This is a genomic window from Streptomyces sp. CB01373 (genome assembly GCF_002803075.1).
Taxonomy (GTDB): domain Bacteria; phylum Actinomycetota; class Actinomycetes; order Streptomycetales; family Streptomycetaceae; genus Streptomyces.
This window is the reverse complement of the sequence record NZ_NNBK01000018.1, coordinates 113412-168770: the sequence shown is the minus strand read 5'-3', so window position 1 is coordinate 168770 and position 55359 is coordinate 113412. Positions and strand designations below refer to the sequence as shown.

Annotated in this window: 55 protein-coding genes (1 of these 55 cut by a window edge); 33 read left to right on the top strand and 22 right to left on the bottom strand. The window is 73.5% G+C overall.

Translation table 11 applies throughout. The features are described from left to right. A protein-coding gene (locus CG719_RS27840) for a glycerol-3-phosphate dehydrogenase/oxidase (protein WP_100571445.1) crosses the window boundary here: on the top strand, positions 1 to 308 show its 3' end. 1291 nt of this gene lie to the left of the window's left edge; only the last 308 of its 1599 coding nucleotides appear in the window; its start codon lies beyond the left edge, outside the window; it ends in the stop codon at positions 306 to 308. Between the two features lie 24 nt (positions 309 to 332). On the opposite strand, the gene CG719_RS27835 is transcribed toward CG719_RS27840, so the two are convergent. Together CG719_RS27835 and CG719_RS35525 are read right to left on the bottom strand one after the other, a co-directional pair. Then, on the bottom strand, positions 333 to 863 hold the full coding sequence (locus CG719_RS27835; protein ID WP_100571444.1) for a hypothetical protein: 531 nt from the start codon (positions 861 to 863) through the stop codon (positions 333 to 335). A 165-nt stretch (positions 864 to 1028) separates the two neighbouring features. Next, entirely contained in the window at positions 1029 to 1175 is a 147-nt protein-coding gene (locus tag CG719_RS35525) for a hypothetical protein (protein WP_159024968.1), read from the bottom strand. Between the two features lie 79 nt (positions 1176 to 1254). Here CG719_RS35525 and CG719_RS27830 point away from each other — a divergent pair, with 79 nt between their 5' ends. The 3 genes from CG719_RS27830 (at position 1255) to CG719_RS27820 (ending at position 3389) form a co-directional block, all read left to right on the top strand. Further along, a complete protein-coding gene (locus tag CG719_RS27830) occupies positions 1255 to 1914 on the top strand; it encodes a lipoprotein (protein ID WP_100571443.1) in 660 nt (219 codons plus the stop codon). 93 nt (positions 1915 to 2007) lie between these two features. Continuing rightward, the gene (locus tag CG719_RS27825; RefSeq protein WP_100571442.1) at positions 2008 to 2472 is read left to right on the top strand and encodes a low molecular weight protein-tyrosine-phosphatase; all 465 of its coding nucleotides are present in this window, start codon (positions 2008 to 2010) and stop codon (positions 2470 to 2472) included. Between the two features lie 95 nt (positions 2473 to 2567). After that, positions 2568 to 3389, top strand: coding sequence for a fructosamine kinase family protein (locus tag CG719_RS27820; RefSeq protein ID WP_234375791.1), 822 nt, complete (start codon positions 2568 to 2570; stop codon positions 3387 to 3389). Between the two features lie 2 nt (positions 3390 to 3391). Here the strand turns inward: CG719_RS27820 and CG719_RS27815 are convergent, their stop codons facing one another. Continuing rightward, positions 3392 to 3865, bottom strand: a complete 474-nt coding sequence (locus CG719_RS27815) for an SRPBCC family protein (protein WP_100571440.1) — start codon at positions 3863 to 3865, stop codon at positions 3392 to 3394. 207 nt (positions 3866 to 4072) lie between these two features. Between CG719_RS27815 and CG719_RS27810 the strand changes: the two genes are divergently transcribed. From CG719_RS27810 to CG719_RS27800, 3 genes are all read left to right on the top strand, one after another. Continuing rightward, positions 4073 to 4546 (top strand): hypothetical protein, encoded by a 474-nt coding sequence (locus CG719_RS27810; protein ID WP_100571439.1) that lies wholly within the window; start codon positions 4073 to 4075, stop codon positions 4544 to 4546. A 189-nt stretch (positions 4547 to 4735) separates the two neighbouring features. Further along, positions 4736 to 5428: a GAF and ANTAR domain-containing protein gene (locus CG719_RS27805; RefSeq protein ID WP_100571438.1), complete on the top strand. Its 693-nt coding sequence runs from the start codon at positions 4736 to 4738 to the stop codon at positions 5426 to 5428. Positions 5429 to 5499: 71 nt separating this feature from the next. After that, positions 5500 to 8259, top strand: coding sequence for a SpoIIE family protein phosphatase (locus CG719_RS27800; protein ID WP_100571437.1), 2760 nt, complete (start codon positions 5500 to 5502; stop codon positions 8257 to 8259). A gap of 45 nt (positions 8260 to 8304) precedes the next feature. Here CG719_RS27800 and CG719_RS27795 read toward each other — a convergent pair whose 3' ends face one another. Next, positions 8305 to 10149 carry a glycoside hydrolase family 15 protein gene (locus CG719_RS27795; protein WP_100571436.1) on the bottom strand — a complete coding sequence of 615 codons (1845 nt, stop codon included), beginning with the start codon at positions 10147 to 10149 and terminating at the stop codon, positions 8305 to 8307. Between the two features lie 229 nt (positions 10150 to 10378). Here CG719_RS27795 and CG719_RS27790 point away from each other — a divergent pair, with 229 nt between their 5' ends. Then, positions 10379 to 10585 (top strand): hypothetical protein, encoded by a 207-nt coding sequence (locus CG719_RS27790; RefSeq protein WP_100571435.1) that lies wholly within the window; start codon positions 10379 to 10381, stop codon positions 10583 to 10585. Between the two features lie 99 nt (positions 10586 to 10684). Then, a complete protein-coding gene (sthA, locus tag CG719_RS27785; protein ID WP_100571434.1) occupies positions 10685 to 12088 on the top strand; it encodes a Si-specific NAD(P)(+) transhydrogenase in 1404 nt (467 codons plus the stop codon). Between the two features lie 13 nt (positions 12089 to 12101). On the opposite strand, the gene CG719_RS27780 is transcribed toward sthA, so the two are convergent. The 3 genes from CG719_RS27780 to efeU form a co-directional block, all read right to left on the bottom strand. Then, positions 12102 to 12587, bottom strand: coding sequence for a DUF5709 domain-containing protein (locus CG719_RS27780; protein WP_100571433.1), 486 nt, complete (start codon positions 12585 to 12587; stop codon positions 12102 to 12104). 145 nt (positions 12588 to 12732) lie between these two features. Beyond that, on the bottom strand, positions 12733 to 14013 hold the full coding sequence (gene efeB / locus CG719_RS27775) for an iron uptake transporter deferrochelatase/peroxidase subunit (protein WP_100571478.1): 1281 nt from the start codon (positions 14011 to 14013) through the stop codon (positions 12733 to 12735). A gap of 137 nt (positions 14014 to 14150) precedes the next feature. Then, positions 14151 to 16205, bottom strand: coding sequence for an iron uptake transporter permease EfeU (efeU, locus tag CG719_RS27770; RefSeq protein WP_100571432.1), 2055 nt, complete (start codon positions 16203 to 16205; stop codon positions 14151 to 14153). A 364-nt stretch (positions 16206 to 16569) separates the two neighbouring features. On the opposite strand from efeU, the gene CG719_RS27765 reads away from it, so the two are divergent. Continuing rightward, positions 16570 to 17172 carry a phosphatase PAP2 family protein gene (locus tag CG719_RS27765; RefSeq protein ID WP_100571431.1) on the top strand — a complete coding sequence of 201 codons (603 nt, stop codon included), beginning with the start codon at positions 16570 to 16572 and terminating at the stop codon, positions 17170 to 17172. Then, a complete protein-coding gene (locus tag CG719_RS27760; protein WP_100571430.1) occupies positions 17169 to 17897 on the top strand; it encodes a phosphatase PAP2 family protein in 729 nt (242 codons plus the stop codon). The genes CG719_RS27765 and CG719_RS27760 overlap by 4 nt, the downstream gene beginning before the upstream one ends. A gap of 9 nt (positions 17898 to 17906) precedes the next feature. On the opposite strand, the gene CG719_RS27755 is transcribed toward CG719_RS27760, so the two are convergent. Further along, complete coding sequence (locus tag CG719_RS27755; RefSeq protein WP_100571477.1) at positions 17907 to 19403, bottom strand: hypothetical protein; 1497 nt, start codon at positions 19401 to 19403, stop codon at positions 17907 to 17909. A 267-nt stretch (positions 19404 to 19670) separates the two neighbouring features. Here CG719_RS27755 and CG719_RS27750 point away from each other — a divergent pair, with 267 nt between their 5' ends. Together CG719_RS27750 and CG719_RS27745 are read left to right on the top strand one after the other, a co-directional pair. Next, complete coding sequence (locus CG719_RS27750) at positions 19671 to 20054, top strand: BlaI/MecI/CopY family transcriptional regulator (protein ID WP_100571429.1); 384 nt, start codon at positions 19671 to 19673, stop codon at positions 20052 to 20054. Then, entirely contained in the window at positions 20051 to 20944 is an 894-nt protein-coding gene (locus CG719_RS27745) for a M56 family metallopeptidase (RefSeq protein ID WP_100571428.1), read from the top strand. The genes CG719_RS27750 and CG719_RS27745 overlap by 4 nt, the downstream gene beginning before the upstream one ends. A gap of 85 nt (positions 20945 to 21029) precedes the next feature. Here CG719_RS27745 and CG719_RS27740 read toward each other — a convergent pair whose 3' ends face one another. Both CG719_RS27740 and CG719_RS27735 read right to left on the bottom strand, forming a co-directional pair. After that, positions 21030 to 23375 carry a glycoside hydrolase family 65 protein gene (locus CG719_RS27740; RefSeq protein WP_100571427.1) on the bottom strand — a complete coding sequence of 782 codons (2346 nt, stop codon included), beginning with the start codon at positions 23373 to 23375 and terminating at the stop codon, positions 21030 to 21032. Beyond that, positions 23372 to 24124, bottom strand: coding sequence for a beta-phosphoglucomutase family hydrolase (locus tag CG719_RS27735; protein WP_100571426.1), 753 nt, complete (start codon positions 24122 to 24124; stop codon positions 23372 to 23374). The genes CG719_RS27740 and CG719_RS27735 overlap by 4 nt, the downstream gene beginning before the upstream one ends. A 105-nt stretch (positions 24125 to 24229) precedes the next feature. On the opposite strand from CG719_RS27735, the gene CG719_RS27730 reads away from it, so the two are divergent. The 4 genes from CG719_RS27730 to CG719_RS27715 all read left to right on the top strand — a co-directional run bounded on the left by CG719_RS27730 (position 24230) and on the right by CG719_RS27715 (position 29147). Next, a complete protein-coding gene (locus tag CG719_RS27730; protein WP_100571425.1) occupies positions 24230 to 24889 on the top strand; it encodes a nucleoside/nucleotide kinase family protein in 660 nt (219 codons plus the stop codon). Between the two features lie 157 nt (positions 24890 to 25046). Then, positions 25047 to 25970, top strand: coding sequence for a MurR/RpiR family transcriptional regulator (locus CG719_RS27725; protein ID WP_199836802.1), 924 nt, complete (start codon positions 25047 to 25049; stop codon positions 25968 to 25970). Between the two features lie 283 nt (positions 25971 to 26253). Continuing rightward, positions 26254 to 26628 (top strand): hypothetical protein, encoded by a 375-nt coding sequence (locus CG719_RS27720; protein ID WP_100571423.1) that lies wholly within the window; start codon positions 26254 to 26256, stop codon positions 26626 to 26628. 143 nt (positions 26629 to 26771) lie between these two features. Further along, entirely contained in the window at positions 26772 to 29147 is a 2376-nt protein-coding gene (locus CG719_RS27715; protein ID WP_100571476.1) for a SpoIIE family protein phosphatase, read from the top strand. A 27-nt stretch (positions 29148 to 29174) separates the two neighbouring features. Here the strand turns inward: CG719_RS27715 and CG719_RS27710 are convergent, their stop codons facing one another. Both CG719_RS27710 and CG719_RS27705 read right to left on the bottom strand, forming a co-directional pair. After that, positions 29175 to 29843 carry a peptidoglycan-binding domain-containing protein gene (locus CG719_RS27710; RefSeq protein WP_199836801.1) on the bottom strand — a complete coding sequence of 223 codons (669 nt, stop codon included), beginning with the start codon at positions 29841 to 29843 and terminating at the stop codon, positions 29175 to 29177. 112 nt (positions 29844 to 29955) lie between these two features. Then, positions 29956 to 30789: a hypothetical protein gene (locus CG719_RS27705; RefSeq protein WP_100571422.1), complete on the bottom strand. Its 834-nt coding sequence runs from the start codon at positions 30787 to 30789 to the stop codon at positions 29956 to 29958. 162 nt (positions 30790 to 30951) lie between these two features. Here CG719_RS27705 and CG719_RS27700 point away from each other — a divergent pair, with 162 nt between their 5' ends. After that, entirely contained in the window at positions 30952 to 31713 is a 762-nt protein-coding gene (locus tag CG719_RS27700) for a TetR family transcriptional regulator (protein WP_100571421.1), read from the top strand. A 147-nt stretch (positions 31714 to 31860) separates the two neighbouring features. Beyond that, positions 31861 to 32274 (top strand): Zn-ribbon domain-containing OB-fold protein, encoded by a 414-nt coding sequence (locus CG719_RS27695; RefSeq protein WP_100571420.1) that lies wholly within the window; start codon positions 31861 to 31863, stop codon positions 32272 to 32274. 67 nt (positions 32275 to 32341) lie between these two features. Here CG719_RS27695 and CG719_RS27690 read toward each other — a convergent pair whose 3' ends face one another. Further along, complete coding sequence (locus tag CG719_RS27690) at positions 32342 to 33523, bottom strand: glycosyltransferase 87 family protein (RefSeq protein ID WP_234375788.1); 1182 nt, start codon at positions 33521 to 33523, stop codon at positions 32342 to 32344. A 360-nt stretch (positions 33524 to 33883) separates the two neighbouring features. On the opposite strand from CG719_RS27690, the gene CG719_RS27685 reads away from it, so the two are divergent. Continuing rightward, positions 33884 to 34903 carry a DUF3800 domain-containing protein gene (locus CG719_RS27685; protein WP_100571474.1) on the top strand — a complete coding sequence of 340 codons (1020 nt, stop codon included), beginning with the start codon at positions 33884 to 33886 and terminating at the stop codon, positions 34901 to 34903. 130 nt (positions 34904 to 35033) lie between these two features. After that, entirely contained in the window at positions 35034 to 36425 is a 1392-nt protein-coding gene (locus CG719_RS27680; protein WP_100571418.1) for a S1 family peptidase, read from the top strand. 65 nt (positions 36426 to 36490) lie between these two features. Here the strand turns inward: CG719_RS27680 and CG719_RS27675 are convergent, their stop codons facing one another. The 6 genes from CG719_RS27675 to CG719_RS27650 all read right to left on the bottom strand — a co-directional run bounded on the left by CG719_RS27675 (position 36491) and on the right by CG719_RS27650 (position 41306). Further along, complete coding sequence (locus tag CG719_RS27675) at positions 36491 to 36676, bottom strand: hypothetical protein (protein ID WP_100571417.1); 186 nt, start codon at positions 36674 to 36676, stop codon at positions 36491 to 36493. 86 nt (positions 36677 to 36762) lie between these two features. Then, positions 36763 to 37458, bottom strand: coding sequence for a L,D-transpeptidase family protein (locus tag CG719_RS27670; RefSeq protein WP_100571416.1), 696 nt, complete (start codon positions 37456 to 37458; stop codon positions 36763 to 36765). Positions 37459 to 37593: 135 nt separating this feature from the next. Next, positions 37594 to 38400 carry an SDR family NAD(P)-dependent oxidoreductase gene (locus CG719_RS27665; RefSeq protein WP_100571415.1) on the bottom strand — a complete coding sequence of 269 codons (807 nt, stop codon included), beginning with the start codon at positions 38398 to 38400 and terminating at the stop codon, positions 37594 to 37596. A 78-nt stretch (positions 38401 to 38478) separates the two neighbouring features. Continuing rightward, positions 38479 to 39393 (bottom strand): SDR family oxidoreductase, encoded by a 915-nt coding sequence (locus CG719_RS27660; protein WP_100571473.1) that lies wholly within the window; start codon positions 39391 to 39393, stop codon positions 38479 to 38481. A gap of 198 nt (positions 39394 to 39591) precedes the next feature. Next, complete coding sequence (locus CG719_RS27655; protein ID WP_100571414.1) at positions 39592 to 40221, bottom strand: MBL fold metallo-hydrolase; 630 nt, start codon at positions 40219 to 40221, stop codon at positions 39592 to 39594. Next, complete coding sequence (locus tag CG719_RS27650) at positions 40221 to 41306, bottom strand: S-(hydroxymethyl)mycothiol dehydrogenase (protein ID WP_100571413.1); 1086 nt, start codon at positions 41304 to 41306, stop codon at positions 40221 to 40223. Before CG719_RS27650 ends, CG719_RS27655 begins: the two co-directional genes overlap by 1 nt. Before the next feature lie 365 nt (positions 41307 to 41671). Between CG719_RS27650 and CG719_RS27645 the strand changes: the two genes are divergently transcribed. The 9 genes from CG719_RS27645 (at position 41672) to CG719_RS27600 (ending at position 52144) form a co-directional block, all read left to right on the top strand. Beyond that, positions 41672 to 42037, top strand: coding sequence for a nuclear transport factor 2 family protein (locus CG719_RS27645; RefSeq protein ID WP_100571412.1), 366 nt, complete (start codon positions 41672 to 41674; stop codon positions 42035 to 42037). Positions 42038 to 42661: 624 nt separating this feature from the next. Then, on the top strand, positions 42662 to 43891 hold the full coding sequence (locus tag CG719_RS27635) for a glycosyltransferase (RefSeq protein ID WP_100571411.1): 1230 nt from the start codon (positions 42662 to 42664) through the stop codon (positions 43889 to 43891). A 166-nt stretch (positions 43892 to 44057) separates the two neighbouring features. Continuing rightward, a complete protein-coding gene (locus tag CG719_RS27630) occupies positions 44058 to 44564 on the top strand; it encodes a (2Fe-2S)-binding protein (protein ID WP_100571410.1) in 507 nt (168 codons plus the stop codon). Beyond that, positions 44561 to 46951, top strand: a complete 2391-nt coding sequence (locus CG719_RS27625; protein ID WP_100571409.1) for a xanthine dehydrogenase family protein molybdopterin-binding subunit — start codon at positions 44561 to 44563, stop codon at positions 46949 to 46951. Before CG719_RS27630 ends, CG719_RS27625 begins: the two co-directional genes overlap by 4 nt. Next, positions 46948 to 47802 carry an FAD binding domain-containing protein gene (locus tag CG719_RS27620; protein ID WP_100571408.1) on the top strand — a complete coding sequence of 285 codons (855 nt, stop codon included), beginning with the start codon at positions 46948 to 46950 and terminating at the stop codon, positions 47800 to 47802. Before CG719_RS27625 ends, CG719_RS27620 begins: the two co-directional genes overlap by 4 nt. Before the next feature lie 15 nt (positions 47803 to 47817). Further along, entirely contained in the window at positions 47818 to 48693 is an 876-nt protein-coding gene (locus CG719_RS27615) for an AAA family ATPase (RefSeq protein ID WP_100571407.1), read from the top strand. 455 nt (positions 48694 to 49148) lie between these two features. Next, the gene (locus CG719_RS27610; protein WP_100571472.1) at positions 49149 to 50369 is read left to right on the top strand and encodes a vWA domain-containing protein; all 1221 of its coding nucleotides are present in this window, start codon (positions 49149 to 49151) and stop codon (positions 50367 to 50369) included. Positions 50370 to 50371: 2 nt separating this feature from the next. After that, positions 50372 to 51478, top strand: a complete 1107-nt coding sequence (locus tag CG719_RS27605) for an XdhC family protein (RefSeq protein WP_100571406.1) — start codon at positions 50372 to 50374, stop codon at positions 51476 to 51478. Positions 51479 to 51493: 15 nt separating this feature from the next. Beyond that, positions 51494 to 52144, top strand: a complete 651-nt coding sequence (locus tag CG719_RS27600) for an SRPBCC family protein (protein WP_100571405.1) — start codon at positions 51494 to 51496, stop codon at positions 52142 to 52144. Between the two features lie 395 nt (positions 52145 to 52539). Here the strand turns inward: CG719_RS27600 and CG719_RS27595 are convergent, their stop codons facing one another. Next, complete coding sequence (locus tag CG719_RS27595; RefSeq protein WP_100571404.1) at positions 52540 to 53046, bottom strand: metallophosphoesterase family protein; 507 nt, start codon at positions 53044 to 53046, stop codon at positions 52540 to 52542. Between the two features lie 109 nt (positions 53047 to 53155). On the opposite strand from CG719_RS27595, the gene CG719_RS27590 reads away from it, so the two are divergent. Both CG719_RS27590 and CG719_RS27585 read left to right on the top strand, forming a co-directional pair. After that, positions 53156 to 53617, top strand: a complete 462-nt coding sequence (locus CG719_RS27590; RefSeq protein WP_100571403.1) for a MarR family winged helix-turn-helix transcriptional regulator — start codon at positions 53156 to 53158, stop codon at positions 53615 to 53617. Between the two features lie 54 nt (positions 53618 to 53671). Next, positions 53672 to 54259, top strand: a complete 588-nt coding sequence (locus CG719_RS27585) for a hydrolase (RefSeq protein WP_100571402.1) — start codon at positions 53672 to 53674, stop codon at positions 54257 to 54259. 132 nt (positions 54260 to 54391) lie between these two features. Here CG719_RS27585 and CG719_RS27580 read toward each other — a convergent pair whose 3' ends face one another. Both CG719_RS27580 and CG719_RS27575 read right to left on the bottom strand, forming a co-directional pair. Continuing rightward, positions 54392 to 54571 (bottom strand): hypothetical protein, encoded by a 180-nt coding sequence (locus CG719_RS27580; RefSeq protein WP_100571401.1) that lies wholly within the window; start codon positions 54569 to 54571, stop codon positions 54392 to 54394. 60 nt (positions 54572 to 54631) lie between these two features. Next, positions 54632 to 55000 carry a DUF6479 family protein gene (locus CG719_RS27575; RefSeq protein WP_100571400.1) on the bottom strand — a complete coding sequence of 123 codons (369 nt, stop codon included), beginning with the start codon at positions 54998 to 55000 and terminating at the stop codon, positions 54632 to 54634. A gap of 107 nt (positions 55001 to 55107) precedes the next feature. On the opposite strand from CG719_RS27575, the gene CG719_RS36755 reads away from it, so the two are divergent. Then, positions 55108 to 55359 (top strand): cbb3-type cytochrome c oxidase subunit I (locus tag CG719_RS36755; RefSeq protein ID WP_234375790.1); only part of this gene is annotated, 252 nt, incomplete at its 3' end.

Here is a 55359-nt window from a genome sequence, read left to right as displayed (position 1 = left end):
TCGTCGGCGCCGCGTCACCACAGGCTCTGGCCGCGCTGCGGGCCCCGCGCCGCCTGGTCCGCCTCTATGGCACGGAGGCACCGGCCGTCCACGCCCTGGGCGCTCGGGACCCGCACCTGCGTGCCCCCGTACTGGAGGGCCACCCCGTCACCCGCGCCGAACTCCTCTGGGCCGCACACCACGAGGGCGCCCTCGACGAGTCCGACCTCCTGGACCGCCGCACCCGAATCGGCCTGATCCCCTCCGACCGGACAAGAGCGCTGGAGGCCGCCCGAGAGGTGCTGGGCGAGACTCTGGGCTCCCGGTGAAGAGGCACCTCACCAGGGCATCTCTCAGGCGGCGAAGGCCTGGCCCTGTTCCTCGAGGCGGTCGAGGAGCTGGAGGTGGTGGAGGGCGGAGACCGGGGCGAGGAGATCGGGGTGGCGGAGCAGGGCCGCTGCCTGCCGGTCGCCCTCGTCGGGAGTCACCAGGCGGCGGAACACGGGGGGCGTGGAGGTCGGTTCGGTCGCCTCGGCGAGCGCGTCCACCGCGCGCCAGGCCAGTTCGGGGTCGGTGAGCAGACAGGCGGCCCAGCTCAGTACGACCTCGTCCACCCAGGTGCGCCACGCGTGCGCGTCCGGGTCGTCGCCCTCGACGCCGTCCGCGCCGGCGATCCGGTCGAGGCGGGCCGAGCCCCCGGGGCCGGCCATCATCACCAGCGCGGCGTCCATCGGCGTCGGGTAGCGCAGACGGGCCGCGACCGTCACCGCCTGGCGTGCCTGCGCCTCGCACAGGGCGGAGGCCAGGGCGCCGCCGGACGCCGGGTAGGCGCTGGTCAGCCAGTGGGTGGTCGCTGCGATGAGCGGGGAGAGATCTTCGTGCACTGCCGGACCGTTCGAGCTATTCACGGACAAAAGGACTACCTGAAACGGTAGCCCGCGCCCCGGGCCGAGGAATATGACCCAGGCCGCCCCCAGGGCGTGGCTTCCGCCACATTCGCACGCGCCGACGACGATGAGCGGCGGCGCCCGCCCGGAAGGCGGCCCCGGTCAGGCCCCGGCGGGGAAGCGCTCCCAGACGCGGTGGGTGCCGAGGAGGGACCTGACCTCCTCCAGCGTGGCGGGACCACCGGCGCCGACGATCACGCCGGGCGCGTCGACCGGCACACCGGCTGCCCGGAGCGCATACCGGGGCAAGGCCGTTCAAGGCCTCCGGGCCGCAACCCTCCAGGTCACAGCGGTTAGAGTGACGCGCCGGCGAGGAGGGGAGAAAGCGATGCGGCTTCGGGCGGGGACGGCGTGGCGGGGTTCGGCCACTGTGGTGGCGCTGCTGCTGGGCGGCGCGCTGACGGCGTGCTCCGGGGCGCCGCACGAGGGCCCCTCCGCCGTGCGGGCGACGGACGCGACGGGCACAGCCGTCCGCAGCGGGGGCACGATCGGCGCCCGGGGTTCGGCGTGCGAGCTTCCCGTCACCTTCGACATCGCCGAGGACTGGAAGGCCGAGGCGGTGGATCCGACGGCGGCCGGCGACTCCCCCGCCGGCAAGGAGGTCGCAGACGCGCTGCTGCGCCAGGGCCCGGTGACCACCGTGTGCGAGGTCGACGCCAAGCCCGCGGGGAACATCGGTTTCCTCCGCGTGTTCACCGGCTCCCCGGACGCGGGGGACGCGAGCACGGTGCTTCGGGCCTTCGTGGCCGCGGAGAAGGACGTGAGCGAGGAGACGTACCGCTCGTTCACGACGGGCGGGCTCGAAGGCGTCGAAGTCGAGTACCTGCGCACGAGCGAGTTCCTGGACGAGTCGAAGAAGGAACGCGCCCTGGCCGTCAGCACGGACCAGGGCCCCGTGGTCCTGCACCTCGGCGGCCTGGACACCGAGGAACACGAACACATGCTCCCCGCCTACGAACTCGCCAGGCGGACTCTGCGCGGTGCCTGAGCCTCCCACGCGGGGCGACCGGCTCGGCCGGTGAGTCTCCGGACCACGGCGTCCCGTCAGCGGCTTCCGGAGGGCGCCCGTACTCTGGGGGCCGTGCACATCTGTTTCGTCTGCAGCGGGAACATCTGCCGGTCGCCGTCCGCGGCGCTGGTGTTCGCCGAGCGGTTGCGCCGGGCGGGGCTCACGGACGCGGTCCGGGTCAGCAGTGCCGGCATCGGTCCCTGGCACGTCGGCGAGGCCATCGACGAGCGGGCCGGTGAGGCGCTGACCCGGCACGGCTACCCGGTGCGGCACGTCGCCGCCCAGGTCGGGGCCGAGCACCTGGACGCCGATCTGCTCCTGGCCATGGACCGCGACCACGAGAAGGCGCTGCGGCGGCTCGTCGACGAACCGTCCCGCGTGCGGCTGCTGCGCTCGTTCGACCCGCGGGCGACCGGCGACCTGGACGTGCCCGACCCGTACTACGGCGGCCCGGAGGGCTTCGAAGCGGTACTGGCCATGATCGAGGCCGCGACCCCGGGCCTGCTCGACTGGGTGCGCGAGCGCCTGCCCGCGTGACCGCCGGCCCGCCGCGGGGCTCCGGTTCCGGTTCCGGTTCCGGTTCCGGTTCCGGTTCCGGTTCCGGCGAGGATCCCGCTGCCGCGGCCGCCCGGCTGACCGGACGTGCGGCGACCCGACGGGGCTCGTCGGCGGGGAACCCCGCCGAGGTGACCCTCGACGACGGCCGGGTGGTCGTGGTCAAGCGCGGTGAGGAGCCGGAGGCGGTGCGCGCCGAGGCCGCCGGGCTGTGCTGGCTCGCCGAGGCGGGCGCGGTGCGGGTCCCCGCCGTGCACGGCCACGACCGCCGGTGGCTGGTCACCGGCCGGGTTCCGTCCGGCCGGCCCGGTCCGGGAGCGGCGGAACGGTTCGGCCGTGACCTGGCCGCCCTGCACGCCGCCGGGGCACCCGCGTTCGGTGCCGCCCCGCCCGGCGGGCCGCGCGAGGCGTACATCGGGCTCGCACCGATGCGCAACGTGCCCGGCACCGACTGGCCGGGCTGGTACACCGAGCACCGGGTGCTCCCCTATCTGCGCCGCGCGGCCGACGACGGCGTCCTGCGCCCCGCCGAGGCCGCCGTGATCGAGCGCGCACTGGAACGGCTGCCCGAACGGGCCGGGCCCGCCGAGCCGCCCGCGCGACTCCACGGCGACCTGTGGAACGGCAACGTGCTGTGGGGTGCGGACGGCGAGGTGTGGCTGATCGACCCGGCCGCGCACGGCGGCCACCGGGAGACCGACCTGGCGATGCTCCAGCTCTTCGGCTGCCCGCACCTGGACCGGGTACTGGACGGATACCAGCAGGCCGCGCCGCTCGCCGACGGCTGGGCGGACCGTGTCGGACTGCACCAGCTCTTCCCGCTGCTGGTGCACACGGTGCTCTTCGGGCGCGGATACGCCGAACAGGCCGTCGCCGCGGCCCGTGGCGTCGGCGGCTGACCCTACGTGTCGTCCTGGACGTCGCTCTCCACCAGCCGGGCGAGGTTGTCCAGGGCCATCCGCGTCCCCAGCTCGTTGTCCGCGCGCGGCACCTCGTCGGGGATGCCCTCGTGCACGATCACGACCTCCGTCCCGCCGTCCGCCTCGGCCAGTGACGTGGTCATCGTCATCGTGCCGTGCAGGGAGTCCTCGTCGGTCTCGAACGCGAGCACCTCGACCACCAGCCGACCGGGCACGAGCCGGGCGAAGTGCCCCCGGTAGGTGTCCGTGCGGGCACCCGACTTGCCCCGGGCGCCCGGCTCGTCGTAGGAGAGGGACACCCGGAACGTGCCGCCCTCGCGGGCGTCGAACTCGTGGACGTGAGCGGTCATTCCGTCGGGGACGCGCCATCTCGCCACCGCGTCGGGGTCGGTGAGGGCCCGGTAGACGGCGGCGGGAGTGGCCCGCACCCGCCGTGAGACCCGTGTGGCATACATGGCGGCAACGTACACGCGCGACGGGCGCGGTGCCTCACGATTGTCCCGGTTTTGTCACCAAGTGGCCCTGGAGTCCCAGGGGTTGCTTCGGCGCTTTTCCGCCGTGCTATGAAATACGCCGTCACAGTGGCGCGCGGCGTCCCACGGGGACGCCGTACGCCATGTCGGTCCGGTCCGTGAGGGCCGTAGGGGGAAGGTGTCACCGCTGTGAACCGTAAGCGCACGACCGTCGCGGCACTGGCCGCGGCCGGGGTCCTCACCGCCGCTCAGCTGGGTCTCGCCGGGGCCGCTTCCGCGGCGACCGCCGCGCCGCAGAGCTCGGGCTGCCCGATCGACATCGTCTACCCGTCCCGTTTCTACGTGGACCACAACGGGTGGGTGACGAACGGCGGCCTGTACTTCGGCATCAAGAGCAAGACCACGAAGAAGATCAAGAACGTCACGTTCACGGTCACCAACGTCAAGAACGTCCGCTTCAGCACGGCGACACCGAAGGGCGGCAAGATCAGCCGCAGGACCTCGCAGGTCGTGACGGTCCGCACCACGACCTTCAAGGGCAAGGCGAGCCTCGGCTTCAAGGTCCGCACCCATCTGCTGAACACCAGGAGCTACAAGGTGAAGTTCGCCCTGCACGGCTCCGGCTGGAACTGCGCCGTCAACCAGGGCACGTGGGGCGCCTGACCCCGTGAACGGCGCCCCGGCCCGCGCGGGCCGGGGCACCGCCGTGCCGGGCCGGGGCACGGCGTGCGCGGACCATGATCGGCGCCGCCCGGGTACGCGGGTGACCGCGGGGTACGCTGCGAATACGGGCGCTTGAAAGCGCCGCCCTGTGCGCACCGGTGCCCGCGGCTGCGAGAAGGGCGGGTGCGGATGGACTGGCGTGGGTTCGCCGAGCAGATGGCCCAGCTCGCCCGGCGCCTGCTGGCCCAGGACTCCACACAGGAGACGCTCGACGAGATCGTCCGGGCGTCCGTCGAGCTGATCGACGGGTGCGAGGCCTCCGGGATCCTGGCGGTGCGCAAGGGGCGCGCCGTGACGCTGGCCGCCAGCGGGGACCTGGTCGTGGAGTCCGACCGGTTGCAGGGCGAGACGGGCGAGGGGCCCTGCTTCGACGCGGCCCGCCGCGTCGACGGCGACCGGCTGTTCCGCATCGCGGACCTCACCCGGCCGCAGCCGGCGTGGCCGCGGTACGCGCCGGCCGCCCGCGACCTGGGCATCGGCAGCATGATGGGTTTCCTGCTGTACACCCAGGACCAGGACTTCGGGGCACTCAACCTGTACTCCAGCCGCCCCGGCTCCTTCACCAAGGACAGCGAGACAGCGGGCTGGCTGCTCGCCTCGCACGCCGCCGTCGCCGTGGCGGGTGCCAGAACCGTCGACCAGCTCGAGCACGCGTTGGAGACCCGGCACGCCATCGGCGAGGCCATGGGCATCCTGCGGGAGCGGCACGGCCTCAGCGAGGAGGACGCCTTCGCCGTCCTGCGCCGCATCTCCCAGCACCACAACATCAAGATCCGCGACCTCGCCCAGACCATCCGTACCGACGCCCACAAGGAAACCTGACACGGCAGCGGACACGGCACGGCCGGGCACTGCCTCTCGCCTCACGGGGCGCGGCAGTGTAGACATGGCTCATGGTCCGACTCCCGGGTCGCACCGGCTCCCGGTCGGCCCGCCGTCCCCATCGACGGCGTCTCGAGCTCGCGTCCGGCCCGACCCGGCGGGCGCGCGGGCGGTCCGGGCATGGCCACACGGGCGGGAACAGACCGTCCGCGCTGCGCTCGGCCCTCGGCGGGCGCAGCGTCGCGGGACAGGTGTTCCTGCTCCAGGTCGCCATCGTGCTGCTGCTGGTCGCGGCCGCCGTGGTGGCGCTGGTGCTCCAGGTGCGGCACGACAGCGACGACGAGGCCCGCAACCGCTCGCTCGCCGTCGCCGAGACGTTCGCCAACGCGCCGGGAGTCCGGGAGGCGCTCGCCGCCCCCGACCCGACGGCGGTGCTGCAACCGCGGGCCGAGGCGGCCCGCAAGGACGCGCACGTCGACTTCGTCGTCGTGATGAACACCCACGGAGTCCGCTACACCCACCCCGAGCCGGACCGCATCGGCAAGAGGTTCGTCGGCACCTTCCAGCCCGCGCTGGCCGGCCGCACCGTCGTCGAGCAGGTCGACGGGACCCTCGGGCCGCTGGTGCAGGCCGTCGTGCCGATCCGGGCGCCGGACGGCAAGGTGGTGGGCCTGGTGTCGGCCGGCATCACCACCAGGAACGTCGGCGGCCTGGCGGACCGGCAGCTGCCGGTGGTACTGAGCGCCGCGGCCGCGGCCCTCGCCCTGGCCACGGCGGGCACCGCCCTGGTCACCCGCCGGCTGCTGCGCCAGACCCATGGGCTCGGCCCGCGGGAGATGACCCGGATGTACGAGCACCACGACGCGGTGCTGCACTCCGTCCGGGAAGGCGTGATCATCGTCGGCGACGACGGAAGACTGCTGCTGGCCAACGACGAGGCGCGGCACCTGCTCGGCCTGCCCGAGGACGCCGAGCGCCGCCCCGTGCTCGACCTCGGCCTCGACCCCGGGACCGCCGAGCTGCTGGCCTCCGGCCGGATCGCCACCGACGAGGTGCGCCTGGTCGGCGACCGGCTGCTGGCGATCAACCAGCGGCCCACGGACATGGCGGGCGGCCCGTCGGGCAGTGTGGCCACCCTGCGCGACTCCACGGAGCTGCGCGCCCTGTCCGGCCGGGCGGAGAAGGCACGGGAACGCCTCAGTCTGCTCTACGACGCCGGTGTGGGCGTCGGCACGTCCCTGGACGTGACCCGGACCGCCGAAGAACTCGTCCGGGTCGCCGTTCCCCGGTTCGCGGACTTCGCGACCCTGGACCTGTACGACGCCGTGCTGGCCGGCGAGGACCCGGATCCGGGGGCCGCGCTGCGCCGCACCGCCTTCGCCGGGATCCGTGAGAACACACCGCTGTACCCGCTGGGCCAGGAGATCCGCTTCATTCCCTCCACCCCGCAGGCGCTCAGTCTCAAGTCCCGCCGGCCGGTCCTCGAACCCCGTCTTGAGGCGGCCCCGGGCTGGCAGGCACAGGACGCCGAGCGCACCGAGCGGGTGCTGGCGTCCGGCATCCACTCGCTGATCGCCGTGCCCGTGCGGGCGGGCAACCTGCTCCTCGGGCTGGTCAGCTTCTGGCGGTCGGAGAAGGACGAGCCCTTCGACACCGAGGAGCTGGCCCTGGCCGAGGAGCTGGTGGCCCGGGCGGCGGTCTCCATCGACAACGCCCGCCGCTACACCCGCGAGCACGGGCTGGCGGTCACCCTCCAGCGCAGTCTGCTGCCGCGCAGCCTGCCCGAGCAGAACGCGCTGGACGTCGCCTCCCGCTATCTGCCCGCGCAGGCGGGCGTGGGCGGCGACTGGTTCGACGTGCTGCCGCTGTCCGGGGCGCGGGTCGCGCTCGTCGTCGGGGACGTGGTCGGGCACGGGCTGCACGCCGCGGCCACGATGGGGCGGCTGCGGACCGCGGTCAGCAACTTCTCCGCCCTGGACCTGCCGCCCGACGAGCTGCTCGGGCTGCTGGACGAGCTGGTCTGCCGTATCGACCAGGACGAGACGGCAGACAGTTCCGGTGCGCCCGTCGCCGGCGCGACCTGCCTGTACGCGATCTACGATCCTGTCTCGCGCCGCTGCGCGGTCGCCCGCGCCGGCCATCCGCCGCCCGCCGTGGTCGGGCCCGACGGGGACGTGACGTTCCCCGACCTGCCCGCCGGTCCTCCGCTCGGGCTGGGCGGGCTGCCGTTCGAGACGGCGGAGCTGGAGCTGGCCGAGGGCAGCCGGCTGGTCCTGTACACCGACGGGCTCGTGATGGACCGGGAGCGGGACATCGACACCGGGCTGGCGGAGCTGCGCGCCGCTCTCGCCTCCGCCGGCGAGTCCCCGGAGGACACGTGCCGGGCCGTCCTGGACGTCCGGCCGTCCCGGCCGGTGGACGACATCGCGGTGCTCGTGGCCCGCACCCGGGCACTGGGTCCCGGGCAGGTGGCCGAGTGGGACGTGCCCGGGGAGGCGTCGGCGGTCGGGGACGTGCGCGCGGCGGTGAGCCGGCGGCTGGTGGAGTGGGGTCTCGAGGAGCTGACGTTCGCCACCGAGCTGATCCTCAGCGAGCTGGTCACCAACGCGATCCGTTACGGAGCCGAGCCCATCCGCGTCCGGGTGCTGTGCGACCGCTCCCTGATCTGCGAGGTCTTCGACAGCAGCAGCACCTCCCCGCATCTGCGCTATGCGGCGAGCACGGACGAGGGGGGCCGCGGGCTGTTCCTAGTGGCGCAGCTCGCCGAGCGGTGGGGCACCCGGTACACGCCGACCGGCAAGGCCATCTGGGCGGAACAGCCGCTGCCCTGAGTGGCCTCTCCCGCCGGCTGACGCCACGGGGGCCGAGGCGCCGCGTCAGCCCAGGGCGCGGTCGAGGTTGTAGGCCGCGCTGATCAGGGAGAGGTGTGTGAAGGCCTGGGGGAAGTTGCCCTGCTGCTCGCCGGTGGGGCCGATCTCCTCCGCGTACAGGCCGAGGTGGTTGGCGTAGGTGAGCATCTTCTCGAAGGCGAGGCGGGCCTCGTCGAGGCGGCCGGCCCGGGTGAGGGCCTCGACGTACCAGAACGAGCAGATGGAGAACGTGCCCTCGTCGCCGCGCAGCCCGTCGGGGCTGGCCTGGGGGTCGTAGCGGTAGACGAGCGAGTCGGAGACCAGGTCCCCGGTCAGCGCGTCGAGGGTGGACAGCCACTTGGGGTCGGTCGGCGCGATGAACTTCGCCAGCGGCATCATCAGGACGGCGGCGTCCAGGACGTCGCCGTCCTCGCACTGGACGAAGGCCTGCCGCCCGGCGGACCAGCCGCGGTCCATGATGCGGCGGTAGACGGCGTCCCGGCACTGCCGCCAGCGGGGCAGGTCGGCGGGCAGGCCGCGGCGGTTGGCCAGCCGCATGGCGCGTTCGACGGCCACCCAGCACATCAGGCGCGAGTACAGGAAGTTCTGCCGGCCGCCGCGGGTCTCCCACACCCCCTCGTCGGGCTGGTCCCAGTGCTCGCAGACCCATTCCACCAGCGCGGACACGTCGTCCCACTGGGCGCTGGAGATCGGCTGGGCCCACTTGTCGAAGAGGTAGATCGAGTCGATCAGGGCGCCGTAGATGTCGAGCTGGAGCTGGTCGGCGGCGGCGTTGCCGACCCGCACGGGAGCGGAGCCCCGGTGTCCCTCCAGGTGGCCGAGTTCGCGTTCGGGCAGCTCGGTGCGGCCGTCGATGCCGTACATGATCTGCAGCGGGCCGGTCGCCTTGCCGTCTCCGGGGCTGATGTGCCGGTTCACGAAGCGCATGAACGCCTCCGCCTCGCCGGCGAAGCCGAGGCGCAGCAGCGCGTAGACGGCGAACGCGGCGTCGCGCACCCAGACGTAGCGGTAGTCCCAGTTGCGCTCACCGCCGACCCGCTCGGGCAGGCTCGTGGTGGGCGCGGCGACGATGGCGCCGGTCGGGGCGTAGGTGAGCAGTTTCAGGGTGAGGGCGGAGCGGTGGACCATCTCCCGCCAGCGGCCGCGGTAGCGGGACTGGGCGAGCCAGCGGCGCCAGTAGGCGACCGTGGCGCAGAACTGGTCCTCGGCCTCGGCGTGGGCGCACCGCCGTGGGGCCACCTCGCCGCCGACCTGGTCCAGCGCGAAGACGGCCGACTCGCCCTCGGCGAGCTTGAAGTCCGCCCGCAGGTCCGTGCCGTCGCTCTCCAGGGGCACGGTGGACGTCAGGGCGAGGGACAGGGTCGCCGACTCGAACAGGGCCGTGCAGCCCTCCACGCGGACGGTGTGCGGGTCGGCGCCGTAGTTGAAGCGGGGAGCCACCACGGCCCGGAACGGCAGGGTGCCGCGCACGCACAGCACGCGCCGGATGAGCCGGTGCCGTTCGGTCTCGGCGGATCCCCGCCGGTCTCCGCTCACCGGCATGAAGTCCTGCACCTCGCCGACGCCGTCCTCGGTGAAGAAGCGGGTGATCAGCACGTTGGTGTCGGGGAAGTAGAACTGCTTGGTGCGCGCCGCGTCGGCCGCGGCGAGTTCGAAGCGTCCGCCGCGCTCGGCGTCCAGGATCGCGGCGAAGACGCTCGGGGCGTCGAAGGAGGGGCAGCAGTACCAGTCGATCGTGCCGTCGGTGCCTACGAGGGCGACAGTGCGCAGGTCGCCGATCAGGCCGTGGTCGGCGATCGGAACATAGCCGGGTGCGCCCGTGTCGGGCCCTCGGCTTCGGGTGTCGGCCATCGCGGCTGCCTCCTGTCCCCTCGCTGTCCCCTCACTGTCCCCCGCGCGGACCGGTGTCGTGGTTGTCGCGGTCCGTCCGGCTTTCGCCCAGCTTTCCTCCAGCTTAGGAGCGGCCTTCCGGATGCAGGGTGCCGTCCGACGGGCAATCGTGGGAGGAGGTCCCGCTCCCGCAGTACGAGGGCCGCATTCCGGACCCGGGCGGGGACCGGGCCGGACCCGAGGAGGCCACATGTCGACGTCACAACCCGATGCATCCCGCGAGCCCGGGGAGCGGTGCACCCCGGACGACCTCCTGCACGCCCGCACCGGCACCGACGTCTCGCCCGAGGACGTGGTGCTGGCCGCGGGCCGCGACATCACCCCGCGCAACCTGGAGTGGGCCAAGCGCAAGATCGAGACGGAGGGCCCGGCCGCCCTGGACAAGCTGCTGCCGTAGTCCTGAAGGCCGGAGCCGGAAGGGACCGGAGTTCTGCCGCTCCGGTCCCTTTCGCTCGTCCCTTTCGCCGGGGGGCGTCGCTCTGCGAGACTCCGGGGCGTGCCCGACTTCGACATGATCGTCATAGGATCCGGACCGGGCGGCCAGAAGGCCGCCATCGCCGCGGCCAAGCTGGGCCGCCGAGTGGCTGTCGTCGACAGCCCCGACATGGTCGGCGGGGTCTCGATCCACACCGGAACCATTCCCTCCAAGACCCTGCGCGAGGCGGTGCTCTACCTCACCGGGCTCAGCCAGCGCGATCTGTACGGTCAGAGTTACCGGCTGAAGGAGGACATAACCGTCGCCGACCTGACCGCGCGCACCCAGCACGTGGTCGGCCGCGAGGTCGACGTCATCCGCAGCCAGCTCTCCCGCAACCATGTGTCCCTGCTCGCCGGTACCGGCCGCTTCGTCGACGAGCGCACCGTCGCGCTGCGCGAAGTGACCGGCGAGGAGAAGCTGTTGACCGCCGAACACATCGTCATCGCGACCGGTACCCGGCCGGCCCGGCCGGACAGCGTGCAGTTCGACGGGCGCACCATCATGGACTCCGACAACGTGCTCACGCTGGAGCGGGTGCCGCAGTCGATGGTCATCGTCGGCGCGGGGGTGATCGGGATGGAGTACGCCTCCATGTTCGCCGCGCTCGGCAGCAGGGTGACCGTCGTCGAACGGCGCCCGGGCATGCTCGACATGTGCGACGTCGAGATCGTGGAGTCGCTCCGCTACCACCTGCGGGACCTCGCCGTCACCTTCCGCTTCGGGGAGACGGTGGCCGCGGTGGAGCGGCACGAGCATGGCACGCTCACCGTGCTGGAGAGCGGCAAGAAGATACCGGCCGACGCGGTGATGTACTCGGCGGGCCGGCAGGGCCTCACCGACGGACTCGACCTGGAGAAGGCCGGGTTGAGCGCCGACGCGCGGGGCCGGATCGCGGTCGACGAGCACTACCGTACGCAGGTGCCGCACATCTACGCGGTCGGCGACGTGATCGGCTTCCCCGCGCTCGCGGCGACCTCGATGGAACAGGGGCGGGCGGCGGCGTACCACGCCTGCGGTGAGCCGGTCGGCAGGATGCTCGACCTTCAGCCGATCGGCATCTACACCATCCCTGAGATCAGCTTCGTCGGGCGGACCGAGGATCAGCTCACCGAGGACCGGGTGCCGTTCGAGGTGGGTGTCTCCCGCTACCGCGAGCTGGCCCGCGGGCAGATCATCGGCGACTCGCACGGCTTGCTGAAGCTGCTGGTCTCGCCGGAGGACCGCACACTGCTCGGCGTGCACTGCTTCGGCGCGGGGGCGACCGAACTCATCCACATCGGGCAGACGGTGATGGGCTGCGGCGGCACCGTGGACTACCTGGTGGACGCGGTGTTCAACTACCCGACGCTCGCGGAGTCGTACAAGGTGGCCGCCCTGGACGCGACGAACAAGCTGCGGCAGATCGACCGGATCGGGGACTGACCCGGGGGCCGGGTCAGGGCTCGGCGCCGTCGTCCGGCAGCGTGTCGTCGTCGACGATGTGCACGGCGGCCTCCTCGGCGCCGGCGGCACCCGCGTCGACGCCCTTGTCGTCGGCGACCGCCTCCTTCGTGGTGCCGCCGTGGGCGCCCTCGTCCGGGGCGACGAGGCGCCCGGCTCGGTCCCCGCCCGCCTCGGGGTCCACCGGTTCGCCCTCGCCGCCGGGCAGGTCGCCCACGCCGTCGCTCTCCGGCCCGTCCTCTTCGGGCTGCTCCTGGGCCAGCCGCTGGTCGAGGCTCTCGCCGTCGTGCTGTTCGGCGGCCGTCGTGCCGTACTTGGTGACGCCCAGCGGCTTCTCGGGCGGCGAGTAGCCCTCGTCGAGGACGTCGTCGTAGGTCCGCTCCCCCACCGCGTTCTCCATGTCCGGCGGCGCGGCGTCCTGTTGTTCCTCGTTGTCCCCGGTCGGCTGGTAGGCGTCGTCTGCCATCGGATCGGCGCTCACGGGTTCCTCCCTGGCGGACTCTGTGCGTGCGGACTCTGTGCGTGCGGACTCTGTGCGTGCGGACTCTGTGCGTGTCGTGATCCGCGTTTCCCGCAGGGTCCGTCCCAATCACTCCGGCCGGCGGGAGGGAGAAGTCCCGCGTCCGTCAGGCGGACAGCAGTCCGCGGCCGAGCCAGTCGGAGGAGTCGCGGACGCCGGGCAGGACGAAGAAGTAGCCGCCGCCGGTCGGGGAGATGTAGTCGACGAGGGGCTCGTCGATCAGCCGCGTCTGCGTGGCCTCGAACTGGCGGACCACGTCCTGCTGGTAGCAGCAGAAGGCCAGGCCCATGTCGAGGTTGCCGACGTTGTCGACGCCGCGGTCGTAGTTGTAGCCGCGGCGCAGGATGCGGGAGGCGTCGGTGGCGGCGGTGCGCGGGTTGGCCATCCTGATGTGGGAGTCCAGCGGGATCGCGGTGCCCTTGGGGTCCTTGGCGTACTGGGGGACGTCGGTCTCCTTGGCGCCGTCCAGCGGGGCGCCGGTGTCCTTGCGGCGGCCGAACATCTTCTCCTGCTCGGTCAGCGACACCCTGTCCCAGAACTCCACCAGCATGCGGATGATCCGGATCACCTGGTAGCTGCCGCCGGCCGCCCAGGCGGGTTCGCCCTGCCCGTCGCCCACCCAGACCAGTCGGTTCATGTCGCGGGCGGAGGCGACGTCCGGGTTGGCGATGCCGTCCTTGAAGCCGAGCAGGTTGCGCGGTGCGCCGGTGGGGCGCGGACCGCTCTGGAAGCCGTCGACGCGCCACTTGATCTGGAGGGCGCCCCGGGTGTGCCGGGCGATGTCGCGCAGTGCGTGCAGCACCGTGTCCTGGCGGTCGGCGCAGATCTGCAGGGACAGGTCGCCGTGGCACTCCGCGGGGTTCAGGTGGTCGTTGGGGAAGGTCCGCATGGCGGTGAGCCGGCGCGGTATCGCCCTGGCCAGTCCGTAGCGGTCGTCGAAGAGGGAGGCTCCGACGCCGGCGGTGACGGTGAGGGAGTCGGCGGGGACCTCCGGGCCGAGGATGCCGCTGTCGGAGGGCGGGGCGCCGACGCCCAGGTCGGTGGGGGTGCCGCCGGCGGTGAGGAAGCGGGCCCGCTCGGTGATGGTCCGGAGCAGTCCGGCGAGTTCCTCGCGGTTCTCGGCGATGACGTCGAAGGAGACGAAGGCGGCGGCCGCGGGGGCGGGCGTGAGGACGCCTGCCTGGTGGACGCCGTGGAAGGGGACCGCCGTTCCGCCGGTGCCGTCGGCGGCGTGCGCCTGGCCGGTGCCGTTCCGGACGAGGGTGAGGCCGCCGCCGGCCAGGACCGCTCCGGCGGCACCGGCGCCCAGGGCCGTCCTGACGAAGGCGCGGCGTCCGTGGCCGGCGGGGCAGCCGCCCTGGGATGCGGACGTTTCGGCGGACGGCATGGAGGGGGTCCCTTCGGTGCGTACGGTGTCTGGCTTGTCGGTTCCGGGGGTGTCGGTCCCGGGCATCGCGGTTTCGGGCAGCGCGGCTGCCGCCGGCGGCCTGGGTGGCCCTGGCGTCCCGGCGGGCGGTGCGGTCATCAGGCGGACTTCCGGATCTCCAGCAGGTCCGGTACGGGGGCGAGGTCCTCCAGGAGCTGTCCGGTGGCCCCGTCGAGACGGGCCCGGGTGAGCGCGTCGAGCCGGTTCACGGGCGTCCAGGCGTTCCCGTGGTGAGCCGCGTCGAGCAGCCCCCGCAGCCGGGCGGTGCCGGCGTCGACGGCGGGCAGCAGGTGCGGGGCACGGGAGGTGAGCAGCGGCTCGAGCACGGTGAGCAGCTCCTGGGTGCCGGCGAGGTTGGCGTCGGCGGTGGCCAGCTCGGTGCCGCTGCCCTGGTCGGCCTGGCCGGTCAGTTCGAACTGGAGCGTGTTCTCCAGGATCTCGTGGGCGCGCAGCGGCAGGTCGCCCGGGTCGAACGCCTGCGTGGGGAAGGCCTTGAGCAGACCGGCGGCGTCGGCGGCGAGCTGCTGGGCGGGGGCCTCCAGCCGGTCCGCGCTCTGGCCGTGCCACAGGCCGTACTCGATGCGGTGGAAACCGGTGAAGCCCCTGTCGTCCACTCCGCCGGGCAGCCCGTCGGGCCGGCCGTTGATCTTCCTGTCGAAGTCCTCGAAGGTGCCGTAGGCGGCGCCGAGGGAGGAGTAGGTGCGGTGGGCGGTCAGCCAGTCGGTGCGGGCCGCCGTGAGGTCGCCGCCCTGGATGTCGGCGTTGAGCCGGCCGGTCTGGGCGACGAGCGTGGCCAGGCCCCGTTCGACGTACCGCTGGTACTCCTCGAGCGGGGTGGCGAGGTCCTGTTCGGACACCGGGACGACCGCCGTGGCGCCCGCCCCGCCGCCGACCCGTACGGCCCTGGAGGTGACGGCCGTGCCGCCAGTGGGCACGCAGCGCCAGGCGTAGCTGCCGCCCGCGACGGTGGCGACCAGGTCGCGGGTGGTGCCGGGGGCCAGGCCCTCGATCTCGCCGTAGACCGCGTTGGTGGCCGGGTCGATCAGATACACCTCGGACGTCTTGGAGCCGGTGTTCCGCATCTGGAACGTCTGCCGTCCCGGCCTGGGCGCGGTGAAGCCCTTGCCGCACTCGGTCTCCGAGACGGCGACGGTCCGGGCTCCGGCGGGCTTGGGCCGTCCGAGGGCTACCACGAGCCCGGCGACGACCGCGGGCACCGCGACGACGGCCACGGGCACGACCCAGGCGGGACGCGTCCGGCTGGACGCCCTGGTACGGGAGGCGGCGGGCGTGCCGGCTTCGGACGTCGTCGCGCGGGGCGGTGCGGCGGGTGCCGGTTTCGTGGTGCGTACGCCGCGGACGAACAGGGTCATCACCACGGCGAGGTAGCCGGCGTAGCCGATGACCTGGAGCCAGGTCATCGTCGGGGTGAGGTTGAGGACGCCCTGTACGAGGGTGCTGTACCAGGCGCCCGCGTCGACGGAGCCGCCGAGGTCGACGGCGTACGCCGCCTTGCCCGGGAGTGCTCCGCCCTCCTGGAGGTCACGCAGGCCGTAGCCGAGGACGCCGGCCGCGATCACGATCAGTACGGCGCCGGTGGCGGTGAAGAACTTGGTGAGGTTGATCTTCAGCACCCGCCGGTACAGGCCCCAGCACAGGCCGGCCGCCAGGACGAGGCCGATCCCGGCGCCCGTCAGCGGTCCCACGGACTCGCCGGCCGCGCGGGCGGTGGTCCACAGGAACAGGGCCGTCTCCAGGCCCTCACGGCCCACCGCGAGGAACGAGGTGAGGATCAGCACGCCCGCGCCCATGCCGAGCGCGCCGGTCACCTTCTCCTTGATCTCACCGGAGAGACTGCGGGCCGAGCGGCGCATCCAGAACACCATGGCGGTGACGAACGCGACGGCCACGACGCTGAGGGCGCCGCCGAACGCCTCCTGCGCGGTCGCGGACAGCGAGGCCGCCGTGAAGGTGAGCACCGCGCCGAAGCTCATCGCGAGCGCGATGGCCGCGAGGACACCGGTCCACACCTGCGGCAGCCTGGACTTGGCTCCGGCCCTGACCAGGGTGGCGACCAGGATGGAGACGATCAGTCCGCCTTCGAGTCCCTCTCGCAGTCCGATCAGGAAACTCGGAAACGCGTCGTCCCACATGCCGTACGGTCCTCCCTGGCACACCGCCCCGGCCGCTCCGGGGCCGGGTTAGTGAAGGCATGCCTAACTTGGTGATCCATCATGACCGCAGGCGTGTGGTCGACTGGTCATGAGGCGGCAATAGCGCGGTAAAGCTCGATGTGTACACGGGAGTCCTCGGTCACAGCGGCTCGCACTTCACCCGTTCGAGCGATCACAGGAACGCCCCGGGAGCCTTTATCGTCTACAGTGACGTAGACGGTCTACAGATTTGTAGTCGCCCGACCCGTGCCCTCTGCCGCGCACCCGCCGGGCCGCAAAGCACGAAGAACGCCGCGAAGCACGAAGAACAACGAAGAACAACGAAGAACTAGGAGGCGCGCGGATGATCCTCGCCCTGTCGGGCTCGTCCATCGACGGCTCCCTGTACTCGTACGTGGTGGAGCTGGCCCGCCGCTCCCCCGCATGGTGGAACGACATGGTGACGGCGTGGTCGGCCTACGGCCTGGCCGTGTTCGCCGTGCTGATGGCGGCGGCCTGGTGGCGCTCACGCCGGGTGGGTGCCCGGGCGGCGGTCGCGGCCCTGGCGGTGCCGCTCGTCGTGGTCCTCGCCTATGGCGTCAACTCGCTGGTGAAGCTGCTCGTGCACGAGATACGCCCGTGCCGCACGCTGCACGTGGTCACCCTGGAGTCCTGTCCGGCCCGCACCGACTGGTCCTTTCCCAGCAATCACGCGGCGATCGCCGCCGCGGCCGCGGTGGCGCTGCTCGTGATCTCGCGCCGGCTCGGCGCGGTCGCCTGCGTGGGCGCCGTCGCGATGGCCGCCTCCCGGGTCTGGGTCGGCGCCCACTATCCGCACGACGTGGCGGCCGGGCTCCTGACCGGCGCCCTTGTGGCCTACGTGGTGATGAAGGCGCTGCTGCGACGGCCTGAGACACTCGCCCGGCGCCTGGCCGCGACCCGGCTGCGGCCGCTGCTGGTGGCATGAGGCCCCGGGAGACCGCCGGCCTCGCGGGCAGCGTGGGGCTCGGCGCCTGGGCCGCGTTCACCGTGCTCGGCCTGGTCGTCGCCGGCCGCGGCAGTCCCCTGTCCCTGGACAGCACGCTGCTCTCCTGGTCCCTTGGGCACCGCCCGGCGGTGGCGGTGGCGGTCGCCCGCGGGCTCACCGCCACCGGGACCGGTGCCGTCCCGTACCTGCTCGTCGCCCTGGCCGGCCTCGCCGTCGGCCGCACGGTCCGGCAGCGTACGGCGGCGGCCGCTCTCGGACTCGGCTGCCTGCTGGCGGGGCAGGCCGTGCGGTACGGCGTGATGGAGCTGGTGGCCCGGCCGCGTCCACCGCGGCAGGACTGGGCGGCCCACGCCTCGGGCTGGTCGTTCCCGTCCGGGCACACCACCACTTCGGCGCTGACCGCCGGGCTGGTGATCCTGGCGGTGACCGTACGCGCCCCGCACGGCCGTACGGCGGGCTGCCTCGTCGTCGGCTGCTGGGGAGCACTGGTGGGGCTGACGCGGGTGTACCTCGGGGTCCACTGGTTCACCGACGTGATCGGCGGCTGGCTGTTCGCCGCGGGCTGGCTCGGGCTGTGCCTGGGAGCGGCGGCCCGGTGGCTGCCCGCCGGCCTCGTGTCCGGCCTGACGGGGAGAGCCGAAGAACCGGCGGCGGAGCACGCGGGCCGGGGCCCGGGGGATGGAGGACGATCGCACCCGGCGTGACATCCGGCCTCAGAGACCGCTGCTCTCGCGCGCCCGAGGGGCGACGTACAGGCGCAGGTCGCCGTAGCGATGGGAGGGCCAGGTGCGGGCGTACGCCGGTGGGGTGCCGTCGGCCGTGGTGAGGGCGGCGACCGGCAGGCGCCGGGCGGCCTGTTCGATGGCCGCGGGCGTGCTGTTGGTGTTGGGGCCCGAGGTCGAGGCGGAGCCGCAGCCGGTGTAGAAGGCGATCGGTATGGCCTCCTCACCGGCAAGCAGACAGGGCGGGCGCACCCCGAGGCCGTGCAGCGTGGCGGCGGTGCCGGACCAGACACGGCGGTCGGCCGTGGTGCGGTGGACCGTGTGGGCGAGGACTGCGTACTGCACGGCCAGGTGCCCGGCGAGGCCGAGGGCGACCAGGGACACGGCGAGGCGTCGCCATCCGCCGTTCGGCGCCCTGACGAGGTGGACGAGTGCGTCGGCGGCCGGGAGCGCGAGCAGGACGTAGGCGGGCAGCAGGAAGCGGGGGGCCGCGTATCCGATCAGGAACAGGTAGGGGAAGGCGGCCGTGGCGGCGCAGGCCAGCGCAATCAGCGTGGGCGGGGTCCGCCGGGCGCGTACGGCAAGGACGAGGCCCAGCAGGGCGAGCAGCGGCAGGACGTACCACCAGGCGGTGACGGCCGGGTTGGGCTGCGCTCCGGTGCACGGCCGGCACAGCGCGCGCCCGCCCAGGCTGCGCAGTTGGTCGGCCACCGCGAAGTGCCAGCCCAGGCCGCCCTGTATGGCGGAGCCGTCGGAGAGCCGTTGCAACAGGCCGCCGTAGCCGACGAACGCCTCGATCACCCATTCGGCGGACCCGGCGGCCAGTCCGGCGAGCAGCGCGGCGATCGGCTTCCCGTGCCGCTCCAGCAGCGCGAGCACGAGCAGGGGCAGGACCGCCCAGACGGCGTCCATGGGACGCATCAGCGCCATGAGGGCGGCGCCGCCCGCCAGGCCCCACAGTGCGGCGTGGTCCCGCGGGTCGGTCCGGGCGCGCGGGAAGCAGCCCGCGCAGGCGAGGGCGCCGATGGCGACCCAGTAGTTGGGCATGGCCTGCGGACCGTAGAACAGCGTCACCCACAGGGAGGCGAACAGGGCGCCGGCCAGGGCCAGGACGCCGGAGCCGAACATGTGCCGCCACACGCGCAACGCCAAGTACAGGGCGAGCCCGGAGAGTACCGCGAGGTAGACGCGCAGCAGCACGGTGGAGGACGACCAGGAGGCGACCGGCGCGACGAGCAGCGAGACGCCGCGGGCGCGCGGGGCACTGAAGTAGGCGGCCGGGGCGTGGGCGCTGACCTGGCTGACGTAGATGGACTCGTCCCAGCCGAGGCCCATGGCGGTTCGGACCAGGAGGAGTTGGGCGAGGGTGAAGGCGGCGGCCACGGCGGCCACGAGGGTGTCGCCGCGGGCCCGGCGGACGCGGACCGGGCCGGGTCTCGTTCCGGCGCGCCGCGTCCCGGCGGGTATGGCGTGCGTACTGTCGGCCATCTCCATCCCTCACCCCCGTACCGCGGGGTTTCGGACTCCCCGCGTTCCGCGCCGCGGCGCGGAACCAGGTAAGCAGGAACCAGGTGGGACGTCAGAGAAAAACAAGTAGGACAACGGAAGAACGGGAGAACGGGAGAACGGGGTCGACATCAGCGAAACAGCCATGGCATCGGGGGAATCAGGGACAAACTAACCCGCGCCGCGCCCACGTGCTGTGCGGGACGCCGCCGGACGCCTGAACCCCCTACGCGCTGTAAGGTTGAGGGCATGGCTGGAAGAGGGCCTCACGGCAGGGTGGAACGGCGCAGTCCGGGCGAGTTGGAGAGCGAGGTCCTCGCGGCTCTGTGGTCCACGGACCACCCGCTCACCCCGGCCGAGATCCAGCTGGAGATCGGCGGAGGCCTGGCCTACAACACCGTGCACACCATCCTCAAGCGCCTGTACGACAAGGGCCTTGTGCTGCGCGAGGTGGACGGGCGGCGGGGTGCCTACCGGCCGGCCAAGAACGCGGCCGAGCTGACCGCCCAGGCGATGCACGACGCCCTGGACCGGGGCCCCGATCCGATCGCCGCCCTCCAGCAGTTCGTGACCGGGCTGAGCCCCGAGGAGGAGCGGGCCCTGCGTGAGTTGCTCACCGGGGGAGCCGCGTGACGGTCGACGTCTACATCCCCCTGGCGCTGTCCGTGCTGCTCGCCGCGATCAGCCCCGCTGTCGGCCGGCGGGTGGCTCCGGCCCAGGCAGCGCGCGTGCTGACCGCGGCAGCCGCGGTGTCGGCCGCCGCCACCGTCTGGTCCCTGGTCCTGCTGGCCGCCACCCTCCTCGACGACGCCCCGCCGTTCGTCGCCGGGGCCCGGGCGGCCGGCCACCCGGTCCCGGAGCCGGTGCCCGAGGCGATCGGGATCGCCGCCTGCCCGGCCCTCGTGCTGATCGCCCACCGGCTGTGGCGGGCCGTCCGCGCCGAGTACACCACGCGCCGCGCTCTGCGGCGGCTGTGCGAGGGGCAGCCCGGGGACACCGAACTCGTCGTCGCCGCCTCGCCCGTGCCGCGGGCGTTCGCCATTCCCGGCTCACCGGGCCGGATTCTGGTCACCGCGGCGATGCTCCGCGCGCTGGAACCCGTCGAGCGCCGGGTTCTGCTCGCCCACGAGCGCGCCCATCTGGCGCACCGGCACGCGCTGCTGGTGACCGCGGCCACGCTGGCCTTCGCGGCCAACCCGCTGCTCGGGCCGGTGCGCGACGAGGTGGCCTTCCTCGTCGAGCGCTGGGCGGACGAGCGGGCCGCCGCGGCGGTCGGCGACCGCACCACCACCGCCCGCGCGCTCGCCCGCGCGGCACTCACGGCCGGGCGGGCGGAGCCCTCGTGCGGGCTGGGCTTCACCGACCGCGCCGTCACCCGGCGTATCGCGGCCCTCCAGTCCGCCCCGCCGCCGCACCTGCGTTCCGTCGCGGCGGCCGTTCTCGCCCTCGGCGCACTGACCGCCCTGGGCGCCGCCGACGCCACGGGCGACCTGCTGCGCCTGCTGGCGCACATCGTGCCGTAGCCCGACGGCGTTCCCCGGGCCGACGGTTTCCGCAGACCGACGGGATCGTGGGCCCGCAGCGACCGTACGGCGGGCGGCGCACGCGTCAGCCGGGGGCGTTGGGCTTGCGGTGCGGGGGCTGTTCCGGGGCCGGCAGGTGCTTCGGCGGCGGCAGCGGGCGGGCCGTGGCGGCGCCCGGTCGGAGCGTGACCGGAGTGCCGTGGTGACGGATCGTCATGGTCGGCCCGTCGAGCAGCGAGTACGTGGCGCTCTGCTGGGTGACCTCCACGCGCAGCCGGCGGCCGCGGAACTGGACGGAGAAGGCGAGGCGGCTGAACTTCTCCGGCAGCCGCGGCGAGAACCACAGTTCCTCACCTTCCCTGCGGGTGCCGCCGAACCCGGCCACCAGCGCCAGCCAGGTACCGGCCAGGGAGGCGATGTGCAGCCCGTCGCGGGTGTTGTGCTCCAGGTCCTCCAGGTCCATGAGGGCGGCCTCGGCCGCGTAGTCGTAGGCCAGGCGCAGATGGCCCGCCCGCGCGGCGATGACTGCCTGCACACAGGCCGACAGTGAGGAGTCCCGAACGGTCAGCGGCTCGTAGTAGGCGAAGTTGCGCGCGAGGTGCTCCTCGTCGAACTCGCTACCGCAGGTGTACATCGCGAGGACCAGGTCGGCCTGCTTGATCACCTGCTTGCGGTACAGGTCGAAGTAGGGGAAGTGCAGCAGCAGCGGGTACTGGTCGGCGCGGGTGCCGGCGAAGTCCCAGCGCTGGTAGCGGGTGAACCCGGCGTGCTGCTCGTGCACGCCCAGTTCGGCGTTGTACGGGATGTTCATCGCCTCGGCCGCGTCCCGCCAGGTGGCGCTCTCCTCGTCGTCGGCGCCGAGCAGCTCGGCCTCCTTCGGATGGCGTTCGACGACGTCGGCCGCGGCCAGCAGGTTCGCCCGGGCCATCAGGTTGGTGTACGTGTTGTCGTCGGCGATCGCGCTGTACTCGTCGGGGCCGGTGACGCCGTCGATGTGGAAGGTGCCGTGGTGGTCGTGGTGGCCCAGCGAGCGCCACAGCCGGGCCGTCTCCACCAGCAGTTCGAGTCCGGTGTCGCGTTCGAAGTCCTCGTCGCCCGTCGACGCGACGTAGCGCACCACGGCGTGCGCGATGGCGGCGTTCACGTGGAAGGCGGCGGTGCCGGCGGGCCAGTACGCCGACCCCTCCTGGCCGTCGATGGTCCGCCAGGGGAACGCGGCGCCGCGCAGGCCCAGTTGGGCCGCGCGCTCCCGGGCGGCGGGCAGGGTGTTCTGGCGCCAGCGCAGCGCCTCGGTCACCGCGTCGGGCGAGGAGTAGGTGAGCACGGGGAGCACGAACATCTCGGTGTCCCAGAAGGCGTGCCCGTCGTAGCCGGAGCCGGTCAGCCCCTTGGCCGCGATCGCCCGTTCCTCGGCGCGGGCGCCGGCCTGGAGGACGTGGAAGAGGGCGAAGCGGACGGCCTGCTGGATCTCCTCGTCGCCGTCCACCTCGACGTCGGCGCGGGACCAGAAGTCGTCGAGGTACGCCCGCTGTTCCTCGACCAGGCCGTTCCAGCCGCCGTGCGCGGCGGCCGCCAGGGCCGCGTCGACCTGGTCGCTCATCGCCGGCAGGGAGCGGGCGCCGGACCAGCCGTGCGCGACGAACTTCTCCACCCGCAGCCGCTCTCCCGGCTGGAGGACGGAGGTGACCGTGAGCCGGGCCAGGTGGGGATGGCTCTCGCTGTCGGCCGTGGTGTGCTCGGGCCCGGAGACGACGTGGTCGGCGGCCACGGCCACCCGCAGGCCGCTGTGCCGGGTGCAGTGGACCAGCCGCAGCCGCTTGCCGGAGGCGAAGTCGTCCTCCGGCTCCAGCGGGGACTCCAGGGCCATCGCCGCCCGCGGGTCGCCGTTGGACTGCGGCATCTGCTCGTTGGCCACCAGCTCCGACTGGATGACCACGCGGGCCTGGGAGCCGACGGGCTCCACCTCGTAGGCGACCGCGGCGATCGACCGCTGGGTGAGGGAGACCAGCCGGGTGGAGCGCACCCGGATCGTCGTACCGGCCGGGGAGATCCACTCGCAGGTCCGCTCCATCACCCCGCGGCGCAGGTCGACGGTGCGCTCGTGCGAGACCAGCCGGCCGTAGCGCAGGTCGAACGGCTCGTCGTCGACGAGCAGCCGCAGCACCTTGCCGTTGGTGATGTTGATGAGCGTCTGGCCCGACTCGGGGTAGCCGTAGCCGGCCTCCGCGTACGGCAGCGGATGCACCTCGTACACACCGTTGAGGTAGGAGCCGGGCAGTCCGTGCGGTTCGCCCTCGTCGAGGTTGCCGCGCCAGCCGACGTGCCCGTTGGACAGCGCGAAGACGGACTCGCTCTGGGCGAGGACGTCGAGGCTGAGTTCCGTCTCGCGCACGGTCCACGGCTCGACGGCGTACGAACGGTGGGTGATCACGCGGTTCCTCCTCCCACGCCGAGAAGTTCGGCGAGGTCCTTGACGACCACGTCGGCGCCGTGCGCGTACAGCGCGTCGCGCTGGCCCACGCGGTCGACGCCGACGACGTATCCGAAGCGGCCCGAGCGGCCCGCCTCCATGCCGGCCAGAGCGTCCTCGAAGACGGCGGCCCGCCCGGCGTCGACACCCAGGGCGCGGGCGGCGGCCAGGAAGGTGTCGGGGTGGGGCTTGCCGGGCAGGCCGCGTTCGCGGGCGACCACTCCGTCGACACGGACGTCGAAGAGGCGTTCGGCGTCGATGGAGTGCAGGACGTCCCGGGTGTTGGCGCTGGAGGACACGATCGCGGTCCGCAGGCCCTTGGCCCGGACGGCCCCGATGTAGCGCAGGGTGCCCTCGTACGCCTCCACACCCTCTGTACGAATCTTCTCCAGCAAGAGTTCGTTCTTGCGGTTGCCAATCCCGTTGACCGTCGGGGCGTCCGGCGGGTCGTCGGGCTCGCCCTCGGGCAGTTCGATGCCGCGCGAGGCGAGGAAGGTGCGCACCCCGTCGGCGCGCGGGCGGCCGTCGACGTACTCGTCGTAGTCGGCGACCGGGTCGAAGGGCCGGAAACCGGCGCCGTCCCGCTCGCGCAGGAAGGCGTCGAACGTCTCCTTCCAGGCGGCCGCGTGCACCACGGCCGTCTTGGTGACCACCCCGTCGAGGTCGAAGAGGCAGACGGTGATGTCTTCGGGCAGACCGAGCTCTGTCATAAAGGCACCTTTCCCCGCATCGCGGCTTCGAGAGGGTGTCGAGTGCCACATCCGGCCCATGTTGTGCCCATCCGTTCCCGCCGACCGAGTGACACACTGTGCCGTGTGCCGCTGACCTTCGACGACCTCCTGGCCCGCGCCCGGGCCCTGCCCCGTGCCGGACACCGAACGGTCCTCGGGGTCGCGGGCAGCCCCGGCGCCGGCAAGTCGACCCTGGCCGAGCACGTGGTGCGGGCGCTGAACGCGGACGGGGAGCCCTGGGTGGCGCACGTGCCCATGGACGGCTTCCACCTCGCCGACGCCGAACTCGACCGGCTCGGCCGCCGCGACCGCAAGGGCGCGCCGGACACCTTCGACGCGGCGGGGTACGCGGCGCTGCTGAGGCGGCTGCGCGAGGAGACGGACGAGACGGTGTACGCGCCCGGCTTCGACCGCGTCCTGGAGCAGCCCGTCGCGGGCACCGTCCCGGTGCCGCCGTCGGCCCGGCTGGTGGTGACGGAGGGCAACTACCTGCTGCTGGACACCGGTTTGTGGGCGCGGGTGCGGCCCCGCCTGGACGAGGTGTGGTTCTGCGAACTCGACGAGCCGGAGCGCGTACGCCGCCTGGTCGCCCGGCACGAGGAGTTCGGCAAGTCGCACCGGGAGGCGGTGGCCTGGGTCCTGGGCACCGACCAGCGCAACGCCGACCTGGTCGCGGCGACCCGGTCCCGCGCCGACCTGATCGTGCCGCCGTCGGCCCTGCCGCCCGGCAGGCGGGTGGCCTGAGCCCGGCCGGTCCCGGCCGCCGACGAGTTCCGGGCGGGTCGCCCGACCGACCCGGTCCCGGACGTCCGGCGAATCCGCTCCCGGTCACCCGACGAAGCGGCGGCCGTGCCGCGTTGGACTATGTTGGGCCTCTGTGGGAGACAAAGGAAGCGCGCCGGTGTCATCACCGCAGCAGGCGCGCGCGCAGGCGTCCGCGATCACCTCGGGAAAGACGGCGCCCCGGGCGGAGGCCGCCCCCGCGTCCCAGCTCAGGACGATCTTCGACGGACCCCATCTGTCTCCCGGGCAGCGCCGCATCGCGCAGTACCTGATCGAGAACATCACCGAGGCCGCGTTCCTGTCGATCACGGAGCTGGCCGACCGGGTCGGCGTCAGCCAGCCGTCGGTGACGCGGTTCGCCGCGGCGGTCGGCTTCAGCGGCTACCCCGCGTTGCGCGAGAGGCTCCAGTCCTTCGCGCTGCGGAGGCTGGCGGGCGGGCCGGGCGCGGCCGAGCAGGACCGGAGCAACGAACTCCAGGCGGCCGTCGACGCGGAGATCGAGAACCTGGAGAACCTGCGCCGCGACTTCGCCGACCCCCGTCTCGTGATCGACACAGGCCGCGCGCTGTCGCTCTCGACCCCGCTGACCGTCCTCGGCCTGCGCATCTCGGCGTCGCTCGCCGAGTACTTCGCCTACGCGGCGCGGCGCATCCATCCGGACGTGCGGCTGGTGACCCGCGGCGGCAGCGTCGCCTACGACACGCTGCTGCAGGCCCGGGAGGCCGGCGGCACCTGGGTGCTGGCCTTCTCCATGCCCCGGCACGCCCACGAGACCCTGGCCGCCGTCCGGGTGGCCCGCGACGCCGGGCTCAAGGTGGCCGTGATCACCGACCTGGCGCTCGGACCGGTGGCCGACGAGGCCGACGTCACCTTCGCCACCGGGACCGGGTCCCGGCTGGTCTTCGACACCTACGCCGCGCCCGGAGTGATGTGCGCGGCGCTGCTCCAGGCCATGACCGACGCCGATCCGGAACGGACCCAGGCCCGGCTGGAGGCGTACGAGCAGATCGCCGACCAGCACGACTTCTTCCTCCGGGACTGACCGGTGGAACATGAATGTTTACATACTCCTTGCCAAGCGGGCGGCATATATAAATACTGCTCACGGATCACGGCCCGGCCCAACCCCGGTACGTGCGCCACCCTGCACGGGCCCCGAGCCGCCGTCTCCCACCGGCGTCGGCACATGGGGTGCCGGGTCGGGCATCGCCTGCGCGAGCGCCCGCGGCGGCCCCGGCCCTCCCCTAGGCCGGGGCCGCTCACCTCGTTGTCCCACCCCGTCGTCGTCCCACCCCTGCACGACGCCGCACACCGGAAGCGATGCCATGACCCAGACGACCACGCGCCTCGGCCCGGACTGGCCCCGCCAGGTCAAGACCCCCGGCAGCCACGACTGGGAACGCTCCGCGGCCAAGTGGCTCCGCGAACTGGTCCCGGCGCGCTACGGCAGCTACCCGGCGCTGATCCGCCACCCCGTCCTGCTCGCCCGGCATGCGCAGATACAGGTCCAGCAGGAGGTCCGGGTGGCCCGCACCGCCCTGCAGACCGCGCGCGCCGAGCTGCCCCGGCTCGGTGTGCCCGAAGCGGTCATCGAGCACACGATCAAGCTGTACGCCGCCGAACTGCTGCAACTCCAGCACATCGCGCGCGGCGTCCGCGTGGTCACGGAGGCACTCGCGGAGCGCGCGGGACACCGGTGAGACGTCCCGGCCGTGCTCGCCCGGCGCCGGATCCCCCGTGAATACGGGCCGGCAATCCGGTGATCGGACCGGCCGGTATGTGCGATGCTCGACGCGTGACCAGCGAACCCGCCGTCCCCGCGGAGTCCGGCACCGCCCCCGACATGGCGGCGCTGGCCAAGATGGTGGCAAGGCAGCGGGCCGAGCTCGACCGGCTCCAGGACCAGGAGGCGGCCTCGGCCGTGCTGGAGCGGGCCAAGGGGGCGCTGATGGCGCTGACCGGCTGCGGGGCGGAGGCCGCGTACGAGGAACTGCTGGCACGCTCCAAGACCGCGGACCACACGCTCATGGAGGAGTGCTGGATCACCCTCGGCGCCCTGGAGTCCCGACCGGACCCGTCCGACGCCGAGCCGGCAGCACCCGCACCCGAGGACCCCGCGCCCGCCGCCGCCCGGCCGGGCCCCGCCGAGACCGGGGCGGATGTTCCGTGCGGGGACGGCGGCTCGGGGGTCCTCGCGGTGTTCGGCAGGGCTCTGGTCCGCGTCGGCACCTCACGGGATCTCGCCCAGTGTCTGCTGGAGCACGTCGCCGTGCCCGTGGGCGCCGCCGCCGTGGTGATCTACCGGAGGCTGCCCTCCGGAGGGCTGGAGCTGACCGGCCACGCCGGCGTCGACGACGCGTTCGCCGACCTGTGGCGGCACGTGCCGCCGGTCAGCGGCGTGGCCGCCCGGCACGCCCTGGAGACCCGCGAGGAACTGTGGCTGGAGGACCTCGCCGAGGACAGCAAGCGGTACGTGCCGATCGGGGGTCCGGCCGGCCCGTGGCGCACCCGTGCCTGGCTGCCCGTGCTCCAGGGGGACACGGCGGACGCCGTCATCGGTGTGCTGCGCGACCGCGAGGGCCCCTTCCCCCCGGACGTCCGGGAGCTGCTGCGCGGAATGACCCGGCTGTGCGCGAGCCGGCTGCGTGCCTTCGTCACCCGGCCGGAGCCCGCCGTGGCGGGTGCCGGGGACGGTACCGACGCCGTGGTCCGTGCCCTGTTCGACGCGCTGCCCGGCGCCACGCTGCTGCTCACCCCGCTGCGGTCGCCGTCGGGCGAGGTCGAGGACTACCGCATCGACGCCGCGACGGCGCAGACCGTCGACGTGGCCGGCCGGGGCGGACGCGAACTGGTCGGCCGCCGGGTCCTGGAGTGCTGGCCGGCCGTCGCCCGGGAGCCGCTGTGGCAGGGCTGGCTGGACGCGCTGAGCGGCGGGGAGTCCTTCGAGGGCGAGCCGTTCGCGCGGCAGGAGCTGGGGCCGGGCGGCCAGGAACTGTCGATGTACTCGGTGCGGGCCGCCCGGCTGGGCGAGGGCCTGGTGGTCACCTGGCTGCGGCACGAGTCCTCCGACCGCCAGGAGCAGCGCCTCGCGGACATCCAGCGGCTGGGCCGCCTCGGCTGGGCCACCTGGAACCTGGTCACCCAGGAGGCGGTCTGGTCGTACCAGGTCTACGAGTTGTGCGGCCGCGACCCCGGGGACGGCCCGGTCCGCCTGGCCGAACTGCCGGAGCTCGCCCTGCCAGAGGACGAACCCGCACTCGCCCGGGTGGTGCGCGAACTGCTCGGTGAGGGCAAGCCGTTCGACGTGCCGTTCCGGATCAGAACGGCGGCCGGGGTACGGCACCTGCGGGTCGTCGCCGAGGCCGTACCGGACGCCGAGGGCACCCCGGTCCAGGTGCACGGCTTCGTGCAGGACCTCACCGCGCAGCGCAGCGCCGAACTCGCCCTGGTGGAGAGCGAGCGGGCGATCCTGGCGCAGCACGGGATCCTCCAGGCCGAGCGGACGCTGGCAGGCCGGCTCCAGCACGCGCTGCTGCCGCTTCCCCGGCGGCCCGTGCGGCTGGCCGGACTCCGGGTCGACGTGGCCTATCTGCCGGCGCAGTCGGGGATCCACGTCGGTGGTGACTGGTTCAGCGCGATCGAACTTCCGGGCGGTGACGCGCTGTTCGTGATCGGCGACGTCGCCGGGCACGGCATCGACGCGGTGGCCACCATGGCCCAGCTCCGTTTCACGGCCAAGGGCATGATCCTCACCGGTTCGGCGCTGACGGACGCGCTCCTCGGGCTGAACACCCTGCTGCTGCACTCCCGCGACACGCGTCGCACGGCCACCATGGTGCTGGCCCGGTACAAGCCGGCCGAGCGCCGTCTGCTGTGGGCCCAGGCGGGCCACCCGCCGCCGCTGCTGCTGCGCCGGGGCGAGCCGCGCTTCCTGGACCGTCCGCACGGTGTTCTGCTCGGCGCGACCGGAACCCCGGTGTTCGAGGAGGCTGAGTGCCGGCTGGAGCCGGGCGACCGGTTGCTGCTGTACACCGACGGCCTGGTCGAGCGGCCCGGCGAGGGCATCCAGGAGGGCCTGGAGCGACTCGCCGGGGCGGCCGCGGCTGGGCGTGGCGACCCGGCCGGTGCGCTGGGGTCGCTGCTGGCCTCGATGCTGGAGAGGGAACGCCGCGACGACGTCTGCGTCCTCGACCTCCGGGTGCCCGCGCAGCCGGCGTAGGCCCCGCCCGCCGCGCGGTCGTCGTGTTCATCCGCCGTCGGCCGTCGTGCGGGACTCCAGGGCGCGGCGGGTGTCGTCGCCGTAGACGCCGGTCTCGTCGCCCCTGATGCCGTACCAGAGCTGGAAGCGGGCGACGGCCTCCTTCAGTTCGCCGTCGTAGCGGCCGTTGATGGAGCCGTCACGGTAGACGTCCGGGATGCGCAGGAGGCGTTCTTGCAGTGCGGTGACGTCCGCGCCGCTGTCGCCCTCACGCAGGGTGCCGGGGCCGTCCGGATCGATTGACGAGGCCGCGGTGGGGGCTGTGGCCCGGGCGGGCGGGTCTGCGGCGGTCACGGACGACTGCGGCGGGGCCGCCGTGCCGGCGGCCCCGCCCCGGGCGGGCAGCAGAAGGGCGCAGCCGAAACCGAGCAGCGCGGCCGCGACGACGGCGACCGCGACGGCGGCCCAGCGCAGTGAACGCCCCGCTCCGGCCGGCTCCGGGAGCGGCACATGGCGGGACGCGGGCCTCCCGGCCGGCGTGGCCGGGAGTTCCTCGGTCGCCGCGTCCTCGGCGGGTCCGTCGGTGGCGCTCCGCTGGTACTCCCTGAACTCCCGCATGAGGTCGGCGAGGGCGTCGGTCCGTCTGGGCCGGATGACGCGTACCGGCTCCAGGGGCTCCCCGCCGTGCGGCTGTCCGTGTCCGGGCGGTGTCGACACACTGCACTCCTCACGCTCTGCGTCCGGGCCCCATCCCGGGGAGTGATACGCGGCCGCCGCCCGGCCGGTTCAGCGCCGCCCGCGTCGCGGCGGGCGGCGGCTCATCCGCGGCTCATCCGGTGGCGGCGAGAAAGCGGTGCAGGGACGACTTCATCGCGGCGACGAAGGCCTCCCGGCGTGTGTCGTCGACGGCGTCCAGGGACAAGTAGGGGTTGAGGTCCTCCAGTTCGACCAGCAGCAGTTCGCCGCTCGGGGCGCGGCAGGCGTCGACCCGCTGGATGCCGTGGGCGAGGGTGTTCCATGCGACGAAGTCCTCGGCGAACTCCAGGTCCTCGCGGGAGGGTTCGTAGGGGCGCAGCTCCCAGCGCCGCTCCGGGTCCGGGGCGTACAGGGCGTACTGGAAGTCGTGGTCGACGAAGTAGAACGAGACCTCGTAGGCGAACTCGATGCGCGGCTGGACGAGGACGCTGCCGTCTGCGAGGGCGGGCAGTTCCCCGGCGGGGACGGTGCGCAGGCCTATGGAGTCGGCGCCCAGCTTGGGCTTGACCACGTAGCGGTCGGCCGCGGGGAGCCGGTGCAGGTCCTCGGGGCGGTCGACGGTGGGGATGACCGGGCGGCCGGCGGCGCTGAGGTCGAGGAGGTACTGCTTGCCGGCCATGTCCGCGCGGCCGGTGAGCGGGTTGTAGACCGGTGTCTTCCGGTCCAGTGCCCGGGCCCGGAAGCCGTCGTACGCCGCCTGGTACTCCAGGACGGGTCCGCTGTTGCGGACGACGACGGCGTCGAAGGCGTCCATCAGCGCGGCGGCGTCCCGGGGGTTGCACAGGGCCAGGTCGAAGTCCTCGCGCAGGCGGGAGGTGAGCCGGATGTCCTCGTCGCAGTAGCGGCGTCCACGGGCCGGGTACGCCAGGTCGGTGACGTAGAGCAGACGGGAGCGAACGGGCGGCATGGGCGTCTCCTGGAGCGCGGTGTCCGGTAGGCCGGACGAGGAGCGGGCGAGGGTGAGGAAAGGTTACTGCGGGGACCGCCCGATGCCCCCTGTTGCACTCGGTTCCCTCGTCAGGCTGCACCGAGTGCCATCGGTGCCCGCCCGGGTGCTACGTTCCCGTCCATGAGCTCCAGCACTGCCGCGTCCCGCCGCGGTGAGAAGGCGCGGTCGGCGGCCGGGCGGCCGCCCATGCGGGAGGCCCTCGTGGCGGCGGCGTTCCGGCTGTTCCTGGAGCGCGGCTACGAACAGACCACCGTCGACGACATCGTGGCGCTCGCCGGGGTCGGACGGCGGTCCTTCTTCCGCTACTTCCCCTCCAAGGAGGACGTGGTCTTCCCCGACCACGAGCGGTATCTGGCCGACATGACGGCGTTCCTCGCCGCCGGCGGCGACGAGGACGAGCCCGTGCGGCGGGCCTGCGACGCGGCCCGGCTGGTCCTGCGGATGTACACGGAGAACCCGGCGTTCTCCGTCCAGCGCTACCGGATCACCAAGCGCGTACCGGGGCTGCGGGCCTACGAGTTGTCGGTGGTGTGGCGCTACGAGCGCGCGCTGGCCGGATATCTGCGGGCCCGGTTCGCGGGGCGGCGCGACGGGACCCTGCGGGCGGACGTGATCGCGGCGGCCGTGGTGGCGGCGCACAACAACGCCCTGCGCACGTGGCTGCGTTCGGACGGCCTCGGCGACGCGGGCGCCGCGGTGGACCACGCGCTGAACCATGTGCAGACCGCCTTCCGCGACCCGGCCGCCCCTCGCGCCGAGCGGGCGCCCGGGGCGGCGCGGGACGACGTGGTCGTCGTGGTCGCACGGCGCGGAGCGCCCCTGTGGCAGGTGGTGCGGGAGGTCGAGACGGCGCTCGCGGAGGGCCGTCCGCCCGGGAGTTGAGGGCAATCGAGGGTACGCAGTGCATTTACGAGTGACACCCAGTGCCATACTCTGTGGCCGTGCACGGTGGCGCGACCCACCGCGCACGTGCGTGCCCGGGTACGCCGCGCACGCGGGATTCCGGCCCAGCGCAGGGAGTTGACCAGCGTGTACTACCTCTCAGGAAACACCGTTCCCCGGGCGGCCGGCACCACGACCGGCCTTCTCGCGCCCACGGCCCGCGACACGCAGGCCCTGTACTTCCAGCGCTGCACGTGGTGCGGCACGGCCGTGTACCACCGGCTGCTGTGCCCCGTCTGCCGGGGCAGCGACCTGCGCACCGAGCGCAGCGCGGGGACGGGCACGGTCCGCCACTCCACGGTGGTGAACCGCAACTCCCCCGCCGCGCGCAATGTTTCGCTGGTCGAGATGAGCGAGGGCTTCGTCGTACGGGGCCGGGTCATGGGGCCGCCCATCGGCATCCACGGCGGGGATCGCGTACGGCTGTCCATGGCGAAGGACCCGGTACGCGGCGAGCCGGTGTTCCAGCTGGTCGACGAGCCCTACGGCGCCTGGAACTGACGGACGGCACCTGGAAGTGACCGACGGCGTCCGGCGCTGATGGAAGGTACCTGGAGGCGGCCGGCGGTCAGCCGCCCGCGACCTCCGAGCGATCCCGCTCCCGCGCACCGTCGGCGGCGAGGACCGGCCGGTCGTGTTCCCCGGCTTTGAGCGCGACGGCGGCGAGCGTCAGCACGGCGCATCCGGCGTAGACGCAGCCGGGCCAGGCGAGAAGCGCCGGATAGGCGCCGGGGTGGACCTCGTGGTCCTCGGCGCCGATCAGGGCGGGCACCACGCGGGCGACGGTGACCACGGCCCACAACCCGAGCGTGACCCGGCTGAGCGGGCGGCCGCTGAGGGGGCCGTGGGCCAGCCAGATCATGGCCGGCAGGCACCAGATCCAGTGGTGGCTCCACGAGACGGGGCTCACCAGCAGCCCGTACAGCTCCACGGCGACCAGCACGCCGAGCAGGTCGTGCCGCCGCAGGCCCGCGCGCAGGGACCGGACCAGCGCCACGGTCACCAGGGCGAGCACGGCCCAGAGGACCATGGTGGCGGTGGCGTCCTGACCGAGCAGTCGGGCGACGGCCCCGCGCAGTGACTGGTTGCGCACCGACCAGACGGGGCCGACCCTGCCGGTGTCCGTGACGAGCGTGGACCAGTAGCGTGCGGACTCGCGCGGGGCGATGCCCCAGGCGAGCGCGGTCGCCAGGGCCGCGGTCGCGACCGCCCACGCGGCGGCCCGCCACTGCCGGGTCGCCAGCAGGTACAGACCGCCGACGGCCGGGGTCAGCTTCACCGCCGCCGCCAGGCCCACCCCCGCTCCCCTGCCCGGCGCGGCGCGCGGCACGGCAAGGCCCCACAGGACCACGGCACCCAGCAGCAGGTTGACCTGGCCCTGGTCGAGGGTGTGGCGCACGGGTTCCAGCCACAGCCCGGCGGCGGCCCAGAGCAGCGCCTGCCGCCGGCCCCGGACGCCCGGGCGCGGGCCCAGCAGCCGCACCGCGCACACGGCGACGACGACCAGGGCCGCCACGGACAGCGTCTGCCAGAGCGCGACCAGTGCCGCCCACGGAAGCCGCGACAACGGCAGGAACACCAGCGCGGCGAAGGGCGGGTAGGTGAACGGCAACCGCGGGATGGGCGGGGTGGTGAGCAGCGCGTAGTCGTACAGACCGCCGGAGAGCACGTGCGGCGCGGCCTCGCGGTAGACGCGCAGGTCCAGCGGATGCGTCGGGTGGGTGACGACGGCGACGACGTGCACCGCCACGGAGGCGGCCAGACACCAGCCGGCATGGCCGGTGAGCCACCGTCCGATCCCCGGGCACCTGACCCGGCCCCCCTGGCTCCTGGCCCAGATCCCCTTCACCGCACCAGCCCCGTCGTCTCGCAGCGCCTCGCACACCTGAGCCATTCGTCCGGTTCGACCCGGCATGACCCGAACGGCAGACGTTAGTGCAGTGGGTACCGCGAACGGCGGCTGCCACGCGGCCGGAGGGCGACGCGGATTCCGGCGGTTCCCCCCGGTTGCGGATCCGTTGACCCCTCGCGTGGCCGGCAGCCCCTGGGACGGGGGTGAGGGTGGGAGACTCGGGCTGTGTTCCGGGACGACGAGGACGGGGGCGGGCGGATGGCGCGGGACGGGGTACTGGAGGTCGCCTGTGACGAGTCGGGGTCGGACGGCGAGAACCTCATCGACGGCAACACCGACGTCTTCGCGCACGCCAGTGTGCTGCTCCCGGTGGAGTCCGCCGCCGGGTGCGTGCAGGAGATACGGCACCGGATCCGCTCGCCCGCGGAGGAGTACAAGGCCAACCACCTGCTGCGGGAGAAGCACCGGGCGGTGCTGGAGTGGGTGCTCTCCCCCGCCGGACCGATGTACGGGCACGCCCGCGTCGACCTCACCGAGAAGGCGTTCTTCGTGGTGGACCGGGCCCTTGACGTGCTGCTCGGGGACGCGGCCGGGGCGGACGCCCTGTACAGGGCGGGGCGCGAGGCCCTCGGCGCGGACGGCTGGCGGCGGTTCCTGCGGGCGGCCAACCGGCTGCTGCGGGCCAGGAGCGACGCGGATCCCGCGGACCCGGTGGACGCCTTCTTCACCGACGTCCAGGAGCTGCGGCGGGCGGCGGCGTGGGAGGCTTCCGAACCGGCCGCGGCGGTCCTGGAACGGCTGGCGGGCAGCCGTGAGCGCGCCGAGGCCTACCGGGCCCGGGTCGCCGCGGGCCCGCCCCTGATCCCCGTGCTCAACCCGCTGCTGCCCGCGATCGTGCGGACGGCCGCGCTGTGGAGCGCGTCGGGCATCGCCGTGCGGCTCGTGCACGACCGGCAGAACATGCTCACCCCCGACCGTGTCGACTGGCTCCTGCGGACGGCCCGGCAGCAGGGGGTGGCCCTGGACGGCGTGGAACTCGTCCACTCACGGAGCGACCCTCGGGTGCAGCTCGCCGACTTCCTCGCCGGCGTCGCCCGCAAGCTCGCCTCCGACGAGCTGAACGGGTACGGCGACCCGGTGCTCACCGCGCTGCTGCGCCCCTACGTCGGTGCGGCCTCCGTCTGGGGGGACGCCCCGAGCTGGGCCCGCGTCCATCCGCTCCCGGACGGCCCCGGCCCCGAGCCGCGGGCCGGCTCGGGGGCGCGGCTGCCCTGTTGAGCGGGCCCGCCCGAGGAAGATCACCCGGGCGCTGAACACGGCCGCGCCGCGCCACGTATGGAGAAGGGGCGCTCAACGACCGTAGCGCTCCGCGGCGTTGAGGCCGCGCGTTCGGGTTCGGGAGCCATGCATGGGGCACGCACGACGACGGGTCGTCCGGCGGGTGACACGGCTGACGGCCGTCGCGGGACTCCTCCTGGGAGGAGCGATGGTCGCACAGGCGGCGATGGCGAGCGAGCCTCCCGCCGCGGCGCGCGGCACCGCGGGGCCGGCCGACACGCCCGACACGCCCGACACGCCCGGCACGTCCGGCGCCGCCCTGGTGGCCCGGCTGGGCGCCTCCCGCACGGCGGGCAGCTGGATCGGCTCCGACGGGCGTCCGGTGGTCGCCGTGACCGACGAGCGGGCGGCCGCGGAGGTGCGGCGGGCGGGCGCCGAGGCGAAGATCGTGCGGCACAGCATGAACGAGCTGAAGGCGGCCGCCGCGACCCTGCGCGCGGCGCCCCGGGTGACCGGCACGGCCTGGGTGATGGACTACCGCTCCAACCAGGTGACGGTCGAGGGCGACAGCACGGTCTCCGCCGCCGACTGGGCCAGGATGACCCAGGTCACGAGCAGGATCGGCGGCTTTGTGCGCATGGAGCGCACCAAGGGCACCTTCACCACCCGTCTCAACGGGGCGCAGCCCATCCTGTCGACCGGCGGACGCTGCTCGGCGGGTTTCAACGTGACCGACGGGCGGAGCGACTACATCCTCACCGCGGGCCACTGCGGGCCCAACGGTTCCATCTGGTTCGCCGACGGCCAGGGCGATCAGCAGCTCGGCAGGACGGTCGCCGGTTCCTTCCCCGGCGGCGACTTCTCGCTGGTGCGGTACGACTCCGGCAGTGCGGGCCCGGGCGCCGACGTGGTGGCGATCGGCGGCGGCAACGGCGTACGGATCACGGGAGCGGGCGATCCGGCCGTGGGTCAGCGGGTGTTCCGCAGCGGCAGCACGAGCGGGCTGCGCGACGGCGAGGTGACCGGCCTGGGCGCGACCGTGAACTACCCGGAGGGCACCGTCACCGGCCTCATCCGGACCTCGGTGTGCGCGGAGCCGGGCGACAGCGGCGGTCCGCTGTTCTCCGAGGGCATCGCCCTGGGGGTGACCTCGGGCGGCAGCGGCGACTGCACGACGGGCGGCACGACGTTCTTCCAGCCGGTCACCAAGGCGCTCTCCGCCCTCGATGTGCGGCTGATCGTGTCCAAGGCGCGGCTGGGCACCGGGCCGAGCGCGCAGCCGTCCGCCGCGGCGACCCACAGCGCCATCGCGCCGGGCGCGGCCTCCCCCGGCTCCTCGGCACCGGTGACCGGCATCCCGGACGGGACCGCACTGCTCTCCCGGTTGTCGGACCCGCAGAACGTCGGGCCCGGCCTTCTGGTCATGGGCGGCAGTCTGATCGCCCTGGTGGCCACCCGCTGGATCCGTGCGGAACGGGACCGGAAGGCCTACCAGAGGTACTACTCGGCGACGTGGAGCTGATGAAGGGCGTGGACGGCGGGTGGCCGCGGCCGGACCGAAGACGGAGGACGGAGGTCGGGGCCGGCTCAGGCCGCCCTCGCGGAGTGCGGGGCGGCCGCGGCCCACTCCATCACCAGGCGCTGGTACTCCTCGCGCTGTTCGGTGGTCAGTATCCCGCCCGACCTGAGCCACAGCGCCCGGATCTCCTCGTTGACCTCCGCGGCCGATCGCTCGGATACGGGTTCAACACTGGTGGACATGCCGTGAAGCATATGCCGCCCGACGTGAAGGCGCTGTGAATAAGTACGAGCGATACGGACATATCAGACCGTGTTGCTCATCACGTCAATTCCGCAGGTCAGGAACCCGGCTTGCGGCCGTAGACGAAGACGTTGCTGCCCTTCTTCAGCAGCGACCAGTACTTCTTGGCGTCCTTCGTCGTCATGTTCACGCAGCCGTGCGAGCCCGGCGGGTTCCACACGCTCAGGCCGACGGAGTGGAAGGCCTGGCCGCCGTCGAAGAACTGGCTGTAGGGCATCGGCACGTTGTAGAGGGTGGAGTAGTGGTCGATGTGCCGCCAGTAGATCTTCTTCAGGCCGGTGCGGGTCGCGTACCCCTTGCGTCCCGTGCGCACCGGGACCGGCCCGTAGACGAGCCGGCTGCCGTCCTGGACCCAGCTGAGCTGGAGGGTGAGGTCGACGCAGGCGATACGGCCCTTGTTGACCGGGCACTTGCCGCTCTTGTTGGGCTTCTTGCCCACGGCCTTCTGCTTGTTCATGAGGTCCATCACGCCCCAGGTGACGGGACCCGCGTAGCCGATGTTCGGCGTGATGCCGTGCTTGTTCTGGAAGGCCTGTATGGCCTTGCAGTCGGCGGCCGACTGCCGTCCGTCCACCGGCCGCCCGAGGAACTTCTCCACCTTCTTCTGGTACGGCCCCGCCTGCGTCGTGCAACTCGCCGCCTGCGCCGGTACGGTACCGAGCGCGAGTGTGAGTGGCGCCACCAGTCCCGTGACGCCCAGTACGACCGCTCCCCGCCTGCCGATGTCCCTCATGACGGCCCTGCCCCTCGTGCGTTCCGGCACTTCCCGACACCTAGACCCGTGGCGGGGCACATCGGTTGCGGAGCTTCGCGCACCGAGACGAAACGGTGACAACTGGCCGTCAGTTCGGGCCGGGGCAGGGCGCGTTCAGGTGCCGGCCTCCTCCCGCTCCTCCTGAACGGCAGCGCGGAAAGCGGTGTTGACCGCGGTGAGGCCGCCGTCGACGGTCAGGGTGGTGCCGGTGATCCAGGCCGCGTCGCGGGAGGCGAGGAAGGCCACCGCGGCGGCGATGTCCTCCGGTTCCCCGACCCGGCCCAGCGGGTACAGGTCGCGGACCCGGTCGAGTTCGGCCTCCCGTCCCTCCCAGGCCGAGGTGCGGACCGTGCCCGGCACCACCAGGTTGACGCGGACCCCGCGGGCGGCGGCGTGTCCGGCGAGGGTGCGGGTGAGCGAGGCCAGCCCCGCCTTGGCCGCGCTGTAGCCGTGGTTGCCGAAGTCCTGGACGCCGTTGACCGAACCGATGCTGACGATCGCTCCCCTGCCGGCCGCCGCCAGGTGGGGCAGGGCGGCCCGGCAGCAGCGGTAGGCGCCGGTCAGGGTGACGTCGAGGTCGCGGGCCCACACCGCTTCCGGGTCGTCCTCGAACAGCGGGGTGTCGGGCGTGCAGTGCGCAGCGCAGTTGACCAGGACGTCGAGGGATCCGAAGGTGCGGACGGCCAGTTCCACCGCCGCCGGGACGGCCTCCCGGTCCGCGACGTCCAACTCATGTGCTCGTGCGGTGAGTCCGCGTTGGCGCAGCGCCGCCGCCGTCCGCTCCGCCACGTCCCCGTCCACGTCGGTGACCAGGACCCCGGCCCCCTCCTCCGCCAGCCTGCGCGCGGTGGCCGCGCCGATGCCCCGGCCCGCGCCGGTGATGAGAACCCCGTACCCGTCGAATCGCCCGCTGTCCGTCATGCGCCGAACCTACTGCCCCTCGACCGCCTTGCGGGCCGTCAGGGCGCGCTCGGATGAGACGCGTTCGGCGGCACCCGGTCAGCGGTAGCCGGTCGGATCGGCCGGCCGGCCCGCGTCCTGGACCTCGACGAGGTAGCGCCAGGCGTCGGGGCGGCTGCCGTCGAGGTCGGTGAAGCCGTAGACCCGGGCGAGGCCGCCGCTGGACAGGGACCGGCCGTTCCAGCGGGCCACCTCCGGGTCCGCGGCCAGGGCGGCCACGGCGCGGCCCGCGAAGCGCGGGGTCTCGGAGATGGCGAAGTGCGGGACGTTCTCCAGGGCGTCGCGCCAGTTGCCCTCCCGGACCCCGAAGTGGTCGAGCATCAGCTCCGAGCGCAGCCAGCCGGGGGTGAGGGCCACCGCGGTGGCGCCGCGCGGGCCGAGTTCGTGGCCGAGCGCGAAGGCCATGCGCAGGACGGACGCCTTGGCGAGGTCGTAGAAGAAGTTCACGCGGTAGGTGTCCCGGTTGTACTCGGCCGTGCCGTCGGTCATCTCCACCACCAGACCGCCGGAGTGACGGAGCATCAGCGGCAGGGCGTGGTGGCTGGTGATCGCGTGCGTCTCCACCGCGAGCCGGAGCAGCCGCAGTCCCTTGTCGAGATCGTGCTCCCACACCGGGGTGTCCCAGGCGAAGAGGTGCTCCGCGCCCCAGATGTCGTTGACGAGGACGTCGAGCCGGCCCTGCTCACGAGCGATACGGTCCACGAGGGCGCGGACCTGGTCGGGCTCCAGGTGGTCGGCCGGTACGGCGATGCCGTGGCCGCCGGCCCTGGTGACCAGGCCGGCGGTGTCCTCGATGGTCTCGGGGCGGTCGTACTCCGAGCGGCGGGCGCGGGTGGTGCGTCCGGTGACGTAGACGGTGGCGCCGGCCGCGCCGAGTTCGACCGCGATTCCCCGGCCCGCTCCCCGCGTCGCCCCCGCGACCAGCGCGACCTTGCCTTCCAGTGGGCCCGGCATGTTTGACCTCCCGATGTGTTCCGCGTCGATGCCGTGGTCGAGGGTGCCGGGGAAACCGGACATCTTCTGTCGCCTTTCGGGCGCGCGTTCTGCGCGCCTGTCCGGGCACGGGGACGCGGAACGGGCCGTACGAGCGCCTCTCGGTCTCGTACGGCCCGTCCTCCGGGGTCGGGGACTCCCGGTCCGGTCCCGCCCCCGTCAGTGCCCGCGGGCGATCCACTCCTGGAGGTGCGGGGCCTCGGCGCCGATGGTGGTCGGGTCGCCGTGGCCGGTGAGGACCTTCGTCTCGGGCGGCAGCGCCAGCAGGCGGTCGCGGATCGAGTCGATGATCGTCGGGAAATGGGAGTAGGAACGCCCGGTGGCGCCGGGACCGCCCTGGAAGAGCGTGTCGCCGGTGAAGACCACGCCGAGTCCCGGGTCGTACAGGCAGATCGCGCCCGGTGCGTGGCCGGGCGTGTGCAGGACCTTCAGGTCGGCGCCGGCCGCCTCGATGACCTGGCCGTCGACGAGGTGCTCGTCGGGGTCCCGGTTCGGGTGGGTCATCTTCCACAGCGGCAGGTCGTCGGCGTGCAGCCAGATCGTCGCGCCGGTGAGGTCGGCAAGCGCCGGGGCCACGTTGACGTGGTCGTTGTGGGCGTGGGTGCACACGATGGCGGTCAGCCGGCGGTCGCCGACCGCCGCGGCGATGGCCTCGGCGTCGTGGGCGGCGTCGATGACGACGGCCTCATGGTCGTCGCCGACGATCCACACGTTGTTGTCGACGTCCCAGGTTCCGCCGTCGAGCGTGAACTGCCCGGAGGTGACGAGGCGTTCGATACGGGTGGCCATCAGAGCACCACCACCGAGCGCAGCACGTCGCCCTGGTGCATCCGCTCGAACGCCTTCTCCACCTCGTCCAGTTGGATGGTCTCGGTGACGAACTTGTCCAGCGGCAGGCGCCCTTGCAGGTGCAGGTCGATGAGCATGGGGAAGTCCCGGGAGGGCAGGCAGTCGCCGTACCAGCTCGACTTCAGCGCGCCGCCGCGTCCGAAGACGTCGAGCAGCGGCAGTTCCAGCTTCATCTCCGGGGTCGGCACGCCGACCAGGACGACCGTGCCGGCCAGGTCGCGGGCGTAGAACGCCTGCTGGTACGTCTCGGGGCGGCCGACCGCATCGATGACGACGTCGGCGCCGAAGCCGCCGGTCAGCTCGCGGATGGCCTCGACCGGGTCGTTGTCCTTGGAGTTGACCGTGTGCGTGGCGCCCATGGTGCGGGCGGTCTCGAGCTTGCGGTCGTCGATGTCGACGGCGATGACCTTCGCAGCGCCCGCCAGGTACGCACCGGCGATCGCCGCGTCGCCGACGCCGCCGCAGCCGATGACGGCGACCGAGTCGCCGCGGCCGACGCCGCCGGTGTTGATCGCCGCGCCGATGCCGGCCATCACGCCGCAGCCCAGCAGTCCGGCCACCGCCGGGGAGACCGACGGGTCCACCTTGGTGCACTGACCGGCCGCCACCAGGGTCTTCTCGGCGAACGCGCCGATCCCGAGCGCCGGGGAGAGTTCGGTGCCGTCGGTCAGGGTCATGCGCTGGCGCGCGTTGTGGGTGTCGAAGCAGTACCAGGGCCGTCCGCGCAGACAGGCGCGGCACTTGCCGCAGACGGCCCGCCAGTTGAGGATGACGAAGTCGCCGGGCGCGACATCCGTGACGTCGTCGCCGACCGACTCCACGACACCCGCGGCCTCGTGGCCGAGCAGGAACGGGAACTCGTCGTTGATTCCGCCCTGCTTGTAGTGCAGGTCGGTGTGGCAGACGCCGCAGGCCTGGATCCGCACGACGGCCTCTCCCGGCCCCGGGTCCGGCACGACGATCGTCTCGACCCGCACCGGTTCGTTCTTGCCGGGTGCGATCACGCCGCGCACTTCCTGCGCCATGGTGGTGGTCCCTTCCGTCGAGCGGTGTACGTCCCTCGACCCTACGTCCGACTGATCGGTAAGGGGCACCGAGGGGGGCCTCTGATCTGCGGGGACTGGTGAGCAAAGCGCGAAGGCCCGGCCCGCGGGGCGGTGGATCAGTGCTGGATGGCGAGCGCGACGGCGGCGGCGACGCGTCGAGTGCGCGTCATGCCCGGAGGAACGCCGTCCGGGCCCGCCGGACACGGGACCGCGGGCACGCTCACCCGTCAGGCGCAGCGCCCGGACCGCGTTTGCCGTGCCTGCCGGGGCGGAGGAGCCTCGAACTGTGAGGCCCTTCGCGGCCCGCTCCTCCCTTGGGCCGCGGGCCCTCGTAGGAGGTCATCATGTCCAGTTCGGCAACCCCCGCCTTCGACACCGGTACGCTCCGGCGCGGCATCGAAGGAGACACCGCGGACACGCTGCTGTCGCTCTACACGGACGACGCGGAGATCCGCATCGTGGACCACAACACCCAGCCCAGCAGCCCCAAGGTCCTGCACGGCAGGGACGAGATCGGCACGATGCTCGAGAACGTCTACGGCCGCGACATGACGCACCGGCTGGAGCAGTGCGTCGTGCAGGGCGACCATGCCGCGTACGTGGAGTCCTGCCAGTACGCGGACGGCGTCCGTGTCCTCGCGGAGTCGATGGTGTCGCTGCGCGACGGCAGGATCGTCGAACAGATCCTGATCCAGGCATGGGACGAATAGGCAGGAGGGCCGCGCGGTTCCAGGTCAGCTCGCGGCTGACCTGGACCTTCTCGGCCCGCGCCGGCGTGGGCCGGTCCCGCTCCGCCCGGTCCCGTCTGGCGTCCGCCGCGCTGGTCCGGTCGCTGCTGCGGGCGGCACGGCCTCGTCCGGGCCGCAGCCCTGTGGCGGCGCGCAGTCTTCGACGGCGGCGGGCCGTACCGGTCAGGGTGCGTCGGGGCCGTGACTGGCGCTGAGGTGGAGCACCACCGGGGAGCGTCGGGTCCTCTCCGCGTGCCGCCGGGCCTCGCCGGGGCCGACGCAGCGGCGGCCGGCGGGTGAAGCCGCGGCACAGGAGCCGGCCACGGCACGGGGCCGGAGCAGGGCACGAGGCCGGAGCAGGGCACGAGGCCGGAGCAGGGCGCGAGGCCGGAGCAGGGCGCGAGGCCGGAGCAGGGCGCGAGGCCGGAGCAGGGCGCGAGGCCGGAGCAGGGCGCGAGGCCGGAGCAGGGCGCGAGGCCGGAGCAGGGCGCGAGGCCGGAGCAGGGCGCGAGGCCGGAGCAGGGGTGAAGGCATCGACTCCCCTCGGGTCGTTCACGGGCGGCGGGCGGGGGCGCGGCCATACTGGCCGACGTGCGCGTAGCGATCATGACGGCGGGATCCCGGGGCGACGTCGCCCCCTTCACCGGACTGGGGCACGGCCTGGCTCTCGCGGGCCATGAGGTCACCCTGGTCACGCACGGATGCTTCGAACCGCTGGTCGAGGGCGCGGGCCTCGGCTTCCACCCGCTGCCGGTGGACCCGCGGGCGGAGTTGGAGTCCTCACGCGGCCGGGGCCTGCACCGCAGCGCCACCGGCACGGGCAAGATGCTGCGGGCCGTGAGTCTGGTACGGACGGCCATCGACCAGATGACGGACGACCTGATCGCGGCGGCCGAGAAGAGCGACGTCCTGCTGCTCGCCGGCTCGCTCGGGCCGGTCGGGCACGCCATCGCCGAAGCGCTGCGCCTGCCCAGTCTGGGCGCCCATCTGCAACCTCTCTCCCCCACAAGGGAGTTCGCCCCTCCGCTGCTGGGCGGCGGACACTGGGGCGCGGCTGCGAACCGGCTCGCCGGGCACGGTGTGAACCTGGCCGTGGAGCGGGTCTTCTCGGCGGCCGTCCCCGCCGTACGGGCCCGGCTGGGGCTGCCGCCCGCCCGCGCCGGCACCGGGCGGCGCATCCGCCGGGGGCAGCGCCGGCCGGTCTACCACGGCTTCAGCCCGCTCGTGGTGCCGAGGCCCCACGACTGGCGCAGCACGCTGCACGTGTGCGGGTACTGGTGGCCGTACGACCGCTACACCCAACTCCCCGACGGCCTGTGGGACTTCCTCGACGCGGGCCCTCCGCCGGTCTACGTGGGCCTGGGCAGCGCCACCGTGCCCGATCCGGGGCGGCTCAGCGACACCATCGTGCGCGCGCTGCGCCGGGCCGGACTGCGCGGTGTGGTCCAGCGGGGCTGGGCGGGGCTGGAGGCGTCGGGCGAGGACATGCTGACCATCGGCGAGGTGCCGCACTCGGCCCTGTTCCCGCGGCTGGCGGGCGTGGTGCACCACGCCGGGGCGGGCACGACCGCGGCCGGACTGCGGGCCGGTGTCCCCGCGGTGCCGGTGCCGGTCCAGTTCGACGAAGGCTTCTGGGCGGACCGTCTCGTCGGGCTCGGCGTGGCCCCCTGCTCGGTCCCGCTGCGCGCCCTCACGACGGACAACCTCGCCGCCGCGCTGGTCCGCGCCACCCGGGACGACGGCCACCGGGACCGGGCGCGATCCCTGGGCACTCGAATCCGCGGGGAAAACGGCCTGGCCCCCGTACTGGAAGCGGTCGAACGCCTGTCCCGTTAGGACCGCCGGCCAACGCGGCCCGGCGAAGACCGCGCCTCTGGCGTCGCGCCCCGCCGCCGTGCCCGCCGCCGCACTCGCCGCCGGTCAGGCGTGGACATAGAGTGACGTACACCACACGATTGACCACATTTCCCCCACCCACGCCCACACGGTCACTGGAGGGAACATGACCCATATCTCGGTCACGGTGGACGGCACGGTCTACGAGGACGAGGTGGAGCCGCGCCTTCTGCTGGTCCACTACCTGCGCGAGCGTCTCGGGCTGACCGGCACCCCGATCGGCTGCGACACCTCGAACTGCGGGACCTGCACGGTCGAGCTGGACGGCGCGAGCGTCAAGAGCTGCACGGTGCTGGCCGTCCAGGCGGACGGCGGCGAGGTGACCACGGTCCAGGGACTGGCCAGGGACGGCGAGTGGACGGAGCTGCAGCGCGCGTTCCACGAGCGGCACGCGCTGCAGTGCGGCTACTGCACCCCCGGGATGATCATGGCCGCGCGCGATCTGCTGCGCGAGAACCCCCACCCGGACTCCGACGAGGTGCGCAAGGCGCTGGAGGGCAACCTCTGCCGGTGCACCGGCTATCAGAACATCGTCCGCGCGGTGCTCGCCGTCGCCGAGGGGGAGACGGCCTCCGGCGAGCGGACCGGTTCCGCCCAGGAGGTGACGGCATGACCGGGCAGGCCGTCGAACGCGAGGTCGGCAGGGCCCGGCTCCGCAAGGAGGACGCCCGGCTGATCACCGGGCAGACCAACTGGACCGACAACATCACCGTCACCGGACTGCTGCACCTGGCCATCCTGCGCAGCCCCATGGCGCACGCCCGCATCGAACGGATCGACGTCTCCCCCGCCCTGGAACGGCCCGGCGTCGTCGCCGCGTTCAGCGGCCGCGAGCTTGCCGGGGGACTGGGTTCGCTGCCCTGCGCCTGGCCGGTCACCGAGGACATGGTGCTGCCCGACCACCCGCCGGTCGCGGTCGACGAGGTGCGCCACGCCGGCGACCCGGTCGCGGTCGTGGTGGCCCGCGACCGGTACGCGGCGGCCGACGCGCTGGAGGCGATCGAGGTCGACTACGAGCCCCTGCCGCCGGTCCTGGACCTGGAGGAGGCGCTCGCCGAGGACGCCCCGCTGGTCCACGCCGACAAGGGCACCAACCGCGCCTACGTGTGGCCGTTCAGGACCGGCGAGGACTTCGAGGCCCTCAGGCAGCGCGCCGACGTCGTGCTCAAGCGCCGCTACCGGCAGCAGCGCCTCATCCCCAACGCCATGGAGCCGCGCGCGGTCGTCGTCACCCCGCTCGCCGCCTCCGGGGAGTTCACGGTGTACTCGGCGACGCAGATCCCGCACATCCTGCGGATCATGCTCTCCGTGGTCACCGGAGTGCCTGAGCACAAGCTGCGGGTGGTCGCGCCCGACGTCGGCGGCGGCTTCGGCTCCAAGCTCCAGGTGTACGGCGAGGAGGCCATCGCGGTCGAGGTCGCGCGCCGGCTGGGACGGCCGGTGAAGTGGACCGAGTCCCGCTCCGAGGGCTATCTGGCCACCCACCACGGCCGCGGCATGATCCAGGACATCGAGATCGCCGCGACCCGCGAGGGCCGGCTGCTCGGGCTCAAGGTCGACCTGCTCGCCGACATGGGCGCCTACCTGATGCTGGTCACCCCCGGCATCCCGATCCTGGGCGCCTTCATGTACCCGGCGATCTACAAGATGGACGCCTACGAGTTCAACTGCACCGGCGTGTTCACCACCCGCACCCCGACCGACGCCTACCGCGGCGCCGGGCGCCCGGAGGCCACGTACGCCATCGAACGGGCCATGGACGAACTCGCCGCCGAGGTCGGTCTCGACCCGGTGGAGGTGCGGCGGCGGAACTGGATCCGGCACGAGGAGTTCCCGTACACCTCGATCGCGGGGCTGACCTACGACAGCGGGAACTACGAGGCGGCGACCGAGAAGGCGCTCGCCCTGTTCGGGTACGACGGCCTGCGCGCCGAGCAGCAGAAGCGCAACGAGCGCGGGGACGCCGTACGCCTGGGCATCGGCGTGTCGACGTACACGGAGATGTGCGGGCTGGCGCCCAGCCGGGTGCTGAGGGATCTCAGGTACTCGGCCGGCGGCTGGGAGGCGGCGAGCATCCGCATGCTGCCCACCGGCAAGGTCGAGGTGGTCACCGGCACCAGCCCGCACGGGCAGGGGCACGTGACCTGCTGGAGCCAGATCGCCGCGGACGTGCTGGGCGTGCCGTTCGAGGACGTCGAGGTGCTGCACGGCGACACCCTGGCGGCCCCGCAGGGCATGGACACCTACGGCTCGCGCTCGCTGGTCGTGGGCGGGTCGGCGGTGCACCGGGCCGCGGAGAAGGTGGTGGACAAGGCGCGGAGGGTCGCCGCGCACCTGCTGGAGGCCAGCGAGGACGACCTGGAGTTCAAGGGCGGCGTGTTCTCGGTGAAGGGCTCGCCGGAGGCGCGCAGGACCATCCAGGAGGTCGCCTTCGAGACGTTCACCTCGCACGACGTGCCCGACGGCATGGAACCCACCCTCAACTCCGAGTACCTGCTCGACCCGGAGAACTTCTCCTACCCGCACGGCACCCACCTGTGCGCGGTCGAGGTCGACACCGAGACCGGGCAGACCCGTATCCGCTCCTACGTCTGCGTGGACGACGTGGGCCGGGTGATCAACCCGGTGATCGTCGAGGGGCAGGTGCACGGCGGACTGGCCCAGGGCATCGCGCAGGCACTGTACGAGGAGGCCGTCTACGACGCGGAGGGCAACCTCGTCTCCGGCACGATGGCCGACTACCTGGTGCCGTCGGCGGCGGACCTGCCCGACTTCGTGACCGACCGGACGGAGACGCCCGCGGTCTCCAATCCGCTCGGCGCCAAGGGCGTCGGCGAGGCGGGCACCATCGCCTCGACGCCCGCCGTCGTCAACGCGATCGTCGACGCGCTGCGCCCGCTGGGCGTGCACGACGTGCAGATGCCGTGCACCCCCGAGCGGGTGTGGGAGGCCGTGCGGTCCGCGCAGGGGCAGCCGGCACCGAAGGAGGCCTCGGCATGATTCCCCCCGCATTCGACTACGCCCGCCCGACCAGTCTCGGCGAGGCCGTGCGCACGCTCGCCGACGCGGGCGAGGAGGCGAAGGTGCTGGCCGGCGGGCAGAGCCTGCTGCCCCTGCTGAGGCTGCGGCTGGCCTTCCCCGAACTCGTCGTCGACATCGGGCGGATCCCCGAGCTGCGCGGAGTCCGCGAGGACGGCGGCACGCTCGCCATCGGCGCGCTGACCACCCACCACGACGTCGTCCACGACCCGCTGGTGCGGCGGCACGCGGGCCTGCTGGCCCAGGCCACCGAGACGGTCGCCGATCCCGCCGTACGGCACCGGGGCACCCTCGGCGGTTCGCTCGCGCACGCCGACCCGGCCGGGGACCTGCCCGCGGTGGCGCTGGCGCTGGACGCCGAACTGGTCGCCGAGGGGCCCGGCGGGCGGCGTACGATCCCGGCGCGCGAGTTCTTCGCCGACTATCTGCAGACCGCGCTGGCCCCCGACGAGCTGCTGGTGGAGGTGCGGGTGCCCAAGCGGGAGGGCTGGGGCTACCGGTACGAGAAGTTCCACCGGGTGGCGCAGTCCTGGGCCATGGTCGGCGTCGCCGCGCTGGTGCGGCGCGACGACGGCCGCATCGCGGAGACGCGGATCGGCCTGACCAACATGGGCGCGACCCCGCTGCGCGCCGCGGCGGCGGAGGAGGCGCTGACCGGTGCCGGGGACGCCGACGCGGTGGCGCGGGCGGCCCGGTCGGCGGCGGAGGGCACCCGTCCCTCGCGGGACGCGTCGGCCTCGCCCGAGTACCGGGCGCACCTCGCCCGGGTGCTGACCAAGCGGGCGGTTCTGGCCGCCGCCGGGATGGGGTGAGCGCCGATCACTTCCATGGACAGCCCCGAGCAGGTGCGTTCCTGTCTGGAGCGGACCGGTTACCTCGTCGACGACGGGCTCGCCGTCGCCTGCTTCCTGGCGCTGCGGCTGCACCGGCCGGTCTTCTGCGAGGGCGACGCGGGCGTCGGCAAGACGGCGCTCGCCTCCGCCCTCGCCGAGGTGCTCGGCGCGCCGCTGATCCGGCTCCAGTGCCATGAGGGCATCGACGCCTCCCAGGCGCTGTACGACTGGGACTTCCCGCGCCAGCTGCTGCATCTGCGGGCCGCCGAGGCCGCCGGAGTCAGGGACGCGGAGCGGCTGGAGCGCGAGCTGTACGACCGGCGGTTCCTGGTCGCCCGGCCGCTGCTGCGGGCACTGCAGACGCAGCCGTCGGTGCTGCTGGTCGACGAGATCGACCGGGCCGACGACGAGTTCGAGGCGTTCCTGCTGGAGGTGCTGTCGGAGTTCCAGGTGACGATTCCGGAGCTCGGCACGTTGCGGGCGGAGGTTCCGCCGGTGGTCGTGCTGACCTCCAACCGCACCCGCGAGGTGCACGACGCGCTCAAGCGGAGGTGTCTGTACCACTGGTTCGACCATCCCGGTTTCGGCCGCGAACTCGCCATCGTCCGGCGCAGGTTGCCGCAGGTGTCGGCGCGGCTCGCGGAACAGGTGACCGCGCTGGTGCAGGCCCTGCGCGCCGAGGACCTGCTCAAGCCGCCCGGCGTGGCCGAGACCCTGGACTGGGCCCGCGCCCTGGACGCCCTCGGCGCGAACGAGGTCGACGCGGAACTGGCGGTGTCCACCCTGGGCTCGGTCCTGAAGTACCGCGAGGACACGGACCGCGCCCGCGGCCTGGACTTCGCGACGGTCCTCGCGGGCCGGGGGACGTGATCACCATGACCGGGGAACACCCCTCCACGACGGACGCCCGGCACGGCGCGGACGCCGTCGCGAGCGGTCGCGGCGAAGGCCGCGGTCCGGCTGGGTCCGACGAGCGCAGCAACGCGCCCGGCCCGCCGGAGCGGCCGCCCGGCAGCGCCGCCGCCTTGGGGATCCCCGCCGCCCAGAGCGGGAGCGCACGGCACGGTGCCCACATCGCGACGAGCGGTCGCGATGAAGGCCGCGGTCCGGCTGGGTCCGACGAGCGCAGCAACGCGCCCGGCCCGCCGGAGCGGCCGCCCGGCAGCGCCGCCGCCTTGGGGGTCCCCGCCGCCCAGAGCGGGAGCGCAGGGCACGGTGCCCACATCGCGACGAGCGGTCGCGATGAAGGCCGCGGTCCGGCTGGGTCCGACGAGCGCAGCAACGCGCCCGGCCCGCCGGAGCAGCCGCCCGACAGCGCCGCCGGCATGGACGTTCCCACCGCACAGAGCGGCAGCGCAGGGCACGGCGGGCGCGGTGAAGGCCGTGGGGCCGGTGGGCCCGGTGGCGATGCCGCGCTGCTGGGTTTCGCTCGGGCGCTGCGGGCTGCCGGGGTCGCGGCGAGCGCCGAGCGGGTGCACGCCTTCCTGCGCGCGGTGGACGCCCTGCGCCCCGGTTTGCGGGCGGACGTGTACTGGGCGGGCCGGGTGACGCTGTGCGGGGACCGGGACGATCTGGAGCGCTACGAGCGGGTGTTCGCCGCGTACTTCGGCACCGACAGGACGCCGGCCCGGCCGGCCCGGGCCGTTCCCCCGCCCCGGCCGCGGCTGGTCCTGCGTGAGGCGCCCGCGGGGTCGCGTGCCGGGCCGCCCGGAGAGGAGCCGCAGGGCCCGCCCACCGCCTCGATCGCCAGCTCCGCCGAGGTGCTGCGCCACCGCGACGTGGCCGAGCTCGACCCCGCCGAACGCGCGCAGGTGCGCCGGCTGCTCGCCGCGTTCGCGCTGCGCGGGCAGCCGCGGCGCACCGCGCGACGCCGGCCGGCCCGGCGCGGGTCCGTCGACCCGCACCGCACCGTGCGGGAGCTGCTCCGGCTGGGCGGCGAGCCCGCACTGCTGCGGCGGCACGCGCGGGCGGAGCGGCCGCGGCGGGTGGTGCTGCTGGTCGACGTCAGCGGATCCATGGGGCCCTACGCCGACGCCCTGCTGCGCTTCGCGCACGCCGCCGCCCGGGGCCGCCGTACGGAGGTGTTCACCATCGGCACCCGGCTGACCCGGGTCACCCGGGAGCTGTCCCACCGCGACCCGGATCTGGCCATGGCCGCGGTCGCCGAGGCCGTACCCGACTGGCGCGGGGGCACCCGCCTGGGTGAGCTGCTGCGGGAGTTCCTGGACCGCTGGGGCCAGCGGGGCATGGCGCGCGGTGCCGTCGTGGTGCTGCTGTCCGACGGATGGGAGCGCGGCGACCCGCACCTGCTCGCCGCCCAGATGCGCCGCCTGCACCGGCTCGCGCACCGGGTGGTCTGGTCCAATCCCCGCAAGGCGCGCCCCGGTTACGCGCCGCTGGCCGCCGGCATGGCCGCGGCGCTGCCCAGCGTGGACGACTTCGTCGAGGGGCACAGCCTGGCCGCGCTGGAGCGTCTGGCGGCGGTGGTGCAGGGCGCCGGCACGGACGCGGCCGGCGAGCTGCCGGGGTTGTCGGAGAGGAGCTGAACGTGCGGGAGATTCTTCCGGTACTGGAGCGGTGGTATGCGGCGCGGGTGCCGTTCGGCCTCGCCACCGTCGTCACGGTCAGTCGCAGCGCGCCGCGCGAACCGGGCGCGTCGATGGCCGTGGGTCCGGACGACGAGGTGGTGGGGAGCGTGTCCGGCGGGTGCGTGGAGGGGGCGGTGTTCGAGCTGGCCCAGGAGGTCGCTGCCGACGGCCAGGCACGGCTGGAGACGTTCGGCTACAGCGACGAGGACGCCTTCGCGGTGGGACTCACCTGCGGTGGTGAGATCTCGGTGCTGGTCAGGCCGGTGACCCACGAGTCGGACCCGGCCTTCGGCGCGGTCGCCGCGTCCGTCGCCGCGGGCGATCCCGTGACCGTGGCGACCGTGGTCGACGGGCCGGCCCCGCGCGGGGCGACGCTCGCGGTGTGGCCCGGCACCGTGGCGGGCACGCTGGGCACGCCCGGCCTGGACGTGGCGGTGACCGCCGACGCCCGCGGCGAACTCGCCCAGGGCGCCACCGGGCTGAGGCACTACGGGGCACGGGGCGAGCGCCGCGAGGACGCCGTCACGGTGTTCCTGCACTCCTTCGCGCCGCCGCCGCGGATGCTGGTGTTCGGCGCGATCGACTACGCGGCCGCGGTGGCCCGTATCGGCGCCTTCCTCGGCTACCGCGTCACGGTGTGCGACGCCCGTCCGGTGTTCGCCACACCGAAACGCTTCCCGGCGGGCGTGGAGGTGGTCGTGGACTGGCCGCACCGCTATCTGCACGGTACGGAGACGGACGAGCGCACGGTGATCTGCGTCCTGACGCACGACCCGAAGTTCGACGTACCGCTGCTGGAGGAGGCGCTGCGCCGGCCCGCCGCGTATATCGGCGCGATGGGCAGCCGCCGTACCCACCACGACCGGTTGGAGCGGCTGGTCGAGGCTGGTCTGACGGAGGACGAGCTCGCCCGGCTGCGCTCCCCCGTGGGACTCGACCTCGGCGCCCGTACCCCGGAGGAGGTGGCCGTGTCCGTCGCGGCCGAGATCGTCGCGCTGCGCTGGGGCGGCACCGGCGCTCCCCTGGCCGTGACCGCCGGAGCCATCCACGCGACCGGCTCCGCCTGACTGCGAGGAGAAGTCATGGAACTGCACCACGAGTTCACCGTGCCCGTGCCGGTCGACGACGCCTGGCGGGCGCTCCTGGACATCGAGCGCGTGGCACCGTGCCTGCCGGGGGCCACCGTGCAGGAGTACGACGGCACGACCGTGACCGGTTCGGTCAAGGTCAAGCTGGGGCCGATCACGGTCGACTACAAGGGGACGGCGGTCTTCGAGGAGCAGGACGAGGCGGCGCACCGCATGGTCCTGGCCGCCAGTGGCCGGGAGACGCGCGGGCAGGGCACGGCGCGGGCCACCGTCACGGGCACGCTTCATGAGCGTGACGGCGGCACGGCGGTGTCGGTGCGGACCGATCTGACGGTGACCGGCCGCCCGGCGCAGTTCGGGCGCGGGGTGCTGGCGGAGGTGGGCGACCGGCTGGTGGGCCAGTTCGCCGACTGTCTTTCGCGGCGCCTCGCCGAGACGCCGTCCGAGACGCCGCCCGCGACGGCCGAGGGCGCCGCCGGGGGCACGGCGAAGGTACGTGGAGAGCCCGCGGAGCCGGAGACCGAGCCCCTCGATCTGCTGCGCACCGCCGGTGTGCCGGTCGCCAAGCGCGCCGCCGCGGCGGCCGGCGCGGCCCTGGCGGTGGCGCTGCTGATCGTCGCCGTACGCCGGCTCCGGCGCCCCTGACCGGCCACGGCCGCTCGCGACCCGTCCGTGGTGCGAAGGGTGCCCATGAGACTCGATCAGTCGCTCGTTGCCCGTGTGACCTGCTGTTTCCGGCTTTCATCCGGGTTTTGCGGATTCGATGGTGTGAGGCTCTGCGGGAGGGGTACGTGCGCCTTCAACGGATGAGGCATGCATGGCCTCCGCAGCACATGTGCCGCAGACATCCCAGTGGGAAGGAGGTCCGTGAAAGCGCACACTCGCAGCGACCGGGCCGCCGCCACGCATCGAGCGGCCCGGATCTCGCCGAGAAGTCGGATACGAGAAAGGGAAGAGTGACCCCGGGGCAGCCCCTGACTCAGGGGCTGCCCTGCTGTGTGGTCACGTCCTCGCGCGACACCACCCGGCAGCCGGGTGCGTCACGGGGTGCGGCGCGGCAGCCGGTGCAGTTCCACGTCGGTCAGACGGCCACGTGTCACGGTCGCGGTCATGTAGGTGCAGTGGGGCTGGCGGCGGCGGTCGGTCGGCGAGCCCGGGTTGAGCAGGCGCAGACCGGAGGGCGCCGTGGTGTCCCAGGGGATGTGACTGTGCCCGAAGACCAGGACGTCGAGGTCGGGGAAGCGGCCGGCGCAGCGGCCCTCACGGCCCTGGGCCGGTCCGGTCTCGTGGACGACGCCGAGGCACAGCCCGCCCAGGTCGGCGCGGGCCACCTCGGGCAGGCGGGCGCACAGTTCGGGGCCGTCGTTGTTGCCGAAGACGCCGATCAGGCGGCGGCTGCGGCTCCCCAGCAGGTCGAGCGTCGCGGCGTCCACCCAGTCCCCGGCGTGGACGACGATGTCGGCGTTCGGGAGTTCGGCGAGCAACCGCGGGGGCAGTTCCTTGGCGCGCTTGGGCAGATGGGTGTCGGACATCAGCAGCAGACGCACGAGAGCAGCGTACTGCGGGGGCCGCGACGGCGACCGCGCGCAAGTTCTTCAGTTGAGACTGTTCAGTTCAGACTGGACAGTTCCGCCCGGACGGATCTACGGTGCTGTCATGGATCACAAGGCCGGCGAGGTACCTCCGGGCACCTCCGCCTCCTCCGCGCAAGCCGCCCGCGACCTGCGGGTGGTGTTCAGCCGGCTGCGGCGCCGGATCCGTGAGGTCGCGCGGGACGAGGACCTGACCCCGCCCCAGGTGTCGGCCCTCACCCTGGTCGGCAAGCACGGCGCCGCCACGGCCAGTGCCCTGGCCGCCACCGAGGGGGTCCGGCCGCAGTCCATGGCCGCCACGCTCGCCGCCCTGGAGCGGCACGGGCTCATCCGGCGCAGCCCCGATCCCGAGGACGGGCGGCGTCAGCTCGTCACCCTGACCGAGGCCGGCCGCGAGCGCATCGCGGGCGACCGGCAGAGCCGCGGGGAGTGGCTGACCCGGGCCCTGCAGGACCGCTACACCGAGGCCGAGCGGGAAACGCTCCTCGAGGCGTTCGCCCTGCTGGAACGGCTCACCCAGTCCTGACAAGCAGCACCCATCAACACCAGTCGAAGCTCATGCGAAAGGCCTGACCCCACCATGGCACTCACCGCGCTCGACCCGCGCACCGCACTCGTCGTGATCGACCTGCAGGCCGGCATCGCCGCCGCTCCCACCCAGCCGTACTCCGGCCCCGAGGTGGTCTCCCGTTCGGCCGAACTGGCCGACGCGTTCCGCGCCAGGAACCTGCCCATCGTCCTGGTCCGGGTCTCCTTCGCCCCCGACTTCGCCGACGTGCCGCCCGGCCGCACCGAGGCGACGCGTTCCGGCGGCGGCGCCCGCCCCGAGGGCTGGGACGTGATCGTTCCCGAGCTGGCGGGGCACGCCGGCGACATCACCGTCACCAAGCACAACTGGGGTGCCTTCCACGGCACCGACCTCGATGTGCAGCTGCGCCGCCGCGGGGTGACGCAGATCGTGCTGACCGGCATCGCCACCAGCATCGGCGTGGAGTCCACCGCCCGCGCCGCCCACGAACACGGCTACCACGTCACCCTGGCCACCGACGCCATGAGCGACATGGACGCCGAGGCCCACCGGGGCAGTGTGGAGCGGATCTTCCCGCGCCTGGGCGAGACCGGCACCACCGCCGAGATCCTCGAAATGCTGGCCAAGACGCACGCCTGACCCGGCGGGCGCGCCGCGCGCCGCACGCCTGCCTCCCCCCGCCCCCACAGCCCGGCATCCGCCCCGCCGCCGGTCCGGCCGCCTGCCTCCCCGCGCCCCGCGGCCGGGCCGCCGCCTGCCCGGACCAGCGGTTCAGTCCTCGCCCCGCACGATGTTCGACTCGTTGCCCGTGCGGTCCTGCTGAGGGCCGCCGCGGCGGTCCTCAAGCGCGGGGAGGCAGGTGCGCACGCCCTCCTCCTGCCGGCGGCGAGCCTGCGCCCAGCCCGTCTCGGGGGGCCGTACGGGGTGTTTCTCACTGGTGTGCGCGATCACGACGCCTCATCTTCCTTCTGCGTCACATGCTGTGGAGCGGCTTCCTCCGGAACGCCCCGGTCACCTGCCACCGGAGCCCCCGCTGCCGAACGAGCCGCTGGAGCCCTCCTCCCAGCGCGGGCGGCTCTGGTCCTCGCTGCGCCTGCTGCCCAGGGAACCGAGTTCGTGCGGGGTCAGGCGCCGGCCGGTCTCCTCCGCCCGGGGCACCTCGACCGGCTCGCGCCGATGGCGTTCCTCGTGGACCGGCCCGGAGTCCGGCAGTGTCGGGTGCTCGCCGCCCCGGGGCGTCCTCGGCTCGGCCTGCTTGACCCTGATGCCGAGCCGGACGGCCCACACCAGGACGGCCGCGATGGCCAGACCGCCGACGACGATGACGGCGATGCCGGCGATGGAGCCGGCACCGGCTGCTTCGTACCAGGTGGTGTCCATGGTCGCCGGGTACCCGGCCCCGCCCGGCCGATGCCTGCCGGGCCGGCGAGGGCGTGGCGCGGGCCCGGTCGCGGGGCAGGGCGGTAGCCTCGCCGCCGATGACCGACATGTCCGAAACATCCACGTCCATCGCCGAGCGGCCCGCCGCCCCCTCCCGCCCGCTCGGCCGGAAGCTGCTGGAGTGGGCCTCGACGACCGATCACAAGGTGATCGGCAGGCTCTACATGGTCACGGCGTTCGGCTTCTTCCTGCTGGGCGGTCTGCTGGCGATGGCGATGCGCGCCGAACTCGCTCAGCCGGGCCTGCAGTTCATGAACCAGCAGACCTACAACGAGCTCTTCACGATCCACGGCACGATC

Bases quoted from the DNA above. Each gene is read 5' to 3' on its own strand.
- CG719_RS27630 (WP_100571410.1), top strand. From the start codon at position 44,058: ATGACCCATATCTCGGTCACGGTGGACGGCACGGTCTACGAGGACGAG.
- CG719_RS27625 (WP_100571409.1), top strand. From the start codon at position 44,561: ATGACCGGGCAGGCCGTCGAACGCGAGGTCGGCAGGGCCCGGCTCCGC.
- CG719_RS27675 (WP_100571417.1), bottom strand. From the start codon at position 36,676: ATGCTTCACGGCATGTCCACCAGTGTTGAACCCGTATCCGAGCGATCG.
- CG719_RS27610 (WP_100571472.1), top strand. From the start codon at position 49,149: ATGGACGTTCCCACCGCACAGAGCGGCAGCGCAGGGCACGGCGGGCGC.
- CG719_RS27680 (WP_100571418.1), top strand. From the start codon at position 35,034: ATGGGGCACGCACGACGACGGGTCGTCCGGCGGGTGACACGGCTGACG.
- CG719_RS27760 (WP_100571430.1), top strand. From the start codon at position 17,169: ATGAGGCCCCGGGAGACCGCCGGCCTCGCGGGCAGCGTGGGGCTCGGC.
- CG719_RS27705 (WP_100571422.1), bottom strand. From the start codon at position 30,789: ATGCCGCCCGTTCGCTCCCGTCTGCTCTACGTCACCGACCTGGCGTAC.
- CG719_RS27700 (WP_100571421.1), top strand. From the start codon at position 30,952: ATGAGCTCCAGCACTGCCGCGTCCCGCCGCGGTGAGAAGGCGCGGTCG.
- CG719_RS27635 (WP_100571411.1), top strand. From the start codon at position 42,662: ATGACGGCGGGATCCCGGGGCGACGTCGCCCCCTTCACCGGACTGGGG.
- CG719_RS27790 (WP_100571435.1), top strand. From the start codon at position 10,379: ATGTCGACGTCACAACCCGATGCATCCCGCGAGCCCGGGGAGCGGTGC.
- CG719_RS27660 (WP_100571473.1), bottom strand. From the start codon at position 39,393: ATGCCGGGCCCACTGGAAGGCAAGGTCGCGCTGGTCGCGGGGGCGACG.
- CG719_RS27685 (WP_100571474.1), top strand. From the start codon at position 33,884: ATGGCGCGGGACGGGGTACTGGAGGTCGCCTGTGACGAGTCGGGGTCG.
- CG719_RS27665 (WP_100571415.1), bottom strand. From the start codon at position 38,400: ATGACGGACAGCGGGCGATTCGACGGGTACGGGGTTCTCATCACCGGC.
- efeB (WP_100571478.1), bottom strand. From the start codon at position 14,013: ATGCCGTCCGCCGAAACGTCCGCATCCCAGGGCGGCTGCCCCGCCGGC.
- CG719_RS27575 (WP_100571400.1), bottom strand. From the start codon at position 55,000: ATGGACACCACCTGGTACGAAGCAGCCGGTGCCGGCTCCATCGCCGGC.
- CG719_RS27830 (WP_100571443.1), top strand. From the start codon at position 1,255: ATGCGGCTTCGGGCGGGGACGGCGTGGCGGGGTTCGGCCACTGTGGTG.
- CG719_RS27650 (WP_100571413.1), bottom strand. From the start codon at position 41,306: ATGGCGCAGGAAGTGCGCGGCGTGATCGCACCCGGCAAGAACGAACCG.
- CG719_RS27755 (WP_100571477.1), bottom strand. From the start codon at position 19,403: ATGGCCGACAGTACGCACGCCATACCCGCCGGGACGCGGCGCGCCGGA.
- CG719_RS27715 (WP_100571476.1), top strand. From the start codon at position 26,772: ATGGCGGCGCTGGCCAAGATGGTGGCAAGGCAGCGGGCCGAGCTCGAC.
- CG719_RS27615 (WP_100571407.1), top strand. From the start codon at position 47,818: ATGGACAGCCCCGAGCAGGTGCGTTCCTGTCTGGAGCGGACCGGTTAC.
- CG719_RS27585 (WP_100571402.1), top strand. From the start codon at position 53,672: ATGGCACTCACCGCGCTCGACCCGCGCACCGCACTCGTCGTGATCGAC.
- CG719_RS27735 (WP_100571426.1), bottom strand. From the start codon at position 24,124: ATGACAGAGCTCGGTCTGCCCGAAGACATCACCGTCTGCCTCTTCGAC.
- CG719_RS27815 (WP_100571440.1), bottom strand. From the start codon at position 3,865: ATGTATGCCACACGGGTCTCACGGCGGGTGCGGGCCACTCCCGCCGCC.
- CG719_RS27720 (WP_100571423.1), top strand. From the start codon at position 26,254: ATGACCCAGACGACCACGCGCCTCGGCCCGGACTGGCCCCGCCAGGTC.
- CG719_RS27805 (WP_100571438.1), top strand. From the start codon at position 4,736: ATGGACTGGCGTGGGTTCGCCGAGCAGATGGCCCAGCTCGCCCGGCGC.
- CG719_RS27655 (WP_100571414.1), bottom strand. From the start codon at position 40,221: ATGGCCACCCGTATCGAACGCCTCGTCACCTCCGGGCAGTTCACGCTC.
- CG719_RS27765 (WP_100571431.1), top strand. From the start codon at position 16,570: ATGATCCTCGCCCTGTCGGGCTCGTCCATCGACGGCTCCCTGTACTCG.
- CG719_RS27750 (WP_100571429.1), top strand. From the start codon at position 19,671: ATGGCTGGAAGAGGGCCTCACGGCAGGGTGGAACGGCGCAGTCCGGGC.
- CG719_RS27645 (WP_100571412.1), top strand. From the start codon at position 41,672: ATGTCCAGTTCGGCAACCCCCGCCTTCGACACCGGTACGCTCCGGCGC.
- CG719_RS27800 (WP_100571437.1), top strand. From the start codon at position 5,500: ATGGTCCGACTCCCGGGTCGCACCGGCTCCCGGTCGGCCCGCCGTCCC.
- CG719_RS27795 (WP_100571436.1), bottom strand. From the start codon at position 10,149: ATGGCCGACACCCGAAGCCGAGGGCCCGACACGGGCGCACCCGGCTAT.
- CG719_RS27670 (WP_100571416.1), bottom strand. From the start codon at position 37,458: ATGAGGGACATCGGCAGGCGGGGAGCGGTCGTACTGGGCGTCACGGGA.
- CG719_RS27620 (WP_100571408.1), top strand. From the start codon at position 46,948: ATGATTCCCCCCGCATTCGACTACGCCCGCCCGACCAGTCTCGGCGAG.
- CG719_RS27590 (WP_100571403.1), top strand. From the start codon at position 53,156: ATGGATCACAAGGCCGGCGAGGTACCTCCGGGCACCTCCGCCTCCTCC.
- efeU (WP_100571432.1), bottom strand. From the start codon at position 16,205: ATGTGGGACGACGCGTTTCCGAGTTTCCTGATCGGACTGCGAGAGGGA.
- CG719_RS27600 (WP_100571405.1), top strand. From the start codon at position 51,494: ATGGAACTGCACCACGAGTTCACCGTGCCCGTGCCGGTCGACGACGCC.